50 protein-coding genes and 2 tRNA genes are annotated in these 48,437 nt (G+C 36.2%); 1 reads left to right on the top strand and 51 read right to left on the bottom strand.

Annotated elements, in window-relative coordinates; genetic code table 11:
• Positions 1–380: 380 nt before the first annotated feature.
• From lysS to metG, 42 genes are all read right to left on the bottom strand, one after another.
• Positions 381–1,880: a lysine--tRNA ligase gene (gene lysS, locus DN408_RS29175; RefSeq protein ID WP_002009709.1), complete on the bottom strand. Its 1,500-nt coding sequence runs from the start codon at positions 1,878–1,880 to the stop codon at positions 381–383.
• A 160-nt stretch (positions 1,881–2,040) separates the two neighbouring features.
• Positions 2,041–3,039 carry a tRNA dihydrouridine synthase DusB gene (gene dusB, locus DN408_RS29170; protein WP_002009708.1) on the bottom strand — a complete coding sequence of 333 codons (999 nt, stop codon included), beginning with the start codon at positions 3,037–3,039 and terminating at the stop codon, positions 2,041–2,043.
• A gap of 23 nt (positions 3,040–3,062) precedes the next feature.
• Positions 3,063–3,266 (bottom strand): helix-turn-helix domain-containing protein, encoded by a 204-nt coding sequence (locus DN408_RS29165; protein ID WP_002009706.1) that lies wholly within the window; start codon positions 3,264–3,266, stop codon positions 3,063–3,065.
• Positions 3,218–3,733: a 2-amino-4-hydroxy-6-hydroxymethyldihydropteridine diphosphokinase gene (gene folK / locus DN408_RS29160; RefSeq protein ID WP_002124564.1), complete on the bottom strand. Its 516-nt coding sequence runs from the start codon at positions 3,731–3,733 to the stop codon at positions 3,218–3,220. The genes DN408_RS29165 and folK overlap by 49 nt, the downstream gene beginning before the upstream one ends.
• Entirely contained in the window at positions 3,730–4,092 is a 363-nt protein-coding gene (gene folB / locus DN408_RS29155; RefSeq protein WP_002130228.1) for a dihydroneopterin aldolase, read from the bottom strand. The genes folK and folB overlap by 4 nt, the downstream gene beginning before the upstream one ends.
• Complete coding sequence (folP, locus tag DN408_RS29150; RefSeq protein WP_078178527.1) at positions 4,093–4,953, bottom strand: dihydropteroate synthase; 861 nt, start codon at positions 4,951–4,953, stop codon at positions 4,093–4,095. It abuts the gene before it with no gap.
• Positions 4,928–5,800, bottom strand: a complete 873-nt coding sequence (gene pabC, locus DN408_RS29145; RefSeq protein ID WP_016119042.1) for an aminodeoxychorismate lyase — start codon at positions 5,798–5,800, stop codon at positions 4,928–4,930. Before pabC ends, folP begins: the two co-directional genes overlap by 26 nt.
• Positions 5,794–6,381 carry an aminodeoxychorismate/anthranilate synthase component II gene (gene pabA, locus DN408_RS29140; RefSeq protein ID WP_002130225.1) on the bottom strand — a complete coding sequence of 196 codons (588 nt, stop codon included), beginning with the start codon at positions 6,379–6,381 and terminating at the stop codon, positions 5,794–5,796. Before pabA ends, pabC begins: the two co-directional genes overlap by 7 nt.
• Positions 6,382–6,386: 5 nt before the next feature.
• On the bottom strand, positions 6,387–7,784 hold the full coding sequence (gene trpE / locus DN408_RS29135; protein WP_147740499.1) for an anthranilate synthase component I: 1,398 nt from the start codon (positions 7,782–7,784) through the stop codon (positions 6,387–6,389).
• 223 nt (positions 7,785–8,007) lie between these two features.
• Complete coding sequence (gene cysK / locus DN408_RS29130) at positions 8,008–8,931, bottom strand: cysteine synthase A (protein WP_002130221.1); 924 nt, start codon at positions 8,929–8,931, stop codon at positions 8,008–8,010.
• A gap of 117 nt (positions 8,932–9,048) precedes the next feature.
• On the bottom strand, positions 9,049–9,924 hold the full coding sequence (hslO, locus tag DN408_RS29125; protein WP_002009693.1) for a redox-regulated molecular chaperone HslO: 876 nt from the start codon (positions 9,922–9,924) through the stop codon (positions 9,049–9,051).
• A gap of 6 nt (positions 9,925–9,930) precedes the next feature.
• Complete coding sequence (locus DN408_RS29120; protein ID WP_147740498.1) at positions 9,931–10,719, bottom strand: type III pantothenate kinase; 789 nt, start codon at positions 10,717–10,719, stop codon at positions 9,931–9,933.
• Between the two features lie 221 nt (positions 10,720–10,940).
• Positions 10,941–12,842, bottom strand: coding sequence for an ATP-dependent zinc metalloprotease FtsH (gene ftsH, locus DN408_RS29115; protein WP_002091565.1), 1,902 nt, complete (start codon positions 12,840–12,842; stop codon positions 10,941–10,943).
• Positions 12,843–12,927: 85 nt separating this feature from the next.
• A complete protein-coding gene (hpt, locus tag DN408_RS29110) occupies positions 12,928–13,470 on the bottom strand; it encodes a hypoxanthine phosphoribosyltransferase (protein WP_000981846.1) in 543 nt (180 codons plus the stop codon).
• The gene (gene tilS, locus DN408_RS29105) at positions 13,467–14,897 is read right to left on the bottom strand and encodes a tRNA lysidine(34) synthetase TilS (protein WP_016119038.1); all 1,431 of its coding nucleotides are present in this window, start codon (positions 14,895–14,897) and stop codon (positions 13,467–13,469) included. The genes hpt and tilS overlap by 4 nt, the downstream gene beginning before the upstream one ends.
• A 203-nt stretch (positions 14,898–15,100) precedes the next feature.
• Positions 15,101–17,572 (bottom strand): stage II sporulation protein E, encoded by a 2,472-nt coding sequence (spoIIE, locus tag DN408_RS29100; RefSeq protein WP_078178524.1) that lies wholly within the window; start codon positions 17,570–17,572, stop codon positions 15,101–15,103.
• A gap of 261 nt (positions 17,573–17,833) precedes the next feature.
• Positions 17,834–17,905, bottom strand: a tRNA-Glu gene (locus DN408_RS29095).
• A gap of 13 nt (positions 17,906–17,918) precedes the next feature.
• Positions 17,919–17,992: transfer RNA gene (locus DN408_RS29090), tRNA-Met, on the bottom strand.
• A 159-nt stretch (positions 17,993–18,151) separates the two neighbouring features.
• Positions 18,152–18,637, bottom strand: coding sequence for a S1 domain-containing RNA-binding protein (locus DN408_RS29085; protein WP_002009683.1), 486 nt, complete (start codon positions 18,635–18,637; stop codon positions 18,152–18,154).
• An 87-nt stretch (positions 18,638–18,724) separates the two neighbouring features.
• Positions 18,725–19,084 (bottom strand): cell division protein DivIC, encoded by a 360-nt coding sequence (gene divIC / locus DN408_RS29080; protein WP_002091572.1) that lies wholly within the window; start codon positions 19,082–19,084, stop codon positions 18,725–18,727.
• On the bottom strand, positions 19,081–19,734 hold the full coding sequence (gene yabQ / locus DN408_RS29075; RefSeq protein ID WP_002091573.1) for a spore cortex biosynthesis protein YabQ: 654 nt from the start codon (positions 19,732–19,734) through the stop codon (positions 19,081–19,083). Before yabQ ends, divIC begins: the two co-directional genes overlap by 4 nt.
• Complete coding sequence (yabP, locus tag DN408_RS29070; protein ID WP_003186823.1) at positions 19,731–20,018, bottom strand: sporulation protein YabP; 288 nt, start codon at positions 20,016–20,018, stop codon at positions 19,731–19,733. The genes yabQ and yabP overlap by 4 nt, the downstream gene beginning before the upstream one ends.
• A 79-nt stretch (positions 20,019–20,097) precedes the next feature.
• Positions 20,098–20,373, bottom strand: coding sequence for an RNA-binding S4 domain-containing protein (locus DN408_RS29065; protein ID WP_070140508.1), 276 nt, complete (start codon positions 20,371–20,373; stop codon positions 20,098–20,100).
• 14 nt (positions 20,374–20,387) lie between these two features.
• The gene (gene yabN, locus DN408_RS29060; protein ID WP_002009675.1) at positions 20,388–21,848 is read right to left on the bottom strand and encodes a bifunctional methyltransferase/pyrophosphohydrolase YabN; all 1,461 of its coding nucleotides are present in this window, start codon (positions 21,846–21,848) and stop codon (positions 20,388–20,390) included.
• 12 nt (positions 21,849–21,860) lie between these two features.
• Positions 21,861–23,462: a putative polysaccharide biosynthesis protein gene (locus DN408_RS29055; RefSeq protein ID WP_078178523.1), complete on the bottom strand. Its 1,602-nt coding sequence runs from the start codon at positions 23,460–23,462 to the stop codon at positions 21,861–21,863.
• Positions 23,463–23,693: 231 nt separating this feature from the next.
• On the bottom strand, positions 23,694–24,230 hold the full coding sequence (gene spoVT, locus DN408_RS29050) for a stage V sporulation protein T (protein WP_002009670.1): 537 nt from the start codon (positions 24,228–24,230) through the stop codon (positions 23,694–23,696).
• Positions 24,231–24,365: 135 nt separating this feature from the next.
• Positions 24,366–27,896 (bottom strand): transcription-repair coupling factor, encoded by a 3,531-nt coding sequence (gene mfd / locus DN408_RS29045; protein WP_002130216.1) that lies wholly within the window; start codon positions 27,894–27,896, stop codon positions 24,366–24,368.
• Between the two features lie 105 nt (positions 27,897–28,001).
• Positions 28,002–28,226, bottom strand: coding sequence for an anti-sigma-F factor Fin family protein (locus DN408_RS29040; RefSeq protein ID WP_002091576.1), 225 nt, complete (start codon positions 28,224–28,226; stop codon positions 28,002–28,004).
• A 70-nt stretch (positions 28,227–28,296) separates the two neighbouring features.
• Positions 28,297–28,857: an aminoacyl-tRNA hydrolase gene (pth, locus tag DN408_RS29035; RefSeq protein ID WP_087943057.1), complete on the bottom strand. Its 561-nt coding sequence runs from the start codon at positions 28,855–28,857 to the stop codon at positions 28,297–28,299.
• 72 nt (positions 28,858–28,929) lie between these two features.
• The gene (locus tag DN408_RS29030; protein ID WP_002091580.1) at positions 28,930–29,883 is read right to left on the bottom strand and encodes a ribose-phosphate diphosphokinase; all 954 of its coding nucleotides are present in this window, start codon (positions 29,881–29,883) and stop codon (positions 28,930–28,932) included.
• 18 nt (positions 29,884–29,901) lie between these two features.
• Positions 29,902–31,281: a bifunctional UDP-N-acetylglucosamine diphosphorylase/glucosamine-1-phosphate N-acetyltransferase GlmU gene (glmU, locus tag DN408_RS29025; RefSeq protein WP_002091584.1), complete on the bottom strand. Its 1,380-nt coding sequence runs from the start codon at positions 31,279–31,281 to the stop codon at positions 29,902–29,904.
• Positions 31,282–31,605: 324 nt separating this feature from the next.
• Positions 31,606–31,899: a septation regulator SpoVG gene (gene spoVG / locus DN408_RS29020; RefSeq protein ID WP_000454042.1), complete on the bottom strand. Its 294-nt coding sequence runs from the start codon at positions 31,897–31,899 to the stop codon at positions 31,606–31,608.
• A gap of 152 nt (positions 31,900–32,051) precedes the next feature.
• On the bottom strand, positions 32,052–32,426 hold the full coding sequence (locus DN408_RS29015) for a RidA family protein (RefSeq protein WP_000869819.1): 375 nt from the start codon (positions 32,424–32,426) through the stop codon (positions 32,052–32,054).
• A 123-nt stretch (positions 32,427–32,549) separates the two neighbouring features.
• Complete coding sequence (purR, locus tag DN408_RS29010; RefSeq protein ID WP_002091587.1) at positions 32,550–33,398, bottom strand: pur operon repressor; 849 nt, start codon at positions 33,396–33,398, stop codon at positions 32,550–32,552.
• A 54-nt stretch (positions 33,399–33,452) separates the two neighbouring features.
• Complete coding sequence (gene ispE, locus DN408_RS29005) at positions 33,453–34,322, bottom strand: 4-(cytidine 5'-diphospho)-2-C-methyl-D-erythritol kinase (protein WP_012260164.1); 870 nt, start codon at positions 34,320–34,322, stop codon at positions 33,453–33,455.
• A 196-nt stretch (positions 34,323–34,518) separates the two neighbouring features.
• The gene (gene sspF / locus DN408_RS29000) at positions 34,519–34,698 is read right to left on the bottom strand and encodes an acid-soluble spore protein SspF (RefSeq protein WP_002094215.1); all 180 of its coding nucleotides are present in this window, start codon (positions 34,696–34,698) and stop codon (positions 34,519–34,521) included.
• 91 nt (positions 34,699–34,789) lie between these two features.
• The gene (gene veg / locus DN408_RS28995; protein WP_002009653.1) at positions 34,790–35,053 is read right to left on the bottom strand and encodes a biofilm formation stimulator Veg; all 264 of its coding nucleotides are present in this window, start codon (positions 35,051–35,053) and stop codon (positions 34,790–34,792) included.
• A gap of 238 nt (positions 35,054–35,291) precedes the next feature.
• A complete protein-coding gene (gene yabG / locus DN408_RS28990; RefSeq protein ID WP_002009651.1) occupies positions 35,292–36,155 on the bottom strand; it encodes a sporulation peptidase YabG in 864 nt (287 codons plus the stop codon).
• Positions 36,156–36,279: 124 nt separating this feature from the next.
• Positions 36,280–37,158 (bottom strand): 16S rRNA (adenine(1518)-N(6)/adenine(1519)-N(6))-dimethyltransferase RsmA, encoded by an 879-nt coding sequence (gene rsmA / locus DN408_RS28985; RefSeq protein ID WP_002091590.1) that lies wholly within the window; start codon positions 37,156–37,158, stop codon positions 36,280–36,282.
• On the bottom strand, positions 37,155–37,712 hold the full coding sequence (rnmV, locus tag DN408_RS28980) for a ribonuclease M5 (RefSeq protein ID WP_002029323.1): 558 nt from the start codon (positions 37,710–37,712) through the stop codon (positions 37,155–37,157). Before rnmV ends, rsmA begins: the two co-directional genes overlap by 4 nt.
• 260 nt (positions 37,713–37,972) lie before the next feature.
• Entirely contained in the window at positions 37,973–38,740 is a 768-nt protein-coding gene (locus DN408_RS28975) for a TatD family hydrolase (RefSeq protein ID WP_078178522.1), read from the bottom strand.
• Between the two features lie 165 nt (positions 38,741–38,905).
• Positions 38,906–40,888: a methionine--tRNA ligase gene (gene metG, locus DN408_RS28970; RefSeq protein WP_033728750.1), complete on the bottom strand. Its 1,983-nt coding sequence runs from the start codon at positions 40,886–40,888 to the stop codon at positions 38,906–38,908.
• Positions 40,889–41,408: 520 nt separating this feature from the next.
• On the opposite strand from metG, the gene DN408_RS28965 reads away from it, so the two are divergent.
• The gene (locus DN408_RS28965; protein WP_000843037.1) at positions 41,409–41,693 is read left to right on the top strand and encodes an AbrB/MazE/SpoVT family DNA-binding domain-containing protein; all 285 of its coding nucleotides are present in this window, start codon (positions 41,409–41,411) and stop codon (positions 41,691–41,693) included.
• A gap of 20 nt (positions 41,694–41,713) precedes the next feature.
• Here DN408_RS28965 and rsmI read toward each other — a convergent pair whose 3' ends face one another.
• The 9 genes from rsmI to DN408_RS28920 form a co-directional block, all read right to left on the bottom strand.
• Positions 41,714–42,589 carry a 16S rRNA (cytidine(1402)-2'-O)-methyltransferase gene (gene rsmI, locus DN408_RS28960; protein WP_002130208.1) on the bottom strand — a complete coding sequence of 292 codons (876 nt, stop codon included), beginning with the start codon at positions 42,587–42,589 and terminating at the stop codon, positions 41,714–41,716.
• Positions 42,558–42,848 carry a GIY-YIG nuclease family protein gene (locus DN408_RS28955; RefSeq protein ID WP_002130207.1) on the bottom strand — a complete coding sequence of 97 codons (291 nt, stop codon included), beginning with the start codon at positions 42,846–42,848 and terminating at the stop codon, positions 42,558–42,560. Before DN408_RS28955 ends, rsmI begins: the two co-directional genes overlap by 32 nt.
• The gene (locus tag DN408_RS28950; protein WP_002130206.1) at positions 42,835–43,575 is read right to left on the bottom strand and encodes a tRNA1(Val) (adenine(37)-N6)-methyltransferase; all 741 of its coding nucleotides are present in this window, start codon (positions 43,573–43,575) and stop codon (positions 42,835–42,837) included. The genes DN408_RS28955 and DN408_RS28950 overlap by 14 nt, the downstream gene beginning before the upstream one ends.
• Before the next feature lie 120 nt (positions 43,576–43,695).
• Positions 43,696–44,046, bottom strand: coding sequence for a DNA replication initiation control protein YabA (yabA, locus tag DN408_RS28945; RefSeq protein ID WP_002009639.1), 351 nt, complete (start codon positions 44,044–44,046; stop codon positions 43,696–43,698).
• 14 nt (positions 44,047–44,060) lie between these two features.
• Positions 44,061–44,888 carry a PSP1 domain-containing protein gene (locus tag DN408_RS28940; RefSeq protein WP_002009637.1) on the bottom strand — a complete coding sequence of 276 codons (828 nt, stop codon included), beginning with the start codon at positions 44,886–44,888 and terminating at the stop codon, positions 44,061–44,063.
• A gap of 5 nt (positions 44,889–44,893) precedes the next feature.
• Positions 44,894–45,877: a DNA polymerase III subunit delta' gene (gene holB, locus DN408_RS28935; RefSeq protein WP_002009636.1), complete on the bottom strand. Its 984-nt coding sequence runs from the start codon at positions 45,875–45,877 to the stop codon at positions 44,894–44,896.
• A gap of 35 nt (positions 45,878–45,912) precedes the next feature.
• On the bottom strand, positions 45,913–46,539 hold the full coding sequence (gene tmk / locus DN408_RS28930; RefSeq protein ID WP_002130202.1) for a dTMP kinase: 627 nt from the start codon (positions 46,537–46,539) through the stop codon (positions 45,913–45,915).
• Position 46,540: 1 nt separating this feature from the next.
• The gene (locus DN408_RS28925; protein ID WP_002130200.1) at positions 46,541–47,962 is read right to left on the bottom strand and encodes an aminotransferase class I/II-fold pyridoxal phosphate-dependent enzyme; all 1,422 of its coding nucleotides are present in this window, start codon (positions 47,960–47,962) and stop codon (positions 46,541–46,543) included.
• Positions 47,963–48,041: 79 nt separating this feature from the next.
• A complete protein-coding gene (locus DN408_RS28920; RefSeq protein ID WP_002130199.1) occupies positions 48,042–48,221 on the bottom strand; it encodes a sigma factor G inhibitor Gin in 180 nt (59 codons plus the stop codon).
• Between the last annotated feature and the right edge of the window lie 216 nt (positions 48,222–48,437).

The following is a 48,437-nucleotide window of genomic DNA, read 5'->3' as shown; positions in this document are numbered from 1 at the left end:
AAAAATAAAAATTGACGTTTACGTTGTTTGTTTCGTTCAGTTTTCAAAGAACTACTTAGTCGCTCATTTGCGACTTCCTTATGTTAACATCTTCATTTTTCGATGTCAACTAAGTTTTTCAATTTCTTTTTTGTCGTTTCTGCGTTTCCGCATCAGCGACGGTTATTAATATATCATGTGGAAAAATGAAATGCAATAGTTTTTCTAATAAAATTTTTAACTTAGTAAAAAAGCATAAAAACAGCACCTTTCTTCTATATAAGTATAGTTTTTTAATCTGGCATCCATTTAACGAGTAATAATCTCGCTTTCCTTTTAATAGAAGGTTTCTCTCCCCTCAAATAAAGAAATAAAAAAAGCTTTGGAGAAATCTCCAAAGCTTAGTCTTGTTTATGGCGCATAGCCGGGAATAATAGTACGTCACGAATAGATGGTGCGTTTGTTAATAACATAACAAGACGATCAATACCGATTCCTAACCCTCCCGTAGGAGGCATACCGTACTCAAGAGCTTCGATATAATCATCATCCATCATGTGAGCTTCGTCATTACCTTGCTCGCGCTCTTTTAGTTGAGCTTCAAAACGTTCTTTTTGATCGATTGGATCATTTAACTCAGTGAATGCATTTGCATGTTCACGTGCAACGATAAATAACTCGAAACGATCTGTGAATCGTGGATCTTCGTCATTCTTTTTCGCAAGTGGCGAAATTTCTACCGGATGACCGTAAATAAATGTTGGTTGGATTAATTTATCTTCTACTTTTTGTTCGAAGAACTCATTAATAATATGACCAACTTCCATTGTATTCTTAATTTCCACATTATGTTCTTTTGCAAGTTCACGCGCTTCTTCTACACTCATTGGATTCCAGAAATCTGCTCCAGAGTGTTGCTTAATTGCATCTACCATATGAAGACGTGTCCATTCTGGCTCTAGATTAATTTCATAATCACCATATTGGATTGTCGTTGTACCCAATACTTTTTTCGCGATATGAGCAACCATATTTTCTGTTAGTTTCATAATATCATTATAATCAGCGTACGCTTCATATAATTCAATCATCGTAAACTCAGGGTTATGACGAGTTGATACACCCTCATTACGGAATACACGGCCGATCTCATAAACCTTTTCTAATCCACCCACAATAAGACGTTTTAAATGAAGTTCAATTGCGATACGCATATATAATTCCATATCTAACGCATTATGGTGTGTAGTGAAAGGACGAGCAGATGCTCCACCTGCAATCGCGTGCATCATAGGCGTTTCTACTTCAAGATAACCGTTGTCATCTAAATATCTTCTCATTTCACGAATGATTTTACTACGGGTAACGAACGTTTCACGGCTTTCCATACTTGTAATTAAGTCCAAGTAACGTTGACGATAGCGTTGTTCAACATCTTTTAATCCATGGTATTTATCCGGTAATGGACGAAGGGATTTCGTTAAAAGTGTAAATCCTATTGCTTTTACTGAAAGTTCTCCAACGTTTGTTTTGAACACTTTACCTTCAATACCTACTAAGTCACCTAAATCTGCTGTCGTAAATAATTCGTACTCTTCATCTCCAACAGTATCTTTACGAACATAAATTTGAACTTGCCCCTGTAAATCTTGAATATGCGCAAATCCCGCTTTTCCTTTACCGCGTTTTGTCATAATACGACCAGCGATAGAAACAGTGATTTCTTTCTCTTCTAATTCTTCTTTAGAGAATTCTCCATATAGACTTACTAAGTCAGTTGTTGAATTTGTGCGTTCAAATCGTTTACCGAACGGATCGATTCCTTGCTCACGTAAATTATGTAGCTTTTCACGACGAACAAGCAATTGGTCGTTTAATTCTTCGTGGTTCATGTTATCCATGATATTAATATCACTCCAGCTCTATTAATTTTTACAATATATACAGTATAGCATTTTCTACTCAACTAGAAAAACTGCCAGCAACTAACTGGCAGTTCTTCTTTCTTTCACGTAATTATAGGAAGTGTATAGAAGAATGTCAATCTCCTATGCCCCCTTATTAACCAACATAAATTGTTTGTTGTTTCGCTTCTACTTCTTCTACAAATGCACCTAATACATTCGCAAGGTCCTCACGTGTGTCGCAAGTATTGATACCATTACGCACACTCGCATTACCACGAACACCTTTTAAATACCAAGCTGCATGCTTTCTCATCTCTCTTACGGCAACATTTTCGTTCTTTAAATCGATAAGACGATCTAGATGCAACATACATACATCAATTTTCTCACGCACTGTTGGTTCCGGCATTAACTCACCTGTCTCTAAATACTTTACCGTACGATAAATCATCCACGGATCTCCAAGAGCAGCGCGACCAATCATAACACCATCTACACCAATTTCATCAAGCATACGCTTTGCATCTTGTGGTGTTTCGACATCACCATTTCCGATAACCGGAATATTTACAGCCTGCTTTACTTGTTTAATAATATTCCAATCCGCTTTACCTTCATACATTTGCACTCGTGTACGCCCATGAACCGCTATCGCTTGTCCACCAGCACGCTCAACAGCTCTAGCATTTTCTATTGCGAAAATATGTTCTTCATCCCAACCAATACGCATTTTAACTGTAACTGGCTTTTCAACAGCATCTACAACCGCCGCTACCATCTCATATATTTTATTTGGGTCTAAAAGCCACTTTGCTCCTGCATCACACTTAGTGATTTTCGGTACTGGGCACCCCATATTAATATCAATAATGTCTGCTGTCGTATATTTATCTACGTATTTCGCAGCATCTACAAGAGTTTCTTTCTCTCCACCAAAAATTTGTAAACTTAATGGCTTTTCTCTCTCATCGATATATAACATATCTAATGTTCTTTTGTTATTAAGTAATATTGCCTTATCACTTACCATTTCAGCACAAACTAAACCTGCACCAAATTCTTTTACCGTCAAACGGAATGCAGAGTTACACACTCCCGCCATCGGTGCTAGTACAACTGGATTTTTCATCTCAATATTTGCAATCTTTAACACCCGACTTACTCCTTCCTTTACGGTCACTTTGGCATCAATTCGTCTATTGAAACGTTTAATGTTTTAGCGACTTCTACTACAAAATCTTGGGAAGGTGATCTATTGCCCCTTTCAACTTCACCTAAAACCGATACAGATACCCCTAATTCTTTCGCAAAACCTTCTTGCGTATAGCCTTTTAGCTTTCGAAAAGCACGAATGCGTCTTCCCCATTTTTCTGCTTCCATACCGTTACTCCCTCTCGCCTTTTCATTTCTTCTACTTGTGAACGTGAAATGTCTTGTTTTATATCTTGATTGATTTCTAACAACGGAACGATAACAAAAGCTCTTTCGAACATCCGCGGATGCGGAACAATAAGATTCTCTGCTTCAATATTTTCTTGATTATATAGTAAAATGTCAAGGTCGATGGTCCTCGGGCCCCATCTAATTTCCCTTTTTCTTCCTAGGTCATTCTCTACCTTTTGTGTTACTTTCAATAATTCTTGCGGTGATAAATTGGTAGAAATTTTTATAACTAAATTTAAAAAGCAATTTTGGTCAGTATAGCCAACCGGATCAGTTTCATATACAGACGAAACATCATCAACTTGGATATGCTGGTTTTTATTTAAAAACTGAATTGCTTCAGTTAAATAAGTATAACGCTCCCCAATATTGGAACCTAATGCAATGTACGCTATATTATTCATGGACGTTCTCTCGTAATTTCTACCGCTACAGCACGATAATGTCCCGGTATCGGCGGATCCGGTTTAATTACCTTAATTGTACACTGTGAAATACTCTCATATTGTTTCAATATATCTGTAGCGATATTTTCAGCAATACTCTCTACAAGCTTATACGTTCTATCTTCAACCACTTTTCTACATAGTTCGAAAAGCTCCCCGTAATTGACAGAATACTCTAAGTCGTCGCTTTCTCCTGCACGTTTTAAATCCAACTCCACCGTTAAATCCACTTTAAATCTCTGACCCAATTTATTTTCTTCTGGGAATACACCATGATAACCGTAAAACTCCATATCATGGATATAAATTTTATCCAATTACTTTGCCCCCTTACCAATCATCGCGTCCATCATCTTAGCCATACGCGCCATTTCTTTCAAATCATGAACACGGATAAACTCACAGCCCTTTTCAATACCAAGACAAACGGTAGCTCCCGTTCCTTCAAGACGTTCCTCCACTGGCAAATCTAACACATGGCCAATAAAGGACTTTCTTGAAGTACCTAAGAGAACTGGGTAACCCAGTACATTTAATTGTTCTAAATTGCGCATCGCTTCTAAATTTTGCTCAGGTGTTTTCGCAAAACCGATACCTGGGTCTAAAATAATATTCTCATCTCGCACACCAGCATCTTTAGCAATTTTAATACTTTCATACAAATCAGCAATCATATCGGCCATTAAATTGCGGTAATTCATATTATCTCGGTTATGCATTAAGATAATGGGCACATCATAATAGGCTGCAACTTCAGCAATCCTCGGTTCCGCCTTCGCTCCCCAAATATCATTAATAATATGAGCACCAGCTTCAATCGCTTGTTTCGCAACCTCAGCTTTATACGTATCAATAGAAATAGGTAGCTTTACTTCTTTTGACACTGCCTGAATCATTGGAACAACTCGCTTTATTTCCTCTTCTACTGAAACTTTAGCGAAACCCGGGCGGGTAGATTCGCCGCCAATATCAATAATATGGGCACCTTCACTTTTCATTTCTTTCGCATGTCGCACCGCAGCATCTACTTCGTTGTAACTCCCACCATCAGAAAATGAATCTGGCGTTACATTTAAAATCCCCATAATTAATGTCTTTTCATTTAAGTTCAATGTATATTCGCCGCAGCGCAAATCATAATCCCACTTCAAACTACACATCTCCTCTTCGCAATTCATTTCTGCTCCACAATTTCTCTCTCTGCACTCCATAAAGATCCATAAGTCTTTTTGTAACCACTCCCACTTTACCCGGGAAATCTTTCTCCTCTATACGATAAAGAGGGACAATCTCTTGAATAGAGTTCGTTACGAACACTTCATCCGCTGAAAGCAATTCATCTTTTGTAAAGAAACCTTCCTTTACTTCTATATCTAGCTCTTCAGCAGCCTTTATAATAAACGCACGAGTGATTCCGTTTAAAATCCCTGTTTCTAATGAAGGAGTATATAAAATATCTCCTTTAACAAAAAAGAGATTCGAAACAATACCCTCTGCAACATAACCTGTTTCGGTAAGAAAAATACCTTCCTTATTCACAACATTTCCAATTTCGCGTTTCCCTAAAATATTATTTAAATAATGATGGGACTTCAAGCGAAATGCACCCTCTGGTGTATTTCTCACTTGCTTTAAAATAACTCCTTCTTTTTCCACTACATTCCCTGGAGATGCTAAAGGTTTTATAAAAACAATAACAGACGGTTCTTCATATACTTCCGTTTGTAATCCTATTTCATCTATACCCGCCGATACATTTAAGCGCACATATGCATGCTTTAACCCATTCTTAACAAGTAGATTCTTTAAAATAAGCATCACTTCATCTTTTGTCATTGTCCATTTGATTTGCAATATATCGAGCGCATCCATTAAGCGTTCATAATGATCATCCAATAAAAAGGGATGACCATTATAAATACGAAATGTCTCAAAAACCCCAAGTCCATATAGGTAACCGTGGTCATAAGGAGAAATTTTCGCTTCACTCGCTTCTACATACGCGCCATTTACGTAAATTAACACGATGTCACACTTGGGCTATATTTGCGAATGAAATTCTGTAGCAACTCTTTCCCATGAGAAGTCATAATAGATTCCGGATGAAATTGTACCCCTTCAATCGGCAACGTTTTATGACGAAGCGCCATAATTTCACCTTCTTCAGTCCAAGATGTTATCTCTAAACAATTCGGTAACGTCTCTTTTTTAACGATAAGAGAGTGATAACGTGTCGCGGTAAATGGATTTGGGATATCAGAAAAAATCGTCTGCCCATCATGATGCATTAAAGATGTTTTTCCATGCATCAAACGCTCTGCCCTGACAACATCCCCTCCAAATACTTGCGCAATTGATTGATGTCCAAGACAGACCCCAAAAATCGGAAGCTTACCTGCAAAATATTTAATAACCTCCATACTGATTCCCGCCTCATTAGGACTACATGGACCTGGCGAAATCATTAAAAAATCTGGTTTCATATTCTCAATATCCGAAATAGTCACTTCATCATTACGCTTAACAACAAGCTCTTGTCCAAGTTCTCCAAGAAATTGCACTAAATTAAATGTAAAAGAATCATAATTATCAATCATTAATATCATTTCTCTCACCTAACCGTTTCTTCGCTACTTTCTTTTGCACGCCATAAAGCGATTGCTTTTTTTAACGACTCTTTATATTCATCTTTTGGATTTGAATCAATTACAATACCCGCTCCAGCTTGCACATGCGCTTGTCCATCTTTAGCAAGTAGTGTTCGGATTACAATATTCAATTCCGTATCTCCAGAATAACCAATCCAACCAATTGAACCCGTATAAATCCCTCGGCGAACAGGTTCTAATTCTTCAATGATTTCCATCGTACGTATTTTCGGGGCACCGGTAATTGTCCCACCAGGAAATACAGCCTTCACCAAATCGAAAGCATCTTTATCTACTTCCACCTCACCACGCACATTAGAAACAATATGCATAACGTGTGAGTATTTTTCAATTACCATAAATTCATCTACTTCAACAGTGCCATATTTACAAACCCGGCCCAAGTCATTTCGTTCTAAATCCACAAGCATTACATGCTCTGCTCTTTCCTTTTCATTTTCAATTAATTCTTTCGCTAATTCTTCATCCTCTTGCTCACTTGCTCCTCGAGAGCGCGTACCAGCAATCGGTCTTGTACTCACTTCTTTTCCTTGCTTTTTAATTAGCAATTCAGGCGAAGCACTAACAATTTGAAAATCTCCAAACTCCAAGTAACCCATATATGGAGATGGATTAATTTCACGAAGACTTGTATATATTTCTAGTGGATGTGTTTGTAATGTTCTTTCTTGTCTTGTCGACAAGTTTACTTGAAACACATCACCCGCTCCAATATATTCTTGAATACGTTCAACGGCCTTCATAAAGCCCTCTTCCGTAAAAGCGACTGCTTCATTTTTCTTTTCAGGAGATTCAAACGGCATAGTCACTTCGGGGGCTTCTTTCATCCAAAGACCCTTCCATTCATTTAATCGTTCTTCTGCCTCTTCACACTCATCTACATAATGCGTAATAATCCATAACACTCTCTCCTGTTGATCATACACAAACACGTCATCAAATAACAAAAAGAATATGTCAGGTATATTAATATCATCCTTCGCAAGAGAAGAAAGTTTTTCAATATAACGGATACAATCATAACTAAAGTATCCAATTGCCCCACCTTGAAAAGGTGGGTACTCCGGATTATAATCCGTTTTCCATTTCTCCATATACGCTTGCATTAAATCTAACGGATTCCCTCGCTTTATTGTTTCCTTACCACTTTCACTTATATGTAACGTCTCATTCTTACCCTGAATTACCGCTACTGGATCCAGCCCAACAATATTATAACGACCACCACGTCCACTTTCTAACAAAATATGTTGCGGCTTATCCTGAGAAAGAAATTTATATTGCTTAAAGAAATCTAACTGATATGGAATAGAAAGCGCTAAAGATTTTCTTCGTTGCATATCAACACCCCGTCTTCTGTTATCCCACCCTCTTAAGCCAATCAAATCAAACTACATAAAATTATTTATATAGAGAATGACTACACTTGAGGGCTAGTGAAAATAAATTAATTATACTACTTCTTATTTTACATGAAGTTTTCTAGTCATTCACTCTTTTCCTTTTTCCAATCAAAAAAGAAAAAGCATCCTTTTTTAAGGATGCTTTTCAAATCACATTCACTTATGACTCAAATTGATAAAGTGGTGTACTTAAATATCGTTCACCGTTACTTGGGATAATAACAAGTACCTTTTTCCCTTTACCTAATTTCTTCGCAACTTCTGTCGCTGCATAAACGACCGCTCCCGAAGAGATACCAACTAAAATACCTTCTTCTTTAGCCACTCTTCTCGCATATTCGAACGCTTGCTCCGTTTTCACTTGAATAATTTCATCATATACCTCTACATCCAATGTCTCCGGAACAAACCCCGCTCCAATTCCTTGGATCTTATGTGGTCCTGGCTTTCCACCAGATAATACTGGTGAATCCGCAGGTTCTACCGCGTAAATTTTGATATCTTTATAAGCCTCTTTCAGCACTTCACCGGCACCTGTAATTGTTCCACCTGTACCAATACCTGCGATAAAAGCATCTAATTGATCCCCCATCTGTTCAACAATTTCTGGACCTGTTGTTATACGATGGATTTCTGGATTCGCTTGATTTTGGAACTGTTGTGGTATAAAGTACCCATGTTCTTCTGCTAATTCAGTTGCCTTTCGAATTGCTCCGCCCATTCCTTCAGGTCCTGGAGTCAATACTAATTCAGCACCGTAAGCGCGTAATAAATTACGACGCTCAATACTCATTGTTTCTGGCATTACTAAAATTGCCTTATATCCTTTAGCAGCTGCTACCATCGCTAAGCCAATACCTGTGTTACCACTTGTCGGCTCAATGATTGTATCGCCCTCTTTTAATAATCCTTTATTTTCAGCATCTTCAATCATAGCTAACGCGATACGATCTTTAACACTGCTCCCCGGATTCATAAATTCTAATTTTAAATATACATCTGCGCTGTCTGATTCTACGATGCGGTTCAACTTAACGATCGGCGTTTTCCCGATTAATTCTGAAACTGATTGTGCCACTCGCATTCCTGTCACTCCTAACACCGAGTATTTTTATTGGTTTTATCTATATTTAGATTTTGTCAGAAAATTCCCTATTTGTCAATCTATTTGGGCGGCTGATTCTCCACCTAAACTTCTTTATTACAGCTTCTCAATTAGACTTGTAATATCTTCTTTAGCGAATTTATGTCGTTCATTACAGAAGTGACAGTGAACTTCCGTCTCTTCTTCTTCTGCACGAATTTGTTCTAACTCCGCTTTACCTAAACTAATTAGCACACTTTCAATACGCTCACGTGAACATGTACAATTAAATTGAACATCCATTGTTTCTAGCACTTTCACTTTATCTTCTCCAAGCACTTCATACAGTAATTCTTCTGGAGAAAGACCTTGTTCGATTAATTGTGATACTGGCGGGATTTGTTGAAGACGCTCTTCAATAAATGAAATTGTTTCTTCCTGCGCACCTGGCATAATTTGAAGAATGAATCCACCCGCCGCTAATACGCTATCATCTCCATTTACAAGAACACCAACACCTACAGAAGAAGGCGTCTGCTCAGAAACCGCGAAATAATATGTGAAATCTTCCCCTAGTTCTCCTGAAACAATGGGAGATTGACCAATAAACGGTTCACGCATACCGATATCTTTAATTACCGTTACAAATCCTTCTGTACCTACCGCTTGATATACACGTAATTTCCCTTGTTCCGTTCCTTCAAAATCAACATGCGGATTCGTTACATAACCACGTACATCCCCATTTGCATGAGCATCGACTAAGATAGGACCAATCGGGCCGTTACCCTCTACTTTAATCGTTAACTTCTGCTCGCCTTTTAACATAGCACCCATCATTGTACCCGCAGTTAAAGAACGACCAAGTGCCGCTGAAGCTGTTCTCCATGTATCATGACGCTTTTGCGCCTCACTTACTGTATTTGTTGTACGTACACTATAAGCACGAACCTCTCCATTAAACGCTAACGCTTTTACTAAATAATCTTTCATACTTATTTATTCACCCTTCTCATGTTGTAAATTTGCATTACGCTCATATAACATATACAAACCTTTTAACGTTAAAAACGGATCTACAATATCAATTACATTTGATTCTTCTGAAATTAATTTTGCTAATCCACCTGTTGCAATAACTTTCGGTTCTTGCTTAGCTTCTTCCTTCATACGCTTAACAATACCTTCCACTTGTCCAACGTATCCATAAAGAATACCTGATTGCATTGCACTTACTGTATTCTTCCCGATAACACTACCCGGTTTTGTAATTTCAATACGAGGAAGCTTTGCTGCCCTGCTATATAAAGCCTCTGCCGAAATCATAATTCCCGGCGTAATGACGCCACCCATATAATGCTTCTCTTCGTTAATATAACAATATGTAGTAGCCGTACCAAAATCAACAATAATAAGCGGACTTCCATATAAGTGGATTCCTGCTACTGCATTTACAATTCGGTCCGCGCCTACTTCACGTGGATTTTCATATTTAATATTCAAGCCAGTTTTTATCCCAGGCCCCACTACAAGCGGTTTAATTTTAAAATACTTTTCACACATACGCTCTAAAGCGAACATAATTGGCGGTACAACTGAAGACACAATAATACCTTTCACATCTTTAAAAGAAAGACCTTCATGCTCAAGTAACTGCTTTACAAGCATCCCATACTCATCTTCTGTTTTATGACGATCTGTTTCCATGCGCCAATGCTGACGAAGTTCCCCCTCTTCAAACACACCTAGTACCGCATTTGTGTTCCCTACATCCAATACAAAAATCATATTCTCACCACTTATCTTATTTAATCTATATTTGCGCAGTATGTATAAAACTTACAAAAACATCATATCACACATACTTATATAATCAGTTTTTCTATACTCATCATTGTACAAAAAGATTACTCTCTATTTCAATTTTTAATAATAGTTTCATTCAATTTTTTTTGCCACTTAAATTCATTCCACAAAAAAAGGAGTGACTATTGTCACTCCTTTTTTTCTTACTTATCTTCTGTATCTTCATCGTCTTTCTTCATATTGATGTTTACTTTCACATCATCTGAAGATGTTGGACGCTCAGGTAATCTGCCATAATCATATAAATGATTAATTTGCTCTGCATCTAATGTTTCTACTTCAAGTAACGTTTTTGCGATAATATCAAGCTTATCTCGTTTTTCAGTAAGAATTTGTTTCGCGCGAGCATAACAGTCTTTAATAATTATTTGCATTTCCACATCAATTTCATGCGCGATTGCATCACTGTAGTTTTGTTCTGAATGGAAGTCTCTTCCTAAGAATACCTGACCACCTTGTGAGCTACCAAATTGCATCGGTCCAAGCTTATCACTCATCCCGAATTCTGTAACCATACGTCTTGCAATACCAGTCGCACGTTGGAAGTCGTTGTGAGCACCTGTACTTGCTTCACCAAATACAATCTCCTCAGCTACTCGACCACCAAGTAAACCAGTGATTTTATCAAGTAACTCTGGTTTTGTCATGAAGTAACGATCTTCCTTCGGAAGCATTACCGCATATCCACCAGCTTGACCACGAGGGACAATTGTTACTTTATGAACGATATCTGCTTCATCAAGAACAACACCAATTACAGTATGGCCAGCCTCATGGAATGCAACGATATTACGTTCTTTTTCAGAGATAACGCGACTTTTCTTAGCTGGACCTGCAATAACACGATCCGTCGCTTCATCGATGTCACTCATATCAATTTTCTTCTTATCTTGACGCGCAGCTACTAAAGCAGCTTCGTTTAATAAGTTTTCAAGATCGGCACCAGAGAATCCTGGTGTACGAGTTGCAATTGCTCTTAAGTTGACATTCTCATCAAGCGGTTTATTACGAGCGTGTACCTTAAGTACAGCTTCACGACCATTTACATCTGGACGATCTACTGTAATTTGACGGTCAAAACGACCTGGACGTAATAACGCTGGATCAAGAATATCAGGACGGTTTGTCGCAGCGATGATAATAATACCTTCGTTTGCACCGAATCCATCCATTTCAACAAGCAATTGGTTCAACGTTTGTTCACGCTCATCATGACCACCGCCAAGACCCGCGCCACGTTGACGTCCTACTGCATCAATTTCATCAATGAAAATGATACAAGGAGCATTTTTCTTTGCATTTTCAAATAAATCACGTACACGGGATGCACCGACACCGACGAACATCTCTACGAAGTCAGAACCACTAATAGAGAAGAACGGAACGCCTGCTTCACCTGCAACAGCACGTGCTAGTAAAGTTTTACCTGTACCTGGAGGTCCCACTAATAGAACACCCTTCGGAATACGGGCACCAACTTCAGCGAACTTACGAGGGTCTTTCAAGAATTCAACTACCTCAACAAGTTCTTGTTTCTCTTCATCCGCTCCAGCAACATCTCTGAAACGAATTTTTTTCTTTTCATCATTGTATAGCTTCGCCTTACTTTTCCCGAAGTTCATAACACGACTACCGCCGCCCTGAGCTTGGTTTAATAAGAAGAAGAATAAAATGAAGATAATGACAAACGGAATGATAGAAGTAAAGAACGTTACCCAAGCACTTGTTTCTTCTGCTGGTTGATACTTAACTTCAGCCCCTTGCGCTTTATCATTAATTTTCTTTTGTAATTCCTCAGTATTTGGTGCATAAGTAACAAATTGTTCTCCTTGGCTAGAAGTCTTGAATTGTCCCTTTACCTCAAACACACCATTTTTCGGTTGAAGCTGCACATTACGCACTTCACCTTTTTCAAGTTGAGTAATGAATTTATCGTAGCTAACTGATGTCGTTTTTTGCGTCGAACCATTAAAATAGCTCACGATTCCAATTACTACTAAGAATATCAGTAAATAAAAGATGGTATTACGGAAGATACGATTCATTCCTAACCTCCTCTCACGGCATAAACACTATAGTAAATCGTAACATAAAAAAAATTTCCTATACAATTGTAACGCCTATATTTAATTAATTTGAGTAAACACTTGGTTTTAATACTCCTACATAAGGAAGATTACGGTACTGCTCTTTATAATCTAATCCATATCCTACAACAAATTCATGAGGAACAGTAAATCCAACATAATCTGCTTTCAGATCAACCTTACGGCCTGTTGGCTTATCTAATAAAGTAACAATTTTTACAGATTTCGCTTTACGATATTTAAACAGATCCACTAAATAGCTTAGTGTAAGACCGCTATCAATAATATCTTCAACGATTAAAATATCGCGACCTTCTACCGAAGTATCAAGATCTTTTAAGATTTTTACTTCGCCTGTCGAAACTGTAGAGTGACCGTAGCTAGATACAGCCATAAAATCCATTTCAAGATATGTATCTGTTCTCTTTAATAAATCTGCCATAAATGGCATTGCACCCTTTAGTACACCAATCGCAAGAGGTACTGTATTTTTGTAATCCTCTGCAATAACTGCACCTAGTTCGCGCACCTTTTCTTGTATTTGTTCTTCAGAAATTAATACTTTTTCGATATCTTGATTCATCATTTCATTATCCTCCCGGAAGACTCCTTGCTTTTGTAGTGAATAATCATGTATTTACCCTTCTTTGCTAGCTCTTTCGAAGTAGCAAACGCAGATCGTTTCAACAAGGGTACCCAAATAATATTTCCACTTGCGTCACAAACGATCGGCCATTCTTCTCTTTTTTCTTTTGGTACTTTCGCTTCGATAAAAACAGCTTTTATCTTTTTTGTACCATCCATACCTTGCATTGACATGCGATCTCCATTTTCCCTAGACCGAATACGAAGTGGATACGATATATCATTATACTTAGCAACAAATACTGTTTCATTCATGTTACTCGGTATATCTTCGCTCACCTCTGTTACAAGTTTATCCCCATTCGGCAATATAATTGTCCCAGGTACTGATAAATCTTGCGAAAAAGGAGAAACAATTTCTTGTTTAAATCCAAAACCACATTCTTCGTATGTGCGAACAATTTTCAAACCACCTGGAAAATCTAGTGAACCTGAAGGTTGTGCCCGCTTAAAAAATTCAATCACCTTGTCAATATGTATAGAAGAAAGCGAAGATGGAATCTTATATTCATAAAGATAGTTTAATATTAGTTGAATCCCTCTTCTTTGTAAAGGCATAGACATGGATTCAAAGGCAGGAATTGATAAGCTAATTTGTTTATCGCTTTTTTTTGTAATTACTTTATTCATTTTCTCAAAAGCTAATTCCTGCAAATAAGCCTCATCCTCTTGCATCTGCACGCTAAATTTTTGGAATTTCTCATGCATTTGTGGATTTTCTTCTTTCAAATAAGGAAGGACATATTTACGTAATCGATTCCTTGTATATACTTCTTTTTTATTACTCGGATCTATACGCGGAATAACTTTTAATTTATTACAGTAATCAACAATTTCTTCCTTAGTTACCCCAAGTAACGGCCTAATTAAATATCCATTATGAAAAGATCGCTTCACTGCAATGCCTGCGTATCCTTTCGGAGTACTCCCTCGTACAAGGCGCATTAAAATCGTCTCTACTTGATCATCTCCATGGTGACCAAGAGCTACATATCTCGCATCATATTTCTTCATTATTCTTTCCAAAAATGCATATCTGCATTCTCTAGCTGCAACTTGTGCATTCATTCCATATTGCTGTTGATATTGCGACACATTAATCCTTAGCGTTTCACAAATAACTCCTAGCTCTTTGCAAAGAACCTGTACAAACTGTAAATCCTCATAAGATTCATTACCTCTAAACATATGGTCCACATGTGCTACTACAATTTCTAGCTGTTTTTCTGCCCTTTTTTCTAACAAATAATATAAAAGAGCCAAAGAGTCAGGACCACCAGAAACCCCTACAACAATTGTTGAATGTTTCTTTAATACATCATGCTGCTTTACAAAGTCATCTACTTTTTCAACAAATGCATCTTTCAACTTCGCAATCACCTTTCATTAAACAAGAACAACAACATTAGTTACCTTGTATATAATGGTACAACTTTTACAAACATTGTGCAAAAAAAAGATGTACAAAATCCATATTTTTATCTTACATCCCTCCTGTATATTTAACAAAGTAATCACATTACCTTTTTAATCAAAAAAACCTAGGCATCTACCTAGGTTTTTTGATTATTTTATTGCGCCTGCATTCCTACTATTGGAATCGTAGCCCACTTCGGCATATTTTTCTTTACTTTCGCCACCACAATAGTCATATCATCATTTATATAACCATCACCAGAGCGAATTACTTCTTCCATAATAATATCAGCGATTTCCTGTGGGTCCTCTGTTTGTAGTTCTTTAATTTTACGTTTTATCCATAATTCGTGATTCTCCACATGTTGCGCTCCCTCAAAGATGCCGTCACTCATCATGATAAGAAGATCACCCGTTTTTAATTGCTCACCAACCACATCAACTTCAACATCTTCAATGATTCCCATCGGCAAATTACTTGCCTCAATTTTCAAAATATTATTTCCGCGTTTAACAAAACTCGGCGTCGATCCAATCTTTAAAAACTTCGCACTCGCATCCCGCAAATCTACCATAGCCAAGTCAAGCGTTGTATACATCTCCTCTGTCGTCCTTAAAGAAAGAATCGAATTGATGGACTTAATCGCTATTTCTTCATCAATACCTGATTGAAGTATCTTTTGTAATAATTTTACCGTTTCCCTACTCTCCATATGAGCCCTTTGTCCATTTCCCATACCATCACTAATCGCAAGTGCATATTTACCAACGCTCAAATCCATCATCGCGTAGGAATCACCTGAAACAAACCCACCACCTTTTGCAGCTGTGGCCAATCCTGTATCAAGAGAATATGTCTTCGCTGAACCAAATGATATTAAACTGTGCCCATTTGGATATGAGGATTTCTCTTCATGCTTAACGACGATATTCTCTTTTAAAATATCTGAAAGCATTGGAGCAACCAACTTCTCACATTCCCCATGTTCATTAGATGCAGCCGGAATCAACATTTCAATATCAATACTTCCTCTATCTAAACAATAAATATCAACATGCTCCACTTCGACACCAAAATCACGAAACGCTTGTAAAATTTGCTCCTCCTGCGCTTGATGGTTCTCTCTTTCTCGTTGTATCTCCTTAGCGAAATCCTCCATCACTTTTGATACACCTAGTAATTGCTCCGCTACAATTCTACGATTTTCCTTCATTTGTTTTCTTAATTTCTGCCCCTCATAGAAGTGATCTAATTCACCCGCTACTAAATCCGTTACTTTCTTCCCTCTCACACAATGCTTGTCCCATTCACGAACTAACTTCCGATTATGCTGCAGCGTTCCTTCTTCTGTTTCACTCATTATTTGTTTCATATAATCGTATGTTTTATCAAAATTAACTACCCAACATTGATCCTTCTTAAAGCATGTTTGACATGTTTTTGCAGTAATTGTACTTAAAAATAAATCAGCTTCTGTTTCTTTATCTTCCTCCTCCACATACCCGTATACAGAAAAGCTATTAGACAAAGCAGCAAATACATTAGCAAATTGATTGATTTTGTTTGCTGTAACATCGCGCACTCTTCTTAAATATTGTTGTTGATCCTGTGAATGTTCCTGTGTACCCGGCATAAATTTAGCAATACGATCCATAACAAGCTTCGGTGTTAATAAGAAGAAAACAATCGCTACACCAGATTCAATTAAAGTTGTTACAATACTTGTTTGCTTGTCTACATATAATGTAATTAAGCTTGTACCAATTAATAAACCTAAACTAACTCCTATACGCTTCCCTTCTTTTAACAATCCCCCAAGCAATCCTGAAAAGGCAAGGAGACTAAGTTGAGACAAGCTCGCCACATTTGCTAAACTTAATATTAACCCAGTGACAACTCCTACCGTGGACCCTGTAGCTGCCCCTGCAATAAAGGCAAATACTAATACTAAATATCTAGTGAAAATATGTTGAATAGAAGCATCATAAACAAACCAATCCGTTGTGCCCGTTAAAACAGATGCTAGTAATATAATTAAACAAACAATTTCTTCTGTTTCTAACGCTTGTTGCTTCCCTTTCCTTTCCACTAAAAGCGGAACACTTTGTAAAAATATCATCGTTAATACGAAGCTAAGCCCCGCTTCGATCGTACTGACGAGCAGATCATACATGGTGACGGTTTGCTGTGCAAAATATACAACAACTAAATGTGCGGTTAATGCGGAGATAAATACTTGGAATGGTACAAGTCCAACAGTTTTACGTGTAAACCGACTAAAGAAGATATTATAAATAAAGAAGGTAAAGATAGATGCAAAAGTAAAAAATAAATTATCTATTGAAACTGAAAGTGCTCCCCCCATTAGGGCTAAGAACGCGAGCGGCATTTTATCTCGCTTCATAACATAAACAGCAGCAAAAAACGGCAATGCAAACGGTAAAATGTTTGTTAATATATATGCTCGTCCCAAAAGAAAACCAATAACAGCAATAATGAATCCCCATCTAAAGAAAACTTTTTCAAACTTCATTCGCAACTTACTCGTCCACTTTATTGTTCCAAGCTGACTTTCATTCATCGCCAATGCACTTGTATTCATAGTATTCCTTCCTGCTTTAGGCATATTTTTAACACCACCTGCATAGTTTAATTACTGTTATTATAAAAGATGATTATTGGTTTTTTTGTCAAAACAACAGTTTTGACTTTTATAATCGTTCGACTTTTTATTCGAAATAAATCTACATATATACATAGTATTTAATTTATTTAAAGCGAGTTGAAAGAATGTTCAGAAAATATAGGGTGATTTTGTAGAAGTATTGTACGTCTTAATTTATATTTAACAAAAAAAGACCATGCAAATTTGCATGATCTTTTTAGATGACCCGTACGGGATTCGAACCCGTGTTACCGCCGTGAAAGGGCGGTGTCTTAACCACTTGACCAACGGGCCGTTAAATTAAATATAGCGGCGGAGGGGATCGAACCCCCGACCTCACGGGTATGAACCGTACGCTCTAGCCAGCTGAGCTACACCGCCATGTCGTCGTATTTAACGGACAATTAGTATATTACATCAGATATATTTTAAAGTCAATACATCTCAAAAACTTTTTTAAAAATATATTCTCTCACATAAAAAAGTACCCGAGTAATTACTCTGGGTACCTCTCTATATGTTAAGAATTAAACGGACTTATTATCCGCGACGTGCGCCACGGCCACCACGTTTAGATTCTGTGTTACGCTTTAAAGAAGTTAAACGATCTTCACTATCTTTTAAAAAGCGTGCCATCTTTTGCTCAAATGTTTCTTTTGGAGCTCGTTCGTTACCGCCACCGCGGTTATCTCTGTTGGAAGAACGATTATTACGTTGTGGACGTCCAGAACGTTGTTGATCACCACCACGTTGGTATTCACCGCGTGGACGATCTCCTTCTGTTTTTTCACGTTCTTTCGCTTTCTTAATAGATAGGCCAATTTTGCCATCTTTTTCAACATTGATAACCTTTACTTCTACTTGGTCGCCTACTTTTAAGTGATCGTTAATATCTTTCACATAATTATCAGCAACTTCACTAATATGAACAAGACCTGTTAAGCCTTCTGGCAGCTCCACAAAAGCCCCAAAATTTGTAATACCTGTTACTTTACCCTGTAACTTGCTGCCTACCTCGATTGACATAAAAAAAATGCTCCTCCTTAGTGGTTAAAAAGTCAAATTTTACTTTATTATATATAATCCTAAAATACAGTGTCAATAAGACATACTCTACTTAGAAACAGGAAAAATTATCTCCCCTTTTCCGGAGAAGAAATAATCCCTTCTAGCAATCTTTAAAACGTACTCTTCATCATTCAACTTTTGAACTTCATCTTTTAGATTCTTTTCTTTTTTCGTTAATGAATCCAGTTCTTTTTTCATGTCCTTAACTTTTGCTTCTTTTGCTTTAATGGAACTGTTTTGTTGATAAAACGTCACACTAATACTAGCAATAATTGTAAAAGCAAAGACAAGAAAAACCGCTAAACGGCGATAAAGTCGCTTCCTGTTCTCATCCGTTTGTATTATATGTTCTTTAACAGGATTTGGACTCTGTTTGTCGATTGTTCTTTGTCTCAGTTCCCTCATTTCCGAGGTCCCCCTAACTTCTTTTTTATACGCACCCATAATTGGAAGATATGTCCCTTCAATTTTGCTACATATTGCAGGAACCCTACATGCTTCATTATAAAAAGTTTAACACGATTAGGGAGAAGTTTCCATATGAGCGAAGCAATAAACCGAACAGGCGAGAAAAAAACTTTCCATATGAAAAGTAATATCCAAATCACCATTTTCCATAACACATGTCCAATTGAAAGCAGTATACGAAATAAGAATAATATAAATGCAATAAATAGCTGTGCTATAATAATAACAGGTTTTATCATGAGTAGCTGTATAATTCGAACAAAAAATTGTGTTGTTTGTACAAAAATATAGATGAGAAAATTTAACATCTTCATGTATAGTGCTTTCAATAAGCTTTGATATGCTGCAAAACCACATAGTAACGCCAAAAATACATATATACGTAGTTCGGCTTCATTTACACGCAGTAATACATAAAAAACGAATAATGCTTGGACAATCCAAAATAGTATATCATGTATAAATACAAGCCAACGTTTACGCTCTTGGCGCTTTAAAAACCGTTGGTATGTATCTAAAGAAGCACCAATCCAAGCACCCATTCCAATCATCGAAAGCATTGTATACAACTGAATTGTTAGGCTCATTTAAACAGCTTACTAAAGAAGCCTTTAGTTTTCTCCCCTTGGTTCTCATCAATATACAGCATTTCATGAACTTTCCCTTTAATTGATACAATACCCTTTTCTACATCTAAATTCTTCATTTGCAAATTTTGACCACGAATTGTTAAAAAACCCATTACAGTCTCGAGTAAAAACTCTTCGCTATCAAAACTCTCTACCTGCTTTACACCGGTAATATCAATTACACGCCTGCCACGCATAATAATATCATGCTCTACCGAAACATTTTGTTGATTAGAAGACATAGGTGAGTAACCATTATTCACGAAAATCCCCCCATAGCTTTATACTAGCTAATAGTAATGTATGAAGGGCTAACCTATTTTAGAACAAGCCTTCTTCCGCTTTCACCTTTTCCTCACGAACGAGACTATACATGTTTGCTGCTTCTTCTTTTTTAGTTGTTTCTTTCAATTCATTTACTTTCACAGTTACTATTTTTTGCCCGAAACGAATTGTTAATTCATCCTCTACCTTCACATCTGAACTCGCTTTTGCCACTTGGCCATTAATCGAAATTCTTCCTTGGTCAGACACTTCTTTTGCTAATGTTCTTCTTTTAATTAAACGTGATACTTTCAAAAATTTATCTAGACGCATATCAAATCCCCCTATTAACGCTCTGTTTGTTTTGCCTCTTCCCATAAAATATCTAACTGTTCTAATGATAAATCTTGCATTTCCTTATTCATTTCAGCTACTTTTGCTTCCATGTATAAAAAGCGATCCATAAATTTCTCATTAGTTGAACGTAACGCTTCTTCTGGATCTAATTTATAATGACGAGCTATATTCACAAATGCAAATAGTAAATCACCAAATTCACCTAGCATCTTTTTCTCATCCATGTTTACAACTTCTTGTTGGAATTCTTGCCATTCTTCTAAGGCCTTCTCTATCATCGGCTGCACATCAACCCAATCAAATCCAACCTTTCCAGCTTTCTTCTGAATTTCATAAGCACGCATTAGTTGTGGCAAGCTTTTTGGAATACCCGCTAAAACAGATTCTTTCACGAATCCCTTTTCTTGTTTTTTAATTTCTTCCCAATTTGCAATCACTTCATCAGCATTATTTACATCCGTATCCCCAAACACATGCGGATGACGACGAACCATTTTCTCAGCTAAAGTCCGAATAATATCATCTATAGAGAACCAACCTTCATCCTCTCCAATTTGGGCATGAAGCATAACTTGTAATAATATATCACCTAGTTCTTCTACTAAATGATCATCATCCTCTTCATCAATTGCTTCTAGCACTTCATACGCTTCTTCAATTAAGTATTTCTTTAAAGATTGATGAGTTTGCTTTTTATCCCATGGGCAACCATTCGGTCCACGAAGATCAGCAATAATTGCTCTAAGCACATCAAATTGCTGATATAAGGACGCACGTTCCTTAACTGGCGGTACATACACACTCGTTAAATTATTTAATTCTGTTTCGTGATCTAACATGTATAACGATACCTTTTTCACTTGCTCGAATGAAGTCCCTGCAGCTGTTACGATATACACTTCGTAATCATCTGGCAAAATCTCCATTAACGTTAGCTTCACATCTGAAGCAACGAATGCATCATACACCTGGCAAAAGATTAAATGTTGACGTAATTCTAATTGTCCTCTTTCAAATGATGTAGCATCAATTAATTGGAACCCTTCAATCGGATCAATTTTTAGACTTGCGAACATCGGATCAAGGAAACTTTGTCCACCTTCAATTCGCACTTCAATATTTGCTGCTTCTCCTTTTTCCAAAAGTAGCTGAACTGTTCTTTCTGCTACAAGCGGATGACCTGGAACAGCATAAATAATTTCTGCGCCTTTAGCTTGTTCTAGCAATGTATTCGCAATTGTTTCATATACGATTTCAAATGTATCATGTGCCTCATATACATTATCAAAGGCCGTATACTTTATAGCTTCTTTCTCCAATTCTTCTATAACTGGGTGCTCCTTCGTTCTAACAAACATATGGTCTGCTTCTTTTATCTTTCGATATACACCCATTGTTAACTGATCTAACTCACCAGCACCTAATCCTAAAATAGTAATGATTCCACTCACAACCAGTCACCTCTATCCACTCTTCTTCAATGAACCTTCTTTTTTCTCTTGTTTCATAACGTTTCCTAATTCTTCTTTTGTAAATACACGTAATTTTAAAATTAAAAACATATATGCTAATCCACCGATAGCTACACCTAACAGCGCTTCAAGCGTCGCAATTCCTCTATGTCCTGTATCAATTACTAATCCGGACATTCGTAACATACGCATAAAGATTATTAATACAAACCCCATACCGATACCACTAATAGCTACACCTAACATATTCCGCCTATCAATAAGCGGCTCCGATACAGCTCGCATAAGTAACACACTATTTAGCAAGGCAATTACAATAAGCGCAACTAAAGTTGCAATTGCAGCTCCCTTTACACCAAAATACGGCATTAATATATAGTTTAAAACTAACTTCAAACAACCTCCAAATACAACGAATATTGCTGGTTTTAATGTTTGTCCCACTCCTTGCAAAATGGAAGCAGTTGTAATTGACAATGAACTAAATAAAATAGATAAAGATAAAATCGATAACACATCTGATCCATCACTATTTTCAAACAACATAATATTTGTAGGTTGAATAATACAAGTTAATCCAATAGCAGCTGCAGATCCAATAACAAATGTTATTTTCATTGCTAACTTTACCTTTTCTTGAATAAATGAAAGATCTCCTCTTTCTTTCGCCGCTGTAATAATAGGAATAAGTGACAATGAGAAAGAAGTTGTCACAACAGTACCTAATTGCATAAGCGGGATACTTCTATCATAAACACCTTTTAGTACCTTTGCATTTTCAACTTGCTCTCCCGCACGAATAAGCAAAGTATACAAGGAAATAGAATCCGCCATTTGTATAAAAATAAGGACTAAATTACTAACACAAATCGCTAATCCCTGCCAAAAAAGGATTCGAACAATTCCTTTTTTATTTCTAATTCCCTTCCATCTTTTGAAGAAAATAGCATGGAAATCATGACGCATATAAAGTAAAAGTACGATAATCCCAATAAGCCCGCCTGCAATTGAACCTAGCATGGCACCCGCACCAACTGTATATAAATCAAATCCATGAGCAATAAGGAATAGTGATAAAAATACAATAATAGAAACACGAATCGTTTGTTCAATTACTTGCGAAACAGCCGTCGGCATCATATTATTGAAACCTTGAAAATATCCTCTCGCTACAGATAAAAATGGCATTAGTAGGAATGAAAACGAAATAACACGTAATAATTTATTTAAATGTATATCGCCCATAGCCGATGCAATTGTTTCGGCCCCAAAGAATAATGTGAAAAACCCTATAAATCCAATTCCTAATAAAAACCAAAAAGATACACAAATAATTTCTTCTGCTTCTTTTTGTTTTCCTCGTTCTAATCTTTCTGCGACCATTTTTGAAATAATAATGGGAAACCCATAAGTAGCTAAAATCAAACAAAATCCATACAACGGATAAATTTGTTGGTAAATATAAAAACCAACATCACCCGCTATATTTTGATATGGAATACGGTAAAAAGCGCTTAATACCTTCGTAACAAAACTTGCGATTGTTAATATAATAGCCCCACGCCAAAAGGCTTGGTACTTCTTCGCTTCCATACAAGAAAACTCCTTTTTCTATTCTCACCCCTCGTATTATATCACAAAGAAAAACTGGCTCTCCTTCATATTCCTTACATTCACTGACTTCTTTCAACAGCAAAAATATTCAATGAAAAAAGGTAGCAAAGCGCTACCTTCGTTCAATATACTTATATCTCCAAATAGTTAATTTCTCAAATAGAAATATCATAATTAGGAAAGATTGCTACTTATAGAAATTACACTTCGCTACTGCTCCATTTGTTTCGCTAAAAAGCTTGCAGCTGTATTTACTGATTTATGCTCTACTTCACTTATAATAGCCTCTTTAGAGAAGATAACGACAGCTCCGATTGGATCTCCATTTGCAATAATCGAGCCAATTGTATAAGAGCTCACTTTTTCTGTTACTCCATCAATAATTGAAATTTCGCTTTCATCTGTCATAATTACAGACTTACGCTCTTCCATTGTCTTCTCAATTAAATCGCCAACACTTTTATTTAAGTATTCTTTTTTAGATGCGCCTGCTACTGCGATAATAGAATCACGATCGCATACAAGCACATTATGTCCTAAGCTATCGTATAAAGCTTCCGTATATTCCTTTGCAAAATTACCTAGTTCACTAATTGGAGAATATTTTTTCAAAATCACTTCTCCATCGCGATCAACAAATATTTCTAGTGGATCTCCCTCACGAATACGTAAAGTTCTACGAATTTCCTTCGGAATTACTACCCTGCCTAAATCATCAATTCGACGTACGATTCCAGTTGCTTTCATTCTAATGCTGCCTCACTTTCTACTGATGATCAAAGTGGTGAATTTACCTGTTCATGTAAAAATCACCAACTATTAAACATAGTATTTTACACATTAGTTCTTCTATGCACGTCGAATTGTATTTTTTATCTTATATTAGGCATTTATTACTTCTTTTTTTACATCTGGCAAGCCTTTTAATAAATTTTCAGCAATTGTTAACCATTTCGACGTCTCTAATCCATTCGTTTTCATCACAATTTTCAATTGTGACCCCTCCATACCAAGACCGATCATACGGCCAAAACTACTTCCTAGCATGAATAATTTTCCACCATCTATATTTTGGCTCGCTTGTTCAGAAAACAGGAATGTTACTTCAAATTTATTTTGCTTAATTAACTCAATTTTTTCTTTCATCGCCAACACTTTAATGTTTGCAATTTGTAATAAATAACCAACTTCTTGTGGATAATCACCAAATCTGTCAATCATCTCTTCCTGCAACTCTTCAATATCTTCAATTGCAGAAATACCTCTAAATTGTTTATACATCATAATTTTTTGTTTACTATCTGAAATGTACGCATCCGGTAAATATGCATCTACTTCTAAATCAATTTCAACATTAACGGTATTTTCAACTCCGTCTGTTCCTCTACGTTGCTCAATTGCATCTTTTAACATTTGAGAATATAGATCAAATCCGACAGAATCAATAAATCCATGTTGTTCTGCCCCTAACAAATTACCCGCACCACGAATTGATAAGTCTCTCATCGCAATTTTGAAACCGGATCCAAGCTCTGTAAACTCTTTAATTGCTTGCAGACGCCTCTCTGCAACTTCCGATAACACTTTATCACGTTTGTATGCAAAGTATGCATACGCGACGCGATTAGAACGCCCAACACGACCACGAAGCTGATACAACTGCGATAATCCCATACGATCTGCATCAAATACAATTAATGTATTTACATTCGGAATATCTACACCCGTCTCAATAATTGTTGTACTTACAAGAACATCATGCTGCCCTTCTAAAAACGATAGCATAACAGACTCTAATTCACCTTCATTCATTTTCCCATGTGCGTATGTTACACGAGCATCTGGAACTAACATCGAAATTTCATCTGCTTTTCTTTCAATATCCTCCACACGGTTATATAGGAAGTAAATTTGACCGCCTCTTGCTAACTCTCGCTCTATCGCTTCTCGCATTAACGCTGGATTATACTCTACTACATATGTTTGTACTGGGAAACGATTCTCTGGTGGTGTCTCAATAACAGATAAATCGCGCACACCAAGCATAGACATATGAAGTGTACGTGGAATCGGAGTTGCCGTTAATGTTAACACGTCAACATTTGCTTTCAATTGTTTAATTTTTTCTTTATGTGTAACGCCGAATCTTTGTTCTTCATCAATAATAAGAAGTCCTAAATCTTTATAAGTAACATCTTTAGATAAAATACGATGCGTTCCGATTACAATATCCACCGTTCCATCTTTTAAACCTTTAATCGTTTCATTTTGTTGTTTTCGTGTGCGGAATCTACTTAGTAACCCTATATTAATCGGGTAATCTTGAAAACGCTCTCGAATTGTTTCATAGTGTTGTTGTGCAAGGATTGTTGTTGGTACTAAAATCGCAACTTGTTTTTCATCCATAATTGCTTTAAATGCCGCACGAATAGCTACTTCCGTCTTTCCATATCCTACGTCACCACAAAGAAGCCTATCCATCGGACGTCCGCGTTCCATATCTTTCTTAATCTCTTCAATAGAACGTAATTGATCCTCTGTCTCTTGATATGGGAATAATGATTCAAACTCTTGTTGCTCTGCCGTATCTGGTGTATATGCATAACCTTTCGAAGCTTCACGCTCGGCATATAATTTAATTAGGTCATCTGCAATGTCTTGTACAGATTTTTCAACTTTCGTTTTGACCTTCTTCCAATCATTTCCGCCTAATTTATAAACTTTTGGTTCCTTACCTTCAGACCCTACGTATTTTTGCACTTGATCAATTTGTTCAATTGGAACGTATAACTTATCATTACCTTGATATTTAATATTTAAATAATCTTTATGAACACCATTAATCTCTAATGTCTCAATACCTAAAAATTTACCTATACCATGATTTACATGAACTACATGGTCTCCAACTTTTAATTCCGAATAACTTTTAATACGTTCAGCGTTAGATAACTTTTGCTTACGTTGTGATTTTTTAACCTTCTTATGAAAAAGCTCCTTTTCAGTAATGACAACAAACTTTTGCATCGGCATTTCAAAGCCTGCATGTAAATCACCTACAGCAATTTGTAACCTTCCAGGCAATAAGATATCTGTCGCCTCTACAATGTCTGCATCAATATCATAATCACTTAAAATATGTTGTAGTTTTTTTACACGTTCATCATCTGTTCCAAGCACAACGGTCGTAAAATTACCTTCATTCCATCTATCAATTTCAGTTTTTAACAAATGCATCTGTCCGTGGAAATCTTGCATCGTTTTACATGTCACATTTACAATATTTTGAGGATGTGTGTGTGCTATATGGCGTAAGAATAACGTTAAATATACAAAACTTCTTTTTTTATTATGAAGAAACTCCTCAAACGAGTGGGAGAAAGATAAATCCTGAATAATTGTTCCTTCGCCAAGAAGTGAGATATACCATTCCGCTTCTTCTGTTTCAAGATGTGATGCTGTTTCTTGAATACGGGAAATCTCATCTAAAATCACAACACCATTTTCTGGTAAATAATCTATCAGACTAGCAGGTTCTTTATAGAAAATAGATAAATATTTAAACATTTGTTCTATGCTCTGCCCGTTTTTCAACATTTCAATTTCATGACTAACCGTCTCAAGCACAGTAGTCTTTAATTTATCATCGGAAAGCTTTTGCATCGTCTTAGTCAAACCTTCTTCAAGATGCTTAATTCCCGATTTCAATTCTTCCTGTGAAAATAAAAACTCTGTTGCTGGACCGAACTTAACACTTTCCTTTTTATCTTGAGAACGCTGTTCATCCACATCAAACAATCGAATAGAATCGACTTCTGTATCGAAGAATTCAATACGAAACGGTAATTCTTCCGTTAATGGGTAAATATCTAATATTCCCCCGCGTAAACTGAACTCTCCTGGAGCTTCTACCATTGACTTACGCTCGTAGCCAATATGATGTAAAGTATGCAAGAGTGCATCTAAATCAATCTCTTGCCCTAGATTGATTTCAATTTGCCTTTGCTTCCATAATTCTTTTATTGGTAAAAACCTACGCAGCCCTGCAACTGGCGCTACAATAATCCCATTCTCTCCTGCAGCTAAGCGATTTAACACTTCAATACGCTGTGCCTTCAATTCTGGACTTGCAACACCAACCTCCGATGCTATCAATTCATTTACCGGATATAGCCAAACATCTTTTTCACCAAGTAACGCCACTAAATCTTCATGTACTTTTTGTGCTTGGTATAAATTGTGCGTCACGATAAGTTGTGATTGCTTTGTCTTTTTATATAAAGCTGCCATTAATAATGAACGAGAGGATGTTGCCATACCCGATACAAGTTGTTCTTTCAACCCATCTTCTAGCCCATTAATAACCGATTGTATTTCTTCATTTTTATAAAATTGCTCTAATAAACCTATCATTTTCAAAACTCCTCTCAACATAAAGAGCAAGTTACTATATTTTATGCAAATATTTTGGAAAAAGAAAACAGAAAAATGCTTTGGACATGCCAAAGCGACAACATTTTATTGCAGAAATTTTTCATATTCATAATACTCAGGATAAGATGCGAGCGTTTCTTGACACGATTCACAAATCGTTTTTATATATATATTTCCATTCTCATGAAAATGAATCATATCCACTACTTCTTGCTCTGTTAGTTGAAACAAAACGTCGCTATATACTTTTTCTGCGATAATGGAGCCCACATTACTTCCACAATGTCTACAGTAATAATAACCTTCCATACTAGCCTCCTAAATATCCAATTGCTACTAGTATGGGATAAAACAAAATAAAATATTCCAGATTGTGCGCTTAACTATTAAAAGTATTCATGATTTGGAGAAAAGGTTTATTTAACCATTCCTCACATGCATCTGCTGCATTTTCAATGGATTGATTAACGCCAGATATTTCTTCAGATGTAAAACGTCCTAATACGTAATCCACTACTTTTATCCCATTTTTCGGACGATCGATTCCCATGCGGATACGTTGAAATTCTTGTGTTCCTAAATGTGAAATTGTTGATTTCACACCATTATGTCCACCCGCACTACCTTTCATGCGAAGGCGTAATTTACCTACAGGAATATCTAAATCATCGTACATAACAATGAAGTCCTCGACATCAATTTTATAATAATCCATGAGTGGACGGATACTTTCCCCAGATAAATTCATATATGTAAGTGGCTTTAGTAAGATTACTTTTTCCCCATTAACAAAACCTGCGCCAAATACCCCTTTAAACTTTTGTTCATTCAAAGAAATACTCCAACGTTTTGCAAGTTCATCGATTGCCATAAATCCAATATTATGCCTTGTTAATTCATATTCTCTACCTGGGTTCCCAAGTCCTACTATTAATTTCATTCTTGTACCACTACTTTCTTTTTTCGATACGAAAAGACGTAACCAAGCTTGGTTACGTCTCATTCTATCCAATTAATTGAATAATACACTTACAGATTCTTCTTCGTATACACGAATGATTGCTTCTCCGATTAATGGAGCAACTGAAAGTTCATGTACTTTATCAATTTTCTTCTCTTCTGGTAATACGATAGAGTTCGTTACAACTAACTCTTTAATATTCGAATTTTGAATACGCTCAATTGCTGGACCAGATAATACTGGGTGTGTACAGCAAGCATATACTTCAGAAGCACCGTTCTCAACAAGAGCGTTTGCCGCTAATGTAATTGTACCAGCTGTATCAATGATGTCATCAATTAAAATTGCTGTTTTGCCTTCGATGTTACCGATAATGTTCATTACCTCAGATACATTCGGACGAGGACGACGCTTATCAATAATAGCGATTGGCGCTTTTAGGCGATCCGCCATTTTTCTAGCGCGCGTTACACCACCGTGATCAGGAGATACGATTACGATATCTTTAAGGCCTTTTGCTTCAAAGTAGTCTGAAAGAATCGGTACACCCATTAAGTGGTCGATCGGGATATCAAAGAATCCTTGAATTTGCGGAGCATGTAAATCTAGAGTGATTACACGAGTTGCACCTGCTGTTTCAAGCAAGTTTGCTACAAGTTTCGATGTAATTGGTTCACGAGAACGCGCTTTACGGTCTTGACGCGCATAACCATAGTAAGGAATAACAATATTAATTGTTTTTGCAGATGCACGTTTTAATGCATCAATCATAATAAGTAATTCCATGATATGTTCGTTTACTGGGAAGCTTGTAGATTGAATAATGAATACATCGCAACCACGGATACTTTCTTCAATGTTAATTTGAACTTCTCCATCACTAAAACGATCAACAGAACATTTTCCTAGTCCTACTCCAATATGCTTTGCAATTTGCTCAGCAAGTTCCTTATTAGAGTTTAAAGAGAATACTTTCAAATTAGAATTTAGATATTGAGTCGACATCTAGATTAACCCTCCACATTATGATTTTTTCTTATTCAGCAATTGATCAACATAGTCTTCTTTGTTAACTTGACGTGCACGTGCTACTGATAATGCTTTTGATGGAACATTCTCTGTTATTGTAGAGCCTGCTGCCACATAAGCACCATCTTCAACTGTTACAGGAGCAACAAGGTTTGAATTACATCCAATAAATACCCCGTTACCAATTACAGTTTTAAATTTATTCTTGCCGTCGTAGTTCACCGTAATTGAACCACAACCAAGATTCACGTCTTCTCCAACTTGTGCATCCCCGATATAACTTAAGTGTGAAGCTTTACTTCTATTACCAAAAACAGTTTTTTTAATTTCTACGAAGTTTCCAACGCGCACTTCATCTCCAATAACTGAATCTGGGCGAATATGTGCAAATGGACCAACTGATACTTCTGTACCAAGTTTGCTGTCATGTACAGTAGATTGACGAATTACCGTACGATCTCCAATTTCACTATCGCGAATTACTGTATGCGGTCCAATTTCACAATCAGAACCAATTACAGTGTTCCCCTCAATAACCGTTCCTGGGTGAAGAACTGTATCACTACCAATAATTGCATCCGCAGAAATGTATGTGTTACTTGGATCAATAATTGTAACACCATTTACCATGTTCTTTCTGTTGATACGATTTTTCATAATAATTTCCGCTTGCGATAGAGCGACTCTGTCGTTAACACCTAACGTTTCATCGAAGTGCTCTGTTTGATAAGCTGATACAATATGACCTTCATTTTTTAAAATTTCAATAACGTCCGGAAGGTAATATTCGCCCTGTACATTATCATTTGAAACTTTAGAAAGTGAAGCAAATAAAGCTTTATTATCAAAACAATACGTACCTGTATTGATTTCTTTAATAGCTAATTCTTTTTCATTCGCATCCTTATGCTCAACAATCTTTTCAACATGACCATTCTCATTACGAACGATACGGCCATATCCAGCAGGCTCTTCTATGTACGCTGTTAGTACCGTCGCCATTGCTCCCGCTTCTTCGTGTTGCTGAAGCAATGCTTCCATCGTTTCAGCAGTTATTAGAGGTGTATCACCACAAATAACTAAAGTTGTTCCCTCTTCATTTGCAAGTACACTTGCAGCTTGATCGACAGCATGAGCTGTACCAAGTTGTTCTGCTTGTAATGCAAACTCACTTACGTTTCCTAGCTGTTCTTGTACCTTTTCAGCACCATGTCCAACGACTGTTACAAGTTTCTGCAATCCTAATTGAGATACTTCATTGACTACATGTTGTACCATTGGTTTTCCACATACAGGATGCAGCACTTTGTATAGCTTGGACTTCATACGTGTGCCTTTACCTGCAGCTAGAATCACTGCAAATCTGTTTGACATATAGACCCTCCATCGCAACCTATTTATCCATTAACGATATTATCCTAAATCATCATATATTTCAAGAAACACATTATAACTATTAAATTTTACCATAATTCTTATAAGATGTTTTACTCTTTAGTATCTTTTTTAAGGAATAAGCTATACTATTTTAAATGATTTTGAAAAAATTAGAAGTTTTTCATCTTTATTTTTTCAAAATATGAATTTTTATAATTAGAAACGTGTATTATTCAAAAAAAAACAAACTCCTGTAAATGCTTACAGGAGTTTGCTACAAAATTATAAGACTTTCTTTCAAAAGCCCTTTTCATTCGAATTTTACGAAGCGCCTGCTTCTTCAAACTCAACCTCTTCTAACTCGCCTAAACGATGATACTCTGTTAAAACCGCATCTTGAATTTTAGAGCGTGTATTAGAATTAATCGGATGTGCAATGTCACGGAATTCTCCATCTGGAGTACGTTTACTTGGCATTGCTACAAATAATCCATTATTACCATCAATTACACGAATATCATGAACAACAAATTCATGGTCTAGAGTAATAGAGGCAATTGCTCTCATGCGGCCTTCTGTGTTTACGCGGCGTAATCTTACGTCAGTCACTTCCATCTTGTGTTCACCACCCTTTTCTAAATAAGCGATATATTTGTATAAATTCCACAAAATTTCTATTTTCCCTTTAATTTTTTAAAAATTTTTAAGATAAAAATTTTTATTGTAGTTGAATATAAGGATTAGTAGAGGTTATCGCTTACAAAGAGTTACTTAACTAGGGCAATTACTTCGATTTCAACAGAAACATCTTTCGGTAATTTTGCTACTTGTACACAAGAACGCGCTGGTTTATGAGTAGAGAAATAAGAACCGTATACTTCATTAACAGCATTAAAATCATCCATATCCTTCAAGAATACTGTTGTTTTTACCACTGTATCAAATGAAGCACCTGCTTCTGCTAATACTGCTTGTAAATTTTCAAATACTTGCTCTGTTTGTACTGTTACATCTCCTGTTACAAGTTCTCCACTTGCCGTTAACGGAATTTGTCCTGAACTATAGAACATATTATTTACAATAATCCCTTGTGAATATGGTCCGATTGCCTGTGGTGCTTTGCTTGTTTGAACAACTTTCATACTTTTCACCCTTTTATTATTTATTTTTACTCTTTAAAAATAGTGTACCAAAGGCAGTTTGTCCATCTATTTTGTAATTTATAAATAGGAATAAAAAAAGGTAAAGCTATCTGCTTTACCTTTTTACTCAGCCTCTACAAGCCCTTTATCAAATGGTGCAAGTGCATAATTCCCCTTTTCCACTTGAATCGCTTTTTCTTTCACATCAACTTCTGACAGACGAATTAATGATACAAAGTTATTAATAAGTCTTTCTTCAATATCCGTAGACTCTACTAATACGCCAATCCCAACAACATTAGCTTTAAACTCTTCTAGCATGCTCATCATACCTTGAATGGTTCCGCCAGCTTTCATAAAGTCATCAATAATTAAAACATTGGACCCTTCTGGAAGGCTACGCTTTGCTAAAGTCATCGTTTGGATTCGCTTAGAGGAACCTGATACATAGTTAATACTAACAGTGGGTCCTTCTGTTACCTTATTATCTTTTCTCGCAATTACTACCGGTACATCTAAGTAGTTCGCTACTGCATAAGCAAGCGGAATTCCTTTTGTCGCTACCGTCATAACCGCATCAATTGGTTGCCTAGCAAAAACAGAAGCAAATAAACGACCTGCGCCATTAATCTGGCGAGGATTACTTAAAAGATCCGTCATATATAAGTAACCGCCAGGCAAAATACGGTCTGGGTTTTCAAATAAGCTACAAAGCTCGTTAATAATTAGATTTGCCTCTTCTTCACTTATATAAGGAATATATTTCACTCCTCCTGCTGCTCCTGGTACCGTTTGCAATGTGCCGACACCTTGTTGTTCAAACGTTTGCTTAATAATAACTAAATCTTCACTAATGGAAGATTTAGCCGATTGATACCTTTCAGCAAAAAAAGTGAGAGAAACTAGCTGACGAGGATTTTGTAACAAGTAATACGTCAGATCGACCAATCTTGTACTTCGTCTAATTTTCATACTCTCACCTCAAATCACGAATATTCTAAACAAATCATAACGTATTATACGTCTTTATTCAAGCGTTTCTCGCTCTCCTAATAAACGCACTGCATATACTTGCTCGCAAAATCCTTTTAACCCGTTATATATGCGGTGCATTCGCGAATCATGGTGTACAAGACCAAATACAGTTGGGCCACTTCCACTCATTAATACGGCATCTGCCCCAAAGCGTTTCATCTGTGATTTAATACGTGCAACCTCGGGATGCATCGCAAACGTCACATCTTCTAAAACGTTACCAACAGTATCACAAATTCCTTTATAATCGCCATGGTTAATGACTTCAACCATTTTATCTACATTTGGATGAGTAACACGATTTAATTTTAAATTTCCGTACACGTCAGCAGTAGATACACCAATGTGGGGCTTTGCTAAAACAACCCAACAAGAAGGCGGAGTCTTTATATGTTCAATTTCTTCTCCTCTTCCAGTGGCAATAGCAGTTCCACCATATACACAGAACGATACATCTGACCCAATTTCTGCGCCAAGCTTTGCTAATTCATCGATTGTTAGCCCTAAATTCCATAACTTATTAAGGCCACGTAATGTCGCTGCTGCATCACTACTTCCACCTGCTAATCCAGCGGCTACTGGAATCGTTTTTTCAATAGTAATAGACACACCTTTTTTTACATTAAACTTCACTTTTAATAATTTCGCTGCTTGATAAGCTAAATTGCGTTGGTCGTCTGGGACATACCGATTATGGGACAAAATTTCAATACGGTCTTCTGCTAATTCCGTTAGCTCTAAACGATCTGCCAAGTCGATTGTTGTCATAATCATTTTCACTTCATGATATCCATCTTGTCTTTTTCCCAGTACATCTAACGACAGATTAATCTTTGCTGGTGCTTTCACTAGTAGCTTCAATCTATTCACCCACTCTATGTACTCAATCTTTTATCGTTTATTTTACCATAAATTTATAGTAAGACGATGACACTTCCCTAATTATATCGAAAAGCATTCAGAATGAAACTACTTATGTCAAATGACGGCACCTTTTAGCGTGCAAAAAGCCGAGGAATCTCTCCTCGGCTACCGTAGCATAGAAAGTATCTTACAACTACTGGTTTCGTTTCATTAATTGCTGTTCTGCAATTTCTATAGCACGTTTCACCATATTACCAGCATCTTTCGCACGAATTCCGCCCCATCCTTCTTTCTGAACAACATCATAAAAGCCAAGCTCTTTTGCAAGCTCTTCTTTAAATTGATTTGACATGACTCCTCTTCGTCTACTCAATGCAGAGTCCCTCCTTATTTTGCTACGGTATAATTAGTATGCAAAATAATATAGCTTTTCATTTATGGGAATATATGTAACGAAAAATACATTAATTATAAAATACTTCATTTTGAGATTCATCGTAAAATGTTAGCTCTACTGTCTCTGTTAAAACATCTGCATAACTATAAGATACACGTTGCAATGCATCTTCTTGCTGGTCTAATTGTACAACAAACACAGAACGATACGTTTCTGCAAGTACACCTGATTGCTCCACAGTTTTTCTTCTCCCACTATTTGCCTTTAACATAAGTCGCTGTCCAAGATGGTGATCTAATTCGCTTTTAATTTCATCTAAACGTTTTGACATATACTTTGCTACACCTCGCTGTAATTTAGATTGAACACTTAAAACACGATATATCTATCCCAATTATTAACCGCAATTCACAGACAATATCATTATAAAAGCATCATGCGTTCAAATAGATAGAAGAAATACTATATTCTAAAAGTATCATTGTATAGTCTGCACGTTCTTGCCGCTTTTTATCCAGACTCATTTAAATCATTTCCACATAAAAAAGCAAGATACGTATGTACCTTGCTCATTCGTCATAATGTTGAAAGGGCAATCCTGTTCGTAAAATCCCTCTTGTTTCAATTCCGCCTAGTCCCTTTTCGCCAGTAATTGTATTACGCACAACGTCCCATACATTTACTCTTTCCATAAATGAAGTGAAACTAATTTTGCCAACTACATATACAGGATCTAGAGCATGAATATTAATTCTAGACGGTGAACTAGCAAAATTAGCACCTGCCCGAATCAACGCCTCAAAGTGTGATTGACAAGCCCCAGCAAAAATAACGAGTTGATCTAACGATGGATACTTTTTCCGCACTTCTCGAACGGCCTGTACAAAATGTCTAGAATGTCTATATGCTGCTAAATCTCCCATAACTCCTTTTGACTTTGTATATGCATCATGTCCTGTAATAACTAAAATGTCTGGGCGAAAATGATCTATTAAGTCTACTACCTTTTCATGCATCTCCGTTTCCTTACAATGAATACCTTGAACAGGAACGCCTATTTTATTATATAAATCTAAGCACTTGCGCAAATATAAAGGATCTCCATCTATATGCAACACACGTCCTGGCATTTGAAAATAATTCACTTCACTTGTATATCCACCAGTTGAATTATGTTCATGTCTTTGTTTCATCAACACGTAATCTTGCTGAAACAACCGGTAAGTACGCTCCATCGTTTCTTTTTCACGCTTCACTCTATTTTTATGTTCTCGTTGATCTATACTAACTAAATCTGCAAGTGGTGCATCCGCCACAAGTCTAATTTCCTCTCCAAATAATATTGCCATATCGCCTTTTATTTCTATAATACGAAAAAGAATATCCCTATTATGAGAATATCGTTCAACTAATTCTCCAACATGTAAATCCATTCTCCTACCTCCAAACTCCAAACTCCAAACTCGTTAGGCCATCTTACCTGTTTTTAAAGTATGAATTTAGGAAAGGAAAGGTGACAAAAGGGACAGCTCAAGTTGAACTGTCCCTTTCATATTCTTATGACAATTTATGAAGAATTAATGCATTACTTAATGTTGCAAACTCTTCGATAGATAGCGTTTCGCCTCTTCGCTTCGGATCAATTCCTACTTCTGTCAAAATTCGATCCAACAGCTCTTTATCTTTCGGGAAACCATTTAAATTATTTGATAAATTATTCATTAAAGTTTTACGACGCTGTGCGAAACTTGCTCGTACTACTTCAAAGAAGAAAGTTTCATCTGTCACTTCTACAACTGGTTTAGGACGCTTTAGAAGACGGATAATCGCAGAATCAACATTTGGTTGTGGCACAAACACTGTACGCGGTACAGTCATAACTGTTTCTACCTCTGTATAATACTGAATGGCAATTGATAAAGAACCATACTCTTTCGTTCCTGGTTTAGCAGCTAAACGATCCCCAACTTCTTTTTGCATCATAACAACAAATCCACGAACCGGTAATTTTTCTTCGAGCAATTTAAATAAAATTGGCGTTGTAATATAGTATGGTAAGTTAGCTACTACCATTACATCTTGTCCTTCTTCAAATTGCTCACTAAACACTTCATGTACATCTGCTTTTAGTACATCTTTATTTATAACTGTAACGTTGCTATATGGAGCTAACGTCTCGTCTAAAATTGGTAATAATCTCTGATCAATTTCAAAAGCCACTACTTTTTTAGCACGCTTCGCCAATTGCTCTGTTAACGCACCGATACCTGGTCCAATTTCAATTGCGCCACTTTCTGAACCGATTTCTGCGTGATCAACGATACGATTTAATACATTCGTATCAATTAAAAAATTTTGTCCTAAACTTTTTTTGAATGAAAATCCATACTTTTCAACAATGTCTTTCGTACGATTTGGTGTTGCGATATCTTTCATTTTTTTTCCTCCTGTATTACTTGCTTATAAGCTTCTGCAAATGATTCCTTTGAAACCTGAAACATTTGTAAACGTTTATGTAACTGTTTTGCGTTTGTATAACCAATCTTTAATAGCTTACCCACTCTTTCTCTGCGACTCTTTGCCATTTCTCCGCCCACTAAGCCCGCATCGACTAGATCACTCCAACTAATTTCACTTGTGTAAGCTTCCATTTCTTCATGTATATTCTCTAAAGCACGGCGAATCGACTCATTAGAAGCATGTTCGATTCCAACACCTTTTTTCCTTTTAGCAAGTGCTTCTTCCTTCGTTAAAAAAGCATGCTTACATCCAGGAACCTTGTCAGAAATAATTTTTCGAATACGCTCTCCAGGATAATCCGGATCTGTGAAAATAATAACGCCTCGTTTTTGCTGCGCTAATTTAACTTGCTCAATAACGTGATCACCGATTGCTGAACCGTTCGTTTCGATTGTATCCGCATCAACAGCACGTTTAATCGCAACTGTATCATCTTTACCTTCTACAACGATAATCTCTTTAATTTTCATGCTTGCCTCCACACTCTTTTCATCTCTACTTAGTAAAACAAAAAAATGACGACTTTTCCATTATTATTTTCCCAATCGTACATTTTAAAAAGTAGAAGAGAAAAATCTTTGTTCACTATCCTTATTGTAACACTTCTATCTCCATCTTAATTTATCCGCAATATTTCTACACTTATGTTATGAGTAAATAGTGGGTTCTTATCACTTCTACTATCTCTCTTCTCAAAAAACAAAAAAAGAATGGGACTCCCCATTCTTTTTTATTCAACACCAAATAAGGATTTGGCATTCTTTGTTGTTACTTGCGCTACTTCGTCATAAGAAATTCCTTTTAAATTCGCAATTTCTTCTGCTACCAGTTTTACATAACTAGGTTCATTTCGTTTCCCTCGAAATGGATGTGGTGTTAAATACGGGCAATCTGTCTCTATCAATAATTTTTCTAACGGAATCTCCATAGCAACTTCTTTCGGTTTCTTGGCATTTTTAAATGTTACTGGCCCACCTAATGAAATTAAAAAGTTCATATCGACACATCGCTGCGCTACTTCTGCACTACCGCTAAAGCAATGCATAATGCCCCCTACTTCAGCTGCATTCTCTTCCTCTAGGATATCAACAATATCTTGAGTTGCATCGCGGTTATGTATAATAATCGGTAATTTCACCTTTTTCGCTAATGCAATTTGTTTACGGAATACTTCCTTCTGTATTTCTTTTGGAGACTTATCCCAGTGATAATCCAATCCCATTTCCCCAATTGCAACTACTTTAGGATGAGCCGCTAATTCTTCTAACCAAGCTAAATGTTCTTCTTTCATATCGATTGCATCAACAGGATGCCATCCAACTGCAGCGTAAATAAAATCATAAGCCTCTGCTAATTCAATTGCTTTCTTTATCGTTACTTCATCAAATCCAACAACAACTGTATATGTAACTCCCGCTTCTTTCATTCTCGCGATAACTTCTTGTAAATCTTCTTCAAATTGCTCTGCATTTAAATGTGAATGTGTATCAAACAACATAATAAATAACTCCTTTTATATTGAAATCAATTCTCTCATAGAAAAACTACACTCTTTCTAACTTAACGATAACTATACTTCAATTTTAATGCAAAAAACGGAATGTAAAAAGAAAAAAGACGCTTCACCAATGTTACACGTGAAACATCTCTTTTCTTGTCTCAATTACTTGATTTTTGTACCATTTGGTAAATTCTGGTCAATTGATGCTAATGACAATACGCCATTCTCTTCACCTGCTAAAATCATACCTTGTGATAATTCACCACGTAATTTTACAGGTTTTAAATTCGTTACACAAATAACCTTTTTACCTTTTAGTTCTTCTGGGGAATAGAATTTAGCAATCCCAGAAACCACTTGGCGTTTCTCTGTACCTAAATCAAGCTGAATTTTTAACAACTTATCTGCTTTTTTCACAGGTTCAGCGGATATTACTTCAGCTACTCGTAATTCTACTTTAAAGAAATCATCAATTGTAATTTCTTCTGCCTTTGGTTCTTCTGCTTTTTTCTCTTCTACTTTAGGAGCAGAACCTTGCATTTGTTCTTTAATATACCCCACTTCTACTTCCATTTCCAAACGAGGGAAGATTGGGTTTCCTTTTTCTACTTTTGTTCCAGCTGGAATACATCCAATTGTAGATAGGCTTTCCCAAGATTTATGCGCCTCTTCAGTAAGTCCAAGTTGAGCAAACATCTTACTTGGTGCTACTGTTAGGAATGGCATAAGCATAATACCTGTTTGACGAAGTACCTCAGCTAAGTGGGCCATTACAGACGCAAGTTTTTCGCGATCATTCTCATCCTTCGCTAATACCCACGGCTGCGTTTCATCAATATATTTGTTCGTACGGCTAACTAATTGCCAAATGGAACTTAGCGCTACAGAGAATTCCATATTCTCCATTGCCTCTTCTACTTTTTTCAATGTATCTTTGGCAAATGCCACTAACGTTTCATCGAACTCAGTTACATTTGCTTTAAATGCAGGGATTTCCCCGTTAAAGTATTTATCAATCATAGCTACTGTACGATTTAATAAGTTACCTAAATCATTCGCTAAATCAAAGTTGATTCGTTCAACAAATCCTTCTGGTGTGAATACTCCATCAGATCCAAATGGAACTTCGCGAAGTAAGTAGTAACGCAATGCATCTAATCCGTAACGATCAATTAGTGTAACTGGATCTACTACGTTTCCTTTTGACTTACTCATTTTTCCATCCTTCATTAAAATCCAGCCATGAGCAAAGACTTTCTTCGGAAGTGGTAAATCTAAAGCCATTAAAATAATTGGCCAATAAATTGTGTGGAAACGAACGATTTCTTTCCCAACTAAATGGACATCTGCTGGCCAGAATTTTTTATACTTCTCTTCATTTTCTGTTCCATATCCTAATGCAGTAATGTAATTAGACAACGCATCTACCCATACGTAAATAACGTGTTTTGGGTTACCTGGAACACGAACTCCCCAGTCAAATGAAGTACGAGAAACAGCTAAATCTTCTAATCCTGGTTTAATGAAGTTATTAATCATTTCATTTTTACGGGACTCTGGCTGAATGAAATGGGGGTTATCTTCATAGAACTTTAATAGTCGGTCTACATATTTACCCATTCTAAAGAAATAAGACTCTTCGCGAACAAGTTCTACAGCGTGACCACTATCTGGGCTTTTTCCACCAACTACTTTGTCACCTTCCATAATTGGATCTACTAATTGATGCGCTGTATAGAATGTTTCATCTTGTACAGAATACCAACCTTCATATTCATCAAGATAAATATCACCTTGATCTACTAGCTGCTTGAAGATTTTCTCAACAACATCTTTATGACGATCTTCAGTTGTACGAATAAAATCATCATAAGAGATATCCATCTTCTCCCAAAGTTCTTTAATCCCTGATACAATGTTATCCACATATGCCTGTGGTGTAACATTTAGTTCTTCTGCTTTCTTTTGGATCTTCTGTCCATGCTCATCAGTTCCTGTTAAATAATGAACATTGTATCCTTGCATACGCTTATATCGTGCCATCGCATCTCCTGCTACTGTCGTATAAGCATGTCCAATGTGTAACTTTCCACTTGGATAATAAATTGGGGTAGTAATATAAAAGGACTTATTTTCCTCTTTCATCGTTTTGGACCTCCCGAATAACCTCATATGTATTTATAAACAGTATATCAAAAACTCATATATAAAGTGAAACTTTAATCCGTGGAGAGGGTTCATTCCCCATGGATTATTAGCCCACACCAATCGGGCTTTTACGAGCAGCCCGACTCCCACTTAACTTCTTTGCTCCGGCTAAATTTTGAAGTGGGGGTCTTACTGCTCGTTAATGCGGGATAAAAACGAGTTAATGCTCGATATCTTTATCATCTATTACTCATATTCAAAAAAAATATACAATATATTTCCCGAAAAGTATAAACATTACAAAAAATAATACAAAACAATTGTAGAAATGACTTACATTCTATCATATATAAGAAGTATAAAAATCTATAAATCTTTTTTAAAAATATAGAATTTAATAATTGACGGAAATGTAAATGATTGGTATCATATGTCCATAGGGTATTTTGTCGAAAAATGACGAATCAAAAAAATAGACTCGAAACTTATAAACTATTTATTTAGGAGGAAAAGAATTATGAAATCTACTGGTATCGTTCGTAAAGTTGATGAATTAGGTCGTGTAGTAATTCCAATCGAATTACGCCGTACTTTAGGTATTGCAGAAAAGGATGCTCTTGAAATCTACGTTGATGATGAAAAAATCATCTTAAAGAAATATAAACCAAACATGACTTGCCAAGTAACTGGTGAAGTATCTGATGGTAACCTATCTTTAGCTGAAGGTAAAATTATCTTAAGTAAAGAAGGCGCTGAACAAGTCTTAAACGAACTTCAAGATTATATCGAAACAGCAAAATAAGCTTCTCAATTATGAGAAGCTTATTTTTTATCCACATGATAGATTTGATATACGTCGCGTTTCGACAAATCTCGGTCTTTAGCGACTATTTTTATCGCTTCTTTTGAATTCATACCTTTTTCATTTATATAATGTTCAATATGATTATATACTGAAATAGCTTCCCACCATTGTTCTTCTGGAGTAGGTTCTTCTGTTGAACCTGCTACTAAGATACAAAACTCACCACGAACTTCATTTTGCTTCGTCCACTCAATCGCTTCTTCAATTGTTCCACGAATAAACTCTTCAAATTTTTTCGTTAGCTCACGACATAATACGATTTCCCTATTTCCTAATACTTCTTGCATAGAGATTAAAGTATCATCTAAACGATGTGGCGCCTCATAAAACATCATTGTAGTTGGAATATAGCGTAGTTTTTCTAATTCAAGCTTACGTCCCTTTTTATTTCTTTGCAGGAAACCATAGAAATAAAAATGTTTTGTCTCAAGTCCTGATGCAATCAATGCTGTAAGGGCTGCATTTGCCCCAGGAAGCGGGATAACATGATATTGTTCTGCTACAGCCTCTACAACGATATCATAACCAGGATCTGAAATACATGGCATACCAGCATCGCTCACAATGGCTACAGTCTTACCTTCTTCTAACTTATCTAAAATTTTCCGTCCACTTACTCCTTTATTATGCTCATGATAACTCATAACTGGTGTTTCAATTTCAAAGTAATTACAAAGTTTCTTCGTTTGCCTTGTATCTTCCGCTGCAATAATATCTGCCTCTTTTAAAATTCGGATTGCACGAAATGTCATATCCTCTAAATTTCCGATTGGAGTCGGTACTAAATATAAAACTCCCTTTTCATTTTGCTGAAAGCTTTTTTGCTGCCACATAGCGTTCTCCTTTTTGCATATATTCTTCTTTTTTTTTCCTCGTTAACTGCTTAAAGTGATACTCAGCTTGCATAGCCGTTCGTTTATCCTCGTGATCCTCTACATATTTTAAAACAACTGGAAGTCTAGCGCGTGTATATCTAGCACCTTTCCCACTATTATGGGTCTGAATCCGTTTTTCTATATGATTCGTGTATCCAGCATAATAACTTCCATCAGAACACTCCACCACATAAAAACAATGCTTATTCTTCTCCATATAAAATTGAACGAAGCTCCTTTGTATATTCATTGTTTTCTTCATATACAAAAAGAGGTGGTAAGATTTTTAAATCTGCATTCCCATCCTTAATTCCTTCAATTAACAATGTATTCGCTTCTTTACCAGCCTTAGGATAAACAAATCGCACACGTTTCGGTTCAATTTTGTATTTACGCATTAATGTGACGATGTCGAGCAAACGACCTGGACGATGTACAAATGCTACTTTCCCACCCTGTTTCACTAGCTGACTACTTGCGTATACAACATCTTCTAGTGTGCACATAATTTCATGACGAGCTATCGCTAAATGTTCATTCATATTCTTCTCAGAAGTTTGTGGTGTTTGAAAATAAGGAGGATTACATGTTACAACATCATATTGATGACGTCCAAGTTTCTCCGGCATATCTTTCAAATCTCCATGGATTAAATGAATTCTTTCTACTAAATTATTGTATTGAACACTTCTTATTCCCATATCATATAAGCGCTCTTGAATTTCTACACCTGTAATTTTCCCTTTTGTCCTTGTACTTAATAAAAGGGGGATAACTGCGTTACCTGTACACAAATCAAGTAAATTACCTTTTTGAATTGGCACCCAAGCAAAATCTGCAAGTAAAACAGCATCCAAAGAAAAATTAAATACTGATGGACTTTGTACAATCTTCATATCTTGCGCTAATAAGTAATCTAAACGCTCATCTTCATATAAATTCATATATTGCTCCCTTTCTTACACTTAACCTACCCTATTTCATCTTCTATTAATGTAAAAATAAATTTCATTCTACTCTCATGTATAAAAAATTACCTTTCCAATTATATTGGAAAGGTAATCTCACTTTTTATTTAAAAATGACAGACAGAATAAACAATCTCCCTCTTTACGTACACTTCCATAATGTAGATTGCAAATATGAAAACCTTCTTGATATAGTCTCGCTAGATTATCGTAGCCTTCACCAATATCTGTCTTCGCCTTCATTTCTTTGCGTTTTTGAGTTTTTTGTTTTTCCTTGTTCTGCACTTCTTCGAAACGATGTCGCAAATTTTCATTTTCCATTTTTATATGTTGGTTTTCTTCCAATAATTCTGCAAGATGTTGTTTTAATTCTCCCAACTGTTTGTATAAATGTCCAATTTGCTCTTCCATACTAGAAACCGATGCAAAAATATCCTTTTTCTCCACAAGCACCCACCTCATTAATCTGTGGTTTGACTCGAAACGACCCCTTTATTCATTAATTCATCTAACGTATATTCTACTATCCGTTCCTTGTCTACTAGTTCCACTTGAATTAATCTTTCTAAAATATTTAATCCGATAACACGGCCAGTACCGTGCGGTGTTTGTATACGTTGATCTAAATCAGGAAGTTGTTCCTTTGCTGCCTCATATTCATCATTCTCATATTTTAAGCAACACATTAAGCGACCACATAAACCAGAGATTTTTGCAGGATTTAATGATAAATTTTGATCTTTTGCCATTTTAATGGATACAGGTTCAAAATCTCCTAAAAAAGTAGAACAACAAAGCATACGACCACATGGACCAATACCACCAAGCATTTTTGCTTCGTCACGAACGCCGATCTGTCTCAGCTCAATTCTTGTCCTAAAAATTGCCGCTAAGTCTTTCACTAGTTCCCGGAAATCAATCCGACCATCCGCAGTAAAGTAAAAAATAATCTTATTACGATCGAACGTATACTCTACATCTACAAGCTTCATATCAAGATTATGTTCTCCTACCTTTTGTTGACAAACTTGATATGCTTCTTTCGCAGCATGCCTATTCTCTTCAACAATGGTACGATCATTTTCATTTGCAATACGAATAACTTTTTTTAGCGGTAATACAACGTCATTTTCATCAACTTGCTTTTTGGTAATAACTACTTTTCCATACTCAATACCTCTTACCGTTTCTACAATTACAAACTCATTTTCTGAGATATCGAACTGATTTGGATCAAAGTAATATACCTTTCCGGCCTTCTTAAAGCGAACACCTACTACATCATACAAAACGGTCATCCCTCCTGCAACCGCAACACTAACTGTTCGAACACAAGCTGCGCATTTACATTAGCGTTGATTCTATTTTTTGCCTCTAATATATTAAAGAGAGCTGATACAATGCGCTTCTGAGCATAAGAAAAGGATTCAAACATCTCTTTCTGCTCATGAAAAACAAGACGATCTTCTTCTCCAAGTTGAACATATAATAAATCCTTATAAATAAGGAGTAACATATCTAAGCCTTGCTGTAATTGTTCTTTCTCTCCAAAGTGCTTCCCCCATTTTTCTTGTACAAAAAAAATAGAGGCCTTATCTTTTTCGAGCGCTTCACATAATTTTATCACTAAAGCTCTCGCTTGTGCAAACCATTCATCATTACACATTAATAAAGCTTCTTCAAAACTATTTGTAAGCTGCGCAGCAAGTGTAGATAAAGAAACTGTAATACCTTCTTCCTCTAACCTCTTAATTAAAGATTCTGTAGGCAACGGCCTAAACGTAACAACTTGACAACGAGATAAGATTGTATTTAAAATCTGATGACTTTGTTCAGTAAGTAAAATAGCTGTTGTATCACTACTTGGTTCTTCTAAAAACTTTAAGAGCGTATTCGCTGCATTTGCTGTCATACGATCTGCATGCTCAATAATATATACTTTTTTATTTGCTTCTAATCCTGTTTTTGAAAACTCTTCTTGTAAATCATGAATTTGCTGTTTTTTAATAGATAATCCATCTGGTTTTACAATATGTAAGTTTGGGTAGTTACCTGAATCAATTCGGCGACAATTCGTACATACATGACAAGGCTCTACACCATTTCTTTGTGAACAGAGAAAACTTTTTGCCATTTGAATTGCTGTGGCGAACTTCCCAGTCCCTTTCCCTCCCTCTAACAAGTAAGCGTGGGATATACGCTCTTTTGCAATGCTATTCATCAACATTTTGACACCGATGGGCTGTATAGCAGAAAGCTGCTCCCACGTATTTATCATACTGCATACCTCACTTATTTCATTCTTTCCTTCTATTATAACAATTTATCTTCTATAATCTGAACAACTTCTTCTATAAGTTTTTTCATTGGTTGATCAGCATTTACTAATACAATGCGATTAGAGAAACGCTCTACAACTTGTAAATACCCTTCACGCACACGTTTATGGAAAGAGATATCTTCCATATCTAGTCGATTTACTTCACGTCCTGCATCTTTTCCAATTCGTGCTAAACCTACCTCTGGCTCAATATCTAAATAGATTGTTAAACTAGGCATACAATCTTCCGTTGCGAAACGATTAATTTCAAATACTTTATCCATACCTAAGCCTCTTGCATATCCTTGATATGCTAAAGAGCTATCTATAAAACGATCACATAGTACAAGATAGTTTTCCTCAAGTGCTGGCATAACTTTTTCCACTAAATGTTGTCTACGTGCAGCAGCATATAAGAGCGCCTCTGTACGTGCTTCCATCATCGTATACTCTTTTTTATGTAAAATTGTTCTAATATCTTCAGAAATTGCAATACCACCTGGTTCTCTGGTCGCCATTACCTTTTGTTCCTTTTGCTCAAAATATGGTAATAAACTTTTAATTAATGTTGTTTTACCCGAACCTTCTGGCCCTTCAATTGTTACAAATAATCCCTTCATCCTAAAACCTACTTTCTATATCATACACGTTCATATATTTCGTACTACCTTGAAAACGAGCCCCTGTTTTCTCTAAATGAGTAATTTGCTTTGTATGTTCTTGAGTAATTCTCTCTCCATACATGATCAATGGAATTCCAGGTGGATACGGAATCACCATTTCTGCAGCTATCATACCAACGGCTTCTTCTATAGATACTAACTTCGTTTCATATCTCTCTAATTGTTTATACGTATACGGTAAAGGGGAAATCTCCCCTTTATAAGTATAACGAATTGATGCTGTCTTGTCTTTTACCTTATATTGCTGCATAGCTAATCGAATGATCTCTATAGCTTTCATATACCCCTCATTTACTTGTAACGGTAATATAAATAGGACGTTATATGGATCTGCCATTTCCGTATATATACCGACTTTTTCAAATACAGACTGTAATTCATACCCCGATAACTGACAGCGAGTTTGCACCGTAACTTTTAATTCATCTTGCGATGGATATTGTAAAATAGCTATTTGTGGGATAGATCGCAATCCTTCTTTAAATCGGCGTAAAAACTCAACGATTTCATCATGACCTTCTTCCTTTATAACAGCTATTGCAAAACGTGCTATATCAAGAGAAGCCATAATTGGATACGATGGGCTACTAGATTGTAGCATACTTAAATAGGAGGAAACTTTTTCTTCGCTCACCAAACGGCTATTTATATGTAAATAAGATCCCATTGTCATCGCAGGTAATGTTTTATGTGCGGAATGAACCACAATATCCGCACCATAAACTAATGCTGACTTCGGGAAGGGGTCCCCTATACAAAAATGCGCCCCATGGGCTTCATCTACTAGAACAGGAATTTTATGTGCATGTGCGTAAGCGATACTTGCCTCTAAATCAATTCCCATACCATAGTAATTAGGATGTGTTAAAATAAGTGCTTTTGCATTTGGATACTTTGTAATTGCCTCCTTAATAATTTCATCATGAACACCTACTGGTACGTTATGTACTTCATCAATCCATGGATTTAAAAAGACCGGATTAGCCCCTGCTAATTTCAAACCATTAATGATCGATTTATGACAATTTCTTTGTACGAGGACAATATCATGTTCGCCGCAGCAAGACAAAATCATTGCTAAATTTCCAACTGTTGAACCATTAATTAAAAAATAACTTTTGTGCACGCCATATACTTCAGCTAATAATTGCTGTGCTTCATCTATACATTCAAACGGGCTATGTAAATCATCTAATCCTGTTAACTCTGTTACATCAATTGATAATATGTCCTTAAACCCCCCTGAAGCTTTCTGAGGGAAGTTTAAACCATTCTTATGACCCGGAACATGAAAAGATAGTAGTCGCCTTTCTTTAAATTCCATTAGCGCCTCATATAAAGGCATACGATTTTGATTCATATATATCTCTTCCTTATTATTCATTCTGTATCTATTATACAGATATTAGGGCAAAAAAAATAATAGGCATAATGCCTATTTAAAAATATGATACTTCTAATTTTCGCAGTTGTTTTAAATAATGTATATACTTCGGGTCAGTTGTCTCAGTATTCACCAGATTTCTTTCGCACTCGTAACATATTAAATTATTATATACATATATTCCTTCCCCTCTTTTTGTCTCACAAACGATGCAAATTTCACTTGGTAATTTCATAATCTTTCCTCCCTTTTTAAATAAACATATTATATACCTCTATTCCTTAACAAATTTCCGGAAAATATACATCAATTTTTTATATAATATGATTTATTCTTGGGCAACGTGTTTGTATTACTTATGTATTCTCTTTACTTCTTTCATGTACTGTTTAAAAACAAAAAAACACAAGTCAAAAGACTTGTGTTTTTATCTTGCTTGGCGACGTCCTAC

Source organism: Bacillus sp. AR13-1 (assembly GCF_008042285.1).
In the GTDB taxonomy this organism is placed as follows: Bacteria; Bacillota; Bacilli; order Bacillales; family Bacillaceae_G; genus Bacillus_A; species Bacillus_A mycoides.
Note: the sequence above shows the minus strand (reverse complement) of the source record. Positions and strands in the feature narration are given on the sequence as shown.

Bases quoted from the DNA above. Each gene is read 5' to 3' on its own strand.
- DN408_RS29165 (WP_002009706.1), bottom strand. From the start codon at position 3,266: ATGGAAGCAGAAAAATGGGGAAGACGCATTCGTGCTTTTCGAAAGCTA.
- trpE (WP_147740499.1), bottom strand. From the start codon at position 7,784: ATGCAACGAAGAAAATCTTTAGCGCTTTCTATTCCATATCAGTTAGAT.
- rsmI (WP_002130208.1), bottom strand. From the start codon at position 42,589: ATGTGGCAGCAAAAAAGCTTTCAGCAAAATGAAAAGGGAGTTTTATAT.
- DN408_RS28950 (WP_002130206.1), bottom strand. From the start codon at position 43,575: ATGAATTTATATGAAGATGAGCGTTTAGATTACTTATTAGCGCAAGAT.
- rnmV (WP_002029323.1), bottom strand. From the start codon at position 37,712: ATGAAAATTAAAGAGATTATCGTTGTAGAAGGTAAAGATGATACAGTT.
- DN408_RS28965 (WP_000843037.1), top strand. From the start codon at position 41,409: ATGAAATCTACTGGTATCGTTCGTAAAGTTGATGAATTAGGTCGTGTA.
- DN408_RS28920 (WP_002130199.1), bottom strand. From the start codon at position 48,221: ATGAAATTACCAAGTGAAATTTGCATCGTTTGTGAGACAAAAAGAGGG.
- ftsH (WP_002091565.1), bottom strand. From the start codon at position 12,842: ATGAATCGTATCTTCCGTAATACCATCTTTTATTTACTGATATTCTTA.
- cysK (WP_002130221.1), bottom strand. From the start codon at position 8,931: ATGCGAGTGGCACAATCAGTTTCAGAATTAATCGGGAAAACGCCGATC.
- spoVG (WP_000454042.1), bottom strand. From the start codon at position 31,899: ATGGAAGTGACTGACGTAAGATTACGCCGCGTAAACACAGAAGGCCGC.
- spoVT (WP_002009670.1), bottom strand. From the start codon at position 24,230: ATGAAAGCAACTGGAATCGTACGTCGAATTGATGATTTAGGCAGGGTA.
- DN408_RS29055 (WP_078178523.1), bottom strand. From the start codon at position 23,462: ATGGAAGCGAAGAAGTACCAAGCCTTTTGGCGTGGGGCTATTATATTA.
- DN408_RS28925 (WP_002130200.1), bottom strand. From the start codon at position 47,962: ATGAATCAAAATCGTATGCCTTTATATGAGGCGCTAATGGAATTTAAA.
- hslO (WP_002009693.1), bottom strand. From the start codon at position 9,924: ATGAAAGATTATTTAGTAAAAGCGTTAGCGTTTAATGGAGAGGTTCGT.
- DN408_RS29030 (WP_002091580.1), bottom strand. From the start codon at position 29,883: ATGTCGACTCAATATCTAAATTCTAATTTGAAAGTATTCTCTTTAAAC.
- veg (WP_002009653.1), bottom strand. From the start codon at position 35,053: ATGTCAAAACGTTTAGATGAAATTAAAAGCGAATTAGATCACCATCTT.
- lysS (WP_002009709.1), bottom strand. From the start codon at position 1,880: ATGGATAACATGAACCACGAAGAATTAAACGACCAATTGCTTGTTCGT.
- divIC (WP_002091572.1), bottom strand. From the start codon at position 19,084: ATGAGGGAACTGAGACAAAGAACAATCGACAAACAGAGTCCAAATCCT.
- mfd (WP_002130216.1), bottom strand. From the start codon at position 27,896: ATGATAGGTTTATTAGAGCAATTTTATAAAAATGAAGAAATACAATCG.
- DN408_RS29120 (WP_147740498.1), bottom strand. From the start codon at position 10,719: ATGATTTTTGTATTGGATGTAGGGAACACAAATGCGGTACTAGGTGTG.
- DN408_RS29015 (WP_000869819.1), bottom strand. From the start codon at position 32,426: ATGAAAGTTGTTCAAACAAGCAAAGCACCACAGGCAATCGGACCATAT.
- DN408_RS28955 (WP_002130207.1), bottom strand. From the start codon at position 42,848: ATGGAGAAGAATAAGCATTGTTTTTATGTGGTGGAGTGTTCTGATGGA.
- yabP (WP_003186823.1), bottom strand. From the start codon at position 20,018: ATGTCTTCTAATCAACAAAATGTTTCGGTAGAGCATGATATTATTATG.
- DN408_RS29065 (WP_070140508.1), bottom strand. From the start codon at position 20,373: ATGCGTCTAGATAAATTTTTGAAAGTATCACGTTTAATTAAAAGAAGA.
- hpt (WP_000981846.1), bottom strand. From the start codon at position 13,470: ATGATGAATCAAGATATCGAAAAAGTATTAATTTCTGAAGAACAAATA.
- pth (WP_087943057.1), bottom strand. From the start codon at position 28,857: ATGAAATTAATAGTAGGACTTGGGAACCCAGGTAGAGAATATGAATTA.
- spoIIE (WP_078178524.1), bottom strand. From the start codon at position 17,572: ATGCCTAAAGCAGGAAGGAATACTATGAATACAAGTGCATTGGCGATG.
- DN408_RS29085 (WP_002009683.1), bottom strand. From the start codon at position 18,637: ATGTCAATCGAGGTAGGCAGCAAGTTACAGGGTAAAGTAACAGGTATT.
- pabA (WP_002130225.1), bottom strand. From the start codon at position 6,381: ATGATATTAATGATTGATAATTATGATTCTTTTACATTTAATTTAGTG.
- rsmA (WP_002091590.1), bottom strand. From the start codon at position 37,158: ATGAAAGATATCGCAACACCAAATCGTACGAAAGACATTGTTGAAAAG.
- DN408_RS28975 (WP_078178522.1), bottom strand. From the start codon at position 38,740: ATGTTGTTTGATACACATTCACATTTAAATGCAGAGCAATTTGAAGAA.
- yabG (WP_002009651.1), bottom strand. From the start codon at position 36,155: ATGGATTTACATGTTGGAGAATTAGTTGAACGATATTCTCATAATAGG.
- purR (WP_002091587.1), bottom strand. From the start codon at position 33,398: ATGAAAATTAGACGAAGTACAAGATTGGTCGATCTGACGTATTACTTG.
- folK (WP_002124564.1), bottom strand. From the start codon at position 3,733: ATGAATAATATAGCGTACATTGCATTAGGTTCCAATATTGGGGAGCGT.
- folP (WP_078178527.1), bottom strand. From the start codon at position 4,953: ATGAATTGCGAAGAGGAGATGTGTAGTTTGAAGTGGGATTATGATTTG.
- holB (WP_002009636.1), bottom strand. From the start codon at position 45,877: ATGATAAATACGTGGGAGCAGCTTTCTGCTATACAGCCCATCGGTGTC.
- tmk (WP_002130202.1), bottom strand. From the start codon at position 46,539: ATGAAGGGATTATTTGTAACAATTGAAGGGCCAGAAGGTTCGGGTAAA.
- yabQ (WP_002091573.1), bottom strand. From the start codon at position 19,734: ATGAGCCTAACAATTCAGTTGTATACAATGCTTTCGATGATTGGAATG.
- glmU (WP_002091584.1), bottom strand. From the start codon at position 31,281: ATGTCAAACAGATTTGCAGTGATTCTAGCTGCAGGTAAAGGCACACGT.
- metG (WP_033728750.1), bottom strand. From the start codon at position 40,888: ATGAAAGAGGAAAATAAGTCCTTTTATATTACTACCCCAATTTATTAT.
- DN408_RS29040 (WP_002091576.1), bottom strand. From the start codon at position 28,226: ATGGAAGGTTATTATTACTGTAGACATTGTGGAAGTAATGTGGGCTCC.